The 57,671-nt window shown below is 35.9% G+C and carries 45 protein-coding genes (2 of these 45 cut by a window edge); 26 read left to right on the top strand and 19 right to left on the bottom strand.

Annotated elements, in window-relative coordinates; genetic code table 11:
- Window positions 1–786: the 5' portion of a peptide chain release factor 1 gene (prfA, locus tag ACXX8U_RS03095; protein WP_210788706.1), read on the bottom strand. Its footprint begins 291 nt before the window's first position; only the first 786 of its 1,077 coding nucleotides appear in the window; it begins with the start codon at window positions 784–786; its stop codon lies off the left edge, out of view.
- A 499-nt stretch (window positions 787–1,285) separates the two neighbouring features.
- Between prfA and ACXX8U_RS03090 the strand changes: the two genes are divergently transcribed.
- From ACXX8U_RS03090 to ACXX8U_RS03020, 15 genes are all read left to right on the top strand, one after another.
- Window positions 1,286–1,819: a hypothetical protein gene (locus ACXX8U_RS03090; protein WP_458564564.1), complete on the top strand. Its 534-nt coding sequence runs from the start codon at window positions 1,286–1,288 to the stop codon at window positions 1,817–1,819.
- A gap of 142 nt (window positions 1,820–1,961) precedes the next feature.
- Window positions 1,962–2,171: a hypothetical protein gene (locus ACXX8U_RS03085; protein ID WP_458564563.1), complete on the top strand. Its 210-nt coding sequence runs from the start codon at window positions 1,962–1,964 to the stop codon at window positions 2,169–2,171.
- 220 nt (window positions 2,172–2,391) lie between these two features.
- Window positions 2,392–2,808 (top strand): hypothetical protein, encoded by a 417-nt coding sequence (locus ACXX8U_RS03080; protein WP_458564562.1) that lies wholly within the window; start codon window positions 2,392–2,394, stop codon window positions 2,806–2,808.
- A gap of 66 nt (window positions 2,809–2,874) precedes the next feature.
- Complete coding sequence (locus tag ACXX8U_RS03075; RefSeq protein WP_458564561.1) at window positions 2,875–3,339, top strand: hypothetical protein; 465 nt, start codon at window positions 2,875–2,877, stop codon at window positions 3,337–3,339.
- 571 nt (window positions 3,340–3,910) lie between these two features.
- Window positions 3,911–5,122, top strand: a complete 1,212-nt coding sequence (locus tag ACXX8U_RS03070) for a sensor histidine kinase (RefSeq protein ID WP_458564560.1) — start codon at window positions 3,911–3,913, stop codon at window positions 5,120–5,122.
- Window positions 5,123–5,326: 204 nt separating this feature from the next.
- Window positions 5,327–5,992 (top strand): hypothetical protein, encoded by a 666-nt coding sequence (locus ACXX8U_RS03065; RefSeq protein WP_458564559.1) that lies wholly within the window; start codon window positions 5,327–5,329, stop codon window positions 5,990–5,992.
- Window positions 5,993–6,293: 301 nt separating this feature from the next.
- Entirely contained in the window at window positions 6,294–6,539 is a 246-nt protein-coding gene (locus ACXX8U_RS03060) for a sensor histidine kinase (RefSeq protein ID WP_458564558.1), read from the top strand.
- A 261-nt stretch (window positions 6,540–6,800) separates the two neighbouring features.
- Window positions 6,801–9,107 carry a type IA DNA topoisomerase gene (locus tag ACXX8U_RS03055; protein ID WP_458564557.1) on the top strand — a complete coding sequence of 769 codons (2,307 nt, stop codon included), beginning with the start codon at window positions 6,801–6,803 and terminating at the stop codon, window positions 9,105–9,107.
- Window positions 9,108–9,396: 289 nt separating this feature from the next.
- Window positions 9,397–9,876, top strand: coding sequence for a DUF6265 family protein (locus ACXX8U_RS03050; protein WP_458564556.1), 480 nt, complete (start codon window positions 9,397–9,399; stop codon window positions 9,874–9,876).
- Between the two features lie 449 nt (window positions 9,877–10,325).
- Window positions 10,326–11,816: an ankyrin repeat domain-containing protein gene (locus ACXX8U_RS03045; protein ID WP_458564555.1), complete on the top strand. Its 1,491-nt coding sequence runs from the start codon at window positions 10,326–10,328 to the stop codon at window positions 11,814–11,816.
- Window positions 11,817–11,832: 16 nt separating this feature from the next.
- Window positions 11,833–12,315 carry a DUF2271 domain-containing protein gene (locus ACXX8U_RS03040; RefSeq protein WP_210788713.1) on the top strand — a complete coding sequence of 161 codons (483 nt, stop codon included), beginning with the start codon at window positions 11,833–11,835 and terminating at the stop codon, window positions 12,313–12,315.
- Window positions 12,316–12,551: 236 nt separating this feature from the next.
- Window positions 12,552–14,735: a PepSY domain-containing protein gene (locus tag ACXX8U_RS03035; protein WP_458564554.1), complete on the top strand. Its 2,184-nt coding sequence runs from the start codon at window positions 12,552–12,554 to the stop codon at window positions 14,733–14,735.
- Between the two features lie 242 nt (window positions 14,736–14,977).
- On the top strand, window positions 14,978–16,114 hold the full coding sequence (chrA, locus tag ACXX8U_RS03030) for a chromate efflux transporter (RefSeq protein WP_458564553.1): 1,137 nt from the start codon (window positions 14,978–14,980) through the stop codon (window positions 16,112–16,114).
- Window positions 16,115–16,169: 55 nt separating this feature from the next.
- Window positions 16,170–17,180 (top strand): FAD:protein FMN transferase, encoded by a 1,011-nt coding sequence (locus ACXX8U_RS03025; protein ID WP_458564552.1) that lies wholly within the window; start codon window positions 16,170–16,172, stop codon window positions 17,178–17,180.
- 347 nt (window positions 17,181–17,527) lie between these two features.
- Window positions 17,528–19,738 (top strand): TonB-dependent siderophore receptor, encoded by a 2,211-nt coding sequence (locus tag ACXX8U_RS03020; protein ID WP_458564551.1) that lies wholly within the window; start codon window positions 17,528–17,530, stop codon window positions 19,736–19,738.
- Between the two features lie 67 nt (window positions 19,739–19,805).
- Here ACXX8U_RS03020 and ACXX8U_RS03015 read toward each other — a convergent pair whose 3' ends face one another.
- Together ACXX8U_RS03015 and ACXX8U_RS03010 are read right to left on the bottom strand one after the other, a co-directional pair.
- On the bottom strand, window positions 19,806–20,183 hold the full coding sequence (locus tag ACXX8U_RS03015; protein WP_210788718.1) for a hypothetical protein: 378 nt from the start codon (window positions 20,181–20,183) through the stop codon (window positions 19,806–19,808).
- Window positions 20,184–20,483: 300 nt separating this feature from the next.
- Complete coding sequence (locus tag ACXX8U_RS03010; RefSeq protein ID WP_458564550.1) at window positions 20,484–23,117, bottom strand: valine--tRNA ligase; 2,634 nt, start codon at window positions 23,115–23,117, stop codon at window positions 20,484–20,486.
- A 160-nt stretch (window positions 23,118–23,277) separates the two neighbouring features.
- Here ACXX8U_RS03010 and ACXX8U_RS03005 point away from each other — a divergent pair, with 160 nt between their 5' ends.
- Window positions 23,278–23,664, top strand: a complete 387-nt coding sequence (locus ACXX8U_RS03005; RefSeq protein WP_458564549.1) for a DUF1573 domain-containing protein — start codon at window positions 23,278–23,280, stop codon at window positions 23,662–23,664.
- Window positions 23,665–23,718: 54 nt separating this feature from the next.
- Here the strand turns inward: ACXX8U_RS03005 and ACXX8U_RS03000 are convergent, their stop codons facing one another.
- Complete coding sequence (locus ACXX8U_RS03000) at window positions 23,719–25,002, bottom strand: PDZ domain-containing protein (protein ID WP_458564548.1); 1,284 nt, start codon at window positions 25,000–25,002, stop codon at window positions 23,719–23,721.
- A 172-nt stretch (window positions 25,003–25,174) separates the two neighbouring features.
- Between ACXX8U_RS03000 and ACXX8U_RS02995 the strand changes: the two genes are divergently transcribed.
- The 5 genes from ACXX8U_RS02995 (at window position 25,175) to lgt (ending at window position 30,115) form a co-directional block, all read left to right on the top strand.
- Window positions 25,175–26,380, top strand: coding sequence for a pyridoxal phosphate-dependent aminotransferase (locus ACXX8U_RS02995; protein WP_458564547.1), 1,206 nt, complete (start codon window positions 25,175–25,177; stop codon window positions 26,378–26,380).
- A 192-nt stretch (window positions 26,381–26,572) separates the two neighbouring features.
- Window positions 26,573–27,244, top strand: coding sequence for a GTP cyclohydrolase I FolE (gene folE / locus ACXX8U_RS02990; RefSeq protein WP_166136754.1), 672 nt, complete (start codon window positions 26,573–26,575; stop codon window positions 27,242–27,244).
- Window positions 27,245–27,368: 124 nt separating this feature from the next.
- Window positions 27,369–28,847 (top strand): cysteine--tRNA ligase, encoded by a 1,479-nt coding sequence (gene cysS, locus ACXX8U_RS02985; protein ID WP_458564546.1) that lies wholly within the window; start codon window positions 27,369–27,371, stop codon window positions 28,845–28,847.
- A 50-nt stretch (window positions 28,848–28,897) separates the two neighbouring features.
- Window positions 28,898–29,140, top strand: a complete 243-nt coding sequence (yidD, locus tag ACXX8U_RS02980) for a membrane protein insertion efficiency factor YidD (protein WP_458564545.1) — start codon at window positions 28,898–28,900, stop codon at window positions 29,138–29,140.
- Between the two features lie 51 nt (window positions 29,141–29,191).
- The gene (gene lgt / locus ACXX8U_RS02975; protein ID WP_458564544.1) at window positions 29,192–30,115 is read left to right on the top strand and encodes a prolipoprotein diacylglyceryl transferase; all 924 of its coding nucleotides are present in this window, start codon (window positions 29,192–29,194) and stop codon (window positions 30,113–30,115) included.
- Between the two features lie 58 nt (window positions 30,116–30,173).
- Here lgt and ACXX8U_RS02970 read toward each other — a convergent pair whose 3' ends face one another.
- The 11 genes from ACXX8U_RS02970 to ACXX8U_RS02920 form a co-directional block, all read right to left on the bottom strand.
- On the bottom strand, window positions 30,174–30,611 hold the full coding sequence (locus tag ACXX8U_RS02970; RefSeq protein WP_458564543.1) for an acyloxyacyl hydrolase: 438 nt from the start codon (window positions 30,609–30,611) through the stop codon (window positions 30,174–30,176).
- A 288-nt stretch (window positions 30,612–30,899) separates the two neighbouring features.
- Entirely contained in the window at window positions 30,900–33,872 is a 2,973-nt protein-coding gene (gene secDF / locus ACXX8U_RS02965) for a protein translocase subunit SecDF (RefSeq protein ID WP_458564542.1), read from the bottom strand.
- Between the two features lie 226 nt (window positions 33,873–34,098).
- On the bottom strand, window positions 34,099–35,034 hold the full coding sequence (gene mdh, locus ACXX8U_RS02960) for a malate dehydrogenase (RefSeq protein WP_458564541.1): 936 nt from the start codon (window positions 35,032–35,034) through the stop codon (window positions 34,099–34,101).
- Window positions 35,035–35,100: 66 nt separating this feature from the next.
- Window positions 35,101–37,044 (bottom strand): DNA topoisomerase (ATP-hydrolyzing) subunit B, encoded by a 1,944-nt coding sequence (gyrB, locus tag ACXX8U_RS02955; protein WP_458564540.1) that lies wholly within the window; start codon window positions 37,042–37,044, stop codon window positions 35,101–35,103.
- 301 nt (window positions 37,045–37,345) lie between these two features.
- Window positions 37,346–38,950 carry an asparagine synthase B gene (gene asnB / locus ACXX8U_RS02950; protein WP_458564539.1) on the bottom strand — a complete coding sequence of 535 codons (1,605 nt, stop codon included), beginning with the start codon at window positions 38,948–38,950 and terminating at the stop codon, window positions 37,346–37,348.
- A gap of 183 nt (window positions 38,951–39,133) precedes the next feature.
- Window positions 39,134–40,759: an amidohydrolase gene (locus tag ACXX8U_RS02945; protein WP_458564538.1), complete on the bottom strand. Its 1,626-nt coding sequence runs from the start codon at window positions 40,757–40,759 to the stop codon at window positions 39,134–39,136.
- A 172-nt stretch (window positions 40,760–40,931) separates the two neighbouring features.
- Window positions 40,932–42,608, bottom strand: a complete 1,677-nt coding sequence (gene asnB / locus ACXX8U_RS02940; protein WP_458564537.1) for an asparagine synthase B — start codon at window positions 42,606–42,608, stop codon at window positions 40,932–40,934.
- Window positions 42,609–42,816: 208 nt separating this feature from the next.
- A complete protein-coding gene (locus ACXX8U_RS02935; protein WP_236363842.1) occupies window positions 42,817–43,266 on the bottom strand; it encodes a hypothetical protein in 450 nt (149 codons plus the stop codon).
- Window positions 43,267–43,368: 102 nt separating this feature from the next.
- Window positions 43,369–45,177 carry a TonB-dependent receptor gene (locus ACXX8U_RS02930; RefSeq protein WP_458564536.1) on the bottom strand — a complete coding sequence of 603 codons (1,809 nt, stop codon included), beginning with the start codon at window positions 45,175–45,177 and terminating at the stop codon, window positions 43,369–43,371.
- A gap of 47 nt (window positions 45,178–45,224) precedes the next feature.
- Window positions 45,225–46,088 (bottom strand): PhzF family phenazine biosynthesis protein, encoded by an 864-nt coding sequence (locus ACXX8U_RS02925; RefSeq protein WP_458564535.1) that lies wholly within the window; start codon window positions 46,086–46,088, stop codon window positions 45,225–45,227.
- 65 nt (window positions 46,089–46,153) lie between these two features.
- Window positions 46,154–49,168 (bottom strand): tetratricopeptide repeat protein, encoded by a 3,015-nt coding sequence (locus ACXX8U_RS02920; protein ID WP_458564534.1) that lies wholly within the window; start codon window positions 49,166–49,168, stop codon window positions 46,154–46,156.
- A gap of 246 nt (window positions 49,169–49,414) precedes the next feature.
- Between ACXX8U_RS02920 and ACXX8U_RS02915 the strand changes: the two genes are divergently transcribed.
- Window positions 49,415–50,101, top strand: a complete 687-nt coding sequence (locus tag ACXX8U_RS02915; protein ID WP_458564533.1) for a cell division ATP-binding protein FtsE — start codon at window positions 49,415–49,417, stop codon at window positions 50,099–50,101.
- A complete protein-coding gene (locus tag ACXX8U_RS02910) occupies window positions 50,101–51,003 on the top strand; it encodes a glycosyltransferase family 2 protein (protein ID WP_458564532.1) in 903 nt (300 codons plus the stop codon). The genes ACXX8U_RS02915 and ACXX8U_RS02910 overlap by 1 nt, the downstream gene beginning before the upstream one ends.
- On the opposite strand, the gene ACXX8U_RS02905 is transcribed toward ACXX8U_RS02910, so the two are convergent.
- From ACXX8U_RS02905 to ACXX8U_RS02895, 3 genes are read right to left on the bottom strand one after another with little or no spacing between them, the layout of a single operon-like run.
- The gene (locus ACXX8U_RS02905; protein WP_458564531.1) at window positions 50,996–52,078 is read right to left on the bottom strand and encodes a glycosyltransferase family 4 protein; all 1,083 of its coding nucleotides are present in this window, start codon (window positions 52,076–52,078) and stop codon (window positions 50,996–50,998) included. The genes ACXX8U_RS02910 and ACXX8U_RS02905 overlap by 8 nt on opposite strands.
- Window positions 52,075–52,467 carry a sugar 3,4-ketoisomerase gene (locus tag ACXX8U_RS02900; protein WP_458564530.1) on the bottom strand — a complete coding sequence of 131 codons (393 nt, stop codon included), beginning with the start codon at window positions 52,465–52,467 and terminating at the stop codon, window positions 52,075–52,077. Before ACXX8U_RS02900 ends, ACXX8U_RS02905 begins: the two co-directional genes overlap by 4 nt.
- Window positions 52,458–53,555, bottom strand: coding sequence for a glycosyltransferase (locus tag ACXX8U_RS02895; RefSeq protein ID WP_458564529.1), 1,098 nt, complete (start codon window positions 53,553–53,555; stop codon window positions 52,458–52,460). Before ACXX8U_RS02895 ends, ACXX8U_RS02900 begins: the two co-directional genes overlap by 10 nt.
- A gap of 48 nt (window positions 53,556–53,603) precedes the next feature.
- Here ACXX8U_RS02895 and ACXX8U_RS02890 point away from each other — a divergent pair, with 48 nt between their 5' ends.
- The gene (locus ACXX8U_RS02890) at window positions 53,604–54,521 is read left to right on the top strand and encodes a glycosyltransferase family 2 protein (RefSeq protein ID WP_458564528.1); all 918 of its coding nucleotides are present in this window, start codon (window positions 53,604–53,606) and stop codon (window positions 54,519–54,521) included.
- Window positions 54,522–54,686: 165 nt separating this feature from the next.
- Window positions 54,687–55,247 (top strand): DUF6642 family protein, encoded by a 561-nt coding sequence (locus ACXX8U_RS02885; RefSeq protein WP_458564527.1) that lies wholly within the window; start codon window positions 54,687–54,689, stop codon window positions 55,245–55,247.
- Window positions 55,248–55,286: 39 nt separating this feature from the next.
- On the opposite strand, the gene ACXX8U_RS02880 is transcribed toward ACXX8U_RS02885, so the two are convergent.
- Complete coding sequence (locus ACXX8U_RS02880; RefSeq protein WP_458564526.1) at window positions 55,287–55,961, bottom strand: TonB-dependent receptor plug domain-containing protein; 675 nt, start codon at window positions 55,959–55,961, stop codon at window positions 55,287–55,289.
- A gap of 245 nt (window positions 55,962–56,206) precedes the next feature.
- Here ACXX8U_RS02880 and ACXX8U_RS02875 point away from each other — a divergent pair, with 245 nt between their 5' ends.
- Window positions 56,207–57,671, top strand: the beginning of a protein-coding gene (locus ACXX8U_RS02875) for a RemA C-terminal-like gliding motility protein (RefSeq protein WP_458564525.1). Its footprint extends 3,152 nt past the window's final position; only the first 1,465 of its 4,617 coding nucleotides appear in the window; it begins with the start codon at window positions 56,207–56,209; its stop codon lies beyond the right edge, outside the window.

Raw genomic sequence — 57,671 nt, 5'->3', positions numbered from 1 at the left:
GTGTTGTGATTTTTGATCCTGACACTGAGCCACTAATCCTGTAGGAATGTGCGTTAAACGTACAGCCGATTTAGTCGTGTTTACAGATTGTCCTCCAGGTCCTGACGAACAAAAGAAATCAACACGTACATCGTTCATATCAATATGCACATCAAATTCCTCTGCTTCTGGCAAAACCATAACCGTTGCTGCTGATGTGTGCACACGACCTTGCGTTTCCGTTTGCGGCACACGTTGTACACGGTGTACACCTGCTTCAAACTTCAAAGTACCGTAAACATCTTCACCAGTAACTTCAAAAATCACCTCTTTAAATCCGCCCGAAGTTCCTTCGTTCATATCCACTACTGATGTTCTCCAACCTTGATTTTCACAGTATTTAGTGTACATACGGAACAAATCACCTGCAAAAATGCTGGCTTCGTCACCACCTGTACCGGCACGAATCTCCACCATCACGTTCTTAGCATCTTCCGGATCTTTAGGGATCAACATGAATTTGATCTCTTCTTCAAGTACTGGCAAACGTTCTTTAGCTTCTTCTAGTTGCATTTTGGCCATTTCGGTCATATCAGCATCACTATTATCAGCTATAATTTCGTTGGCTTCGTCAATGTTAGCCATTAACAAAACGTATTCATCGCGTTTTTCGGCCAACGCCTTTAAACTTTTATACTCTTGATTCAATTGCACATAACGCTTTTGATCCGAGATTACATCCGGTTGAATAATCAAATCCGAAATCTCATCAAAACGCTGTTTTACTATTTGCAGTCTATCTAACATTTTCTTAGTCCTTTATTTAGGGTGCAAAATTACGAAAAAAGTATTCAGTTTGCAAGGCTCGTTTTTGGCGTATTCTTAATCTACCTAAATCTTTATCAGCACAAAGCTCCTAGTAATACAAACAACCCTACGATAGCAATTTTCAACAGTAAAACAGTGCACATTTAAAGTTTTTTTTTAGGAGCTATTCCTGCTGTCCGCTGTATTCCCGATAAATAAAAACTACGGCAAAAAGCCTTGTTTTTATAATCGGGAGATGCCGCTTCCATCAGGGCTAGGGCTGTTGTGTTAAAAAAGGACGTTTACGGTTTTTCAAAAAAATCATAAGAAAAGAGAAACCTACTACAAAAGTACGTTTTTATCAGCTTTTTCGGAAATAAATTATATATTTGAATTAACTAGGAAATCGAAACTAACTAACTTTTATCAAACCGAATATAGGGAGATTGGATAAATGAAGTAGGATATAAACAAGTTGGACAACATTTTAAAGAAAACTATGCAATTAACAGAAATTATTTTAGAAGTTTTAATTTTACTTTGTGGTCTATATTTAGCTTTATTCAAAAGCTATTTTACAGAAAAAGGAAAGAACCTAGCTACCCTTGAAGACATTGAAGATATTACCAAAAAAGTAGAAGAAGTAAAATCTGAAATTCAAAAACAACAATTAGTTGAAAAGCAAAAAAGAGATTTAAAATATAATGCTTTATTAAATTCTTTAACTTTAATTGACGCACATTATTCTCAATTATTAGCTCCAGGTCCAGGTCAGAAAATAAAAAAACAACATGCAACCACAGAAGAAGCCAGAAGATGTCATAATGACTTAATACTTACTTCGGAAAATATTGAATTAATTGAAATGTTTTGTTTAATAATGTTTGGCAATAATAATATTGTTAATATCCCCCCTACAACACTTCTAAATAAATTCAGAAATATGATAAGAAAAGAGCTGGGCTTTGGGGATGAAATACCACTTAATGAAGAAATTGCTTGGTTTGGTTACTTTAGTGGCGAAGAAGAATAAACATCGCTTAACCGCCGTTCGATAACTTTATAAAAAGAAAAAAAAATGACCTAATTTATCTTATTTATAATGATAATAATGACAATTACTTATTTCATTGAAAAAAACAAGTCCGAAAAGACTGTAACAATGACAAGTGCAATTGTCCAACCAAAAAAAATTAATTGAAAAGCCAATTGAAATCCATTTAAAAGAGGAAAAAGTACTTTACAAAAGTAAAGAAACAAGAGCTTTTAATATGAAAGGAATGTTTTATCAAAACTTAAACCCCAAAATTCATAATGGTGGATTTATAGGTTATGTAAAAACTGGCAATACTTCGCAAGAATATGTGTGCCGTAGAAATTTATAACCAGGCAGGCGAAGTCTTTGAATTCCAAACTCGCGCACGAGCGTCTCACTCGTGATGCTGGTTGTGGATTGATTTAATTTTGGTTTGTGGTAGTGTTTAAAATTAGAGTAAGTTAAAATATAGATTATGTTCACGAGCGAGACGCTCGCGCGAGCTAAGTGATATTTTATCCAAACAAAACTAAAAATAAAACGAACAAAGAAAACAGAAAACAAAAACAATGAGAAAATTACTTTTGAGCATTTCATATCTATTAATCTTTTCAAATTGTTCTAATTCAAATGATTTAGAAACAAAAACATATAAAGGATTATGGAAAATAAACAGCATTACACCAGAAATTCCATCAGATCCAAATCAGCCTGATTGTAGAATGATGAATGATCAAATATTTTTTAATGATTTAAATAATATGATATGGAGTTATCCTAAACCAGATCAAAATGGAAGCTACAAACAACCTTGTCAATCAGGATTTTTACAAGAAATATATGATTTTAAAGACGTGAACGGGTCGTTAAAAATATATGAAAGAAATACAGCAATAGAAAAAAATTGGAAAATTGAATTGAATAATGGTTTCCTTAAAATTACAAGAGGTGATGTAGTAACTGAATACAAAAGATCAAACTCTTAAAAAAACATCCTTAGCTCGCGCGTGCTAAGGTGATAACGTTAGCGGTAATTTTGAATCCATAAAATCATGAAAAAATTCATATTATATACATTATTGACATTTAGCACTAGTTTTTACTCACAAGACTTCGACAGGGGATTTTTGGAGGAGAATAACAGAATAAAACTATTGGAAGAGTTATCTCAACTTTCAGGAATCAAAATTGACAAAATGAATGTTGTAGTCGTTAATTTTTATACCATGCCAAAAACAGAACCAAATGGTTCGTGCATTGACTATTACACTAATAATTACGGATATTTAAAATTCATAAAAAAGAACAAGAATATTGTTCAGTTTTTTATAACAGAACGATCATATGTTTACAGTAGAAAAAATGTATTAGAAGATAAAAATGACGAAATAAAAAAAATGTTATTCGAAAAAGCAAAGTCATGCGGTAACTACATTGTTATCAAACCAACTGGAGAATTCACTAGAAAATTTGGCGAATATAGACAAGACGAAATTCCGAAGTTAATTAAACAATAATAATAAAACTGCCGGTAACAGCCATTTCCCCCGCTAGGCGAAGTCTCCTGACTTCGCCTTTTTATTTACTGATTTGTTAGGAGGAAAAGTGTCCTCAACAACACAAAAGCAGCTTGTTATTGAGCTGCTTTTGTGCTTTATCAAAACCGCCACTCGCCTTCTGAAATAGCGCAACGCCTGTTTAGCCCCGATAGCAGTGAAAATCCTTTGCTGCCGGGGTTTGGCAGTAAAGATTGTAACGGATGGCGGGAATGGGAGTGTAATGAAAACCGAACTTCTGCTACCTAAAAAATAAAGCAAAAAATTGAGGACCGCTTAAAAATGCCCTGTTAGGTGAAGTTCTCCGCCTTCGAATTCATTTGTCCTATTTTAGTTAAATCGTTTATCAATCTGATATTAAAACCAACAAATACCTTGGCAAAACTTCAGATAAAGTTGATGCTTGGTATTTAATTCACCCGACTATAATTGATTAACAGACTAAAGTTCTACTTTATAAAATACCGATAGTAGTTTAGCATCATTAGTTAGTCTATCTTTGCCTTTCAATTTTATAAAAGCAAATAAGATAATGGTGCAAAAAGAGGATATGAAAGCAAATGAAGAGCAAGCACTATTAAAAGAAACGAACAATAATTTAGCGCAACAAATTATGGAAACAGAACAGCAAAAGCGCGAATTACAAACACTCAATGACTTACTAAAAAAGCAAAGCGCCGAGAATGCCGAATTAGCTCATCAACTCCAAATTGCCAACCAAGAGCTTATTATTCAAAATATTGAAAAAGAAAAAAGAGCGCAGGAATTACTCCTAGCCAATAAAGAATTAGCTTTTCAAAATCAAGAAAAAGAAAAAAGAGCGCAAGAATTACTCATAGCCAATAAAGAACTGGCGTATCAAAATCAAGAAAAACAAAACAGAGCAAACGAATTGGCGCTTGCAAATATCGAACTCCAATATCAAAACGAGGAAAAGCAAAAACGAGCTGAAGAGCTTGCTATTGCTAATACCGAATTGGAGTTTCAAAATCAAGAAAAGGAAAAAAGAGCCAATGAACTCCTGCTGGCTAACAAAGAAATTGAATCCTTTACCTACATATCCAGCCACGATTTACAGGAACCACTGCGCAAAATTCAATCCTTCTCAGGGCGTATTTTTGTTGAAGAATACGATAATCTATCTGCAATGGGGAAATATTATGTGGAGCGAACCAAGCTTTCGGCTCTACACATGCAGACTTTAATTAATGACCTACTTGCCTATTCTAGAACAAGCACCACACAGCGCAAGTTTGTGTCTTGCAACCTCAAGGAAATTGTAGACGAAGCAATGGCCATGCTCAAGGAGGATTTAGCTGAAAAGAAAGCAGTAATTGAAATTGCTAACGCAGAGAACATTACTATCATACCGTTTCAATTCCGTCAACTAATACAGAACATCATCAGTAATTCGTTAAAATTTTGTCCTTCATCAAGAACACCAATTGTAAAAATCGATAGTAAACTAATCACTTTCGATGCAACTCAGCCTGATAAAATGATGCTGAATACCAATTACCATATGATAACCATCACTGATAACGGAATTGGTTTTGAAAAACAATATAAGGACAAAATTTTTGAAATTTTTCAACGCCTTCATGATCGCAAAGAATACGAAGGAACAGGTATTGGCTTAACCATTGCCCGCAAAATCGTTGAAAATCATGGCGGAAAAATCACTGCCGAATCTGACATAAATGAAGGATCTACTTTTCACATTTACTTACCGGAATTGCAGTAGAACATCAAATCATGTTCAGTGCTAGGGCGGGAAATGGTAACTAAATTTTAGGTCTCAAGCTGATTAAAATAACTAAATTTCTATAAGTATTTTCGGAAATAAATATTATATTTGAAAAAGAGTATATTTCATTATATCTACTTGTTGATTCGATATTCTGATTTATTTAAAACTATAAGTTTTTATCGAAATGCAAATTAATATATGAAAAATTTATCTTTTTTGTTTTGTCTTTTAGCATTACAAACCTTGTATTCACAACAAATTTACACATTTGATTATGAAATTACGTACCAATACAATTACGCAACTAAAAACTATAATGATATCAGAAGCTACTTAATCAACTCCAGGGACAATAGCTATTTTGCCGTAAAAATTCCAATTCGCAAAAACAAATACAAACTTATACTACAAGATTACAATGGTCTTAGAGCAGAACAAGTTTTCAAATTAGAAGAATTTGAAAAACCGAGTTTACTAATATCTCTTTTTAATGCTGCTTCTTTTACTAACAAACACAAAAACATAATTAATGACTATGATTTCAAAAATCATGATGACACCATAATTGATGGAAATCGCTTAAAAAATATCCGCTTATCTGCTACAAATAAAAAACTGAAGGAAAATAAAAATATAGGTCAAAAAATATATTTAGTTGATCCTAAATTCAATTTTTTGCCTCTCTTGGATTTGTCAACTGAATATGAAATTTGGAAAGCTCGTACAAATTTTCCTAACGGATTGCTAATGCGATCTTATTTTTTAGGTTCGGATAATAAGGTTATCAATTCATTTATTTTTAAAGAGATAATCCAGCGTAATTTTACTGTTAATTATTATAATTACATACCTAAGAAAAATTGACACATTAATATCCAATCCTAAAAAGAAATTGAAAAATTAAAAAATGGACATTTTTATAGAACTCTACATAAGAAAAATGTGAACCTGCTAACCTAATGCCTGTGGCACACCTTAGATTGAGTGCTTAACTTAAATCAAGTAAGATGCCAATCATTTGAAAGGTTTCTTGTTTGTGCAAAAACATAATAAATTAAGATTTTTTCCGTTAATTGTTTTAACCCGATTTTGTCCCTCATCAAGAACCTGAAAATTAAAATCCGATTGTAAACTAGTCACTTTCGATGCTTCTCAACCTGATTAAATGGTTCTAAACACCAATTACCATCACATTACAATCACCGATAATGGAATTGGTTTTGAAAAACAATACAAGGACAAAATTTTTGAAATTTTTCAACGCCTTCATGATCGCAAAGAATACGAAGGAACCGTTATTGGCTTAACCATTGCCCGCAAAATCATTGAAAATCATGGCGGAAAAATCACTGCCGAATCTGACATAAATGAAGGATCTACTTTTCACATTTACTTACCTGAATTGCAATAGCATCCTCTCAAAAAGATACGTCTGGAATAGCCCTGATGGAAGCGGCATCCTTTTTAGAAATTTAGGCTGGAAGCTTTTCAAAGGATTCCTGCATAAATTTCTAAAAAAATACAGCGGACAGCAGGACTACACGGTCATGAAAAAACGAACTCTTTTACTCCTAAATCTTTTTCTAAAAATTGTCGTTCGTAATTACTGTTGATTTAATTGCAAGACCTATTTGTAAATTCCTAGATTTGCGCCATCAAAAAAAAGTATAAAATGAAGGTTTGCATTGCCGAAAAACCAAGTGTCGCCCGTGAAATTGCAGCTGTTTTGGGTGCCAATACCAAGCACGATGGCTATTTTGAAGGCAATGGCTATGCGGTTACCTACACCTTTGGGCATTTGTGTACCCTGAAAGAACCGAACGATTACAAACCGCACTGGAAAAGCTGGGATTTGAATAATTTGCCCATGTTACCAGAGAAATTTGAGACGAAAATAGTGGCGAATTCGGGGATTCAAAAACAATTTAAAATCATTAAGAATTTGTTTGACCAAGCAGAATTGGTTATCAATTGTGGCGATGCTGGGCAAGAGGGAGAATTGATTCAACGTTGGGTAATGACCGAGGCCAATTACAAAGGCAAAGTGCAACGCCTATGGATTTCATCCTTAACGACCGAAGCCATAAAAGAGGGTTTCCAGAATCTAAAACCAGCTTCCAACTACGATAATTTATACTACGCCGGATTTTCAAGAGCCATTGGCGATTGGCTTTTGGGTATGAACGCTACACGCTTGTACACTGTAAAACACGGCGGATACAAACAAGTCCTTTCAATTGGTCGAGTACAAACTCCAACCTTAGCAATGGTAGTGGACCGTTTTAAGGAAATCGAAAATTTTAAACCACAACCTTATTGGGAATTGCAAACCTTGTACAGAGATACACTGTTTAGCTACGAAGAAGGTCGCTTTTTAAATAAAGAAGATGGAGAACTGTTAGCCAATAAAGTCAAAGAAAGCGAATTCGAAATTGTCTCAATCGACAAAAAAAACGGAAATGAATACGCTCCAAAACTGTTTGACTTAACGGGTTTGCAGGTTTATTGCAATACAAAATTTGGTTTTTCGGCAGACGAGACATTAAAAATTGTTCAAACATTGTACGAACAAAAAGTGGTCACCTACCCTAGAGTTGATACCACTTTTTTGCCGAGCGATATTTACCCTAAAGTACAAGGGATATTGCAAAAATTAACCAATTATGCGGCGTTGACGCAACCGCTTTTGGAGAAAAAAATAAAAAAATCGCCTAAGGTTTTCAACGATAAAAAAGTAACCGATCACCATGCAATAATTCCAACTGGAGTACAAAACAATTTGCAATACAATCAACAACAGGTTTATGACATTATCACCAAACGTTTTATTGCTGTATTTTATGATGATTGTTTGGTCGCCAATACCACTGTTGTAGGCAAAGCTGCCAAAGTGTTGTTTAAAGCTACTGGTAAAGAAATTTTGAAAAAAGGTTTTCGTGTAGTTTTCGAAGCTTCGACTGCGCTCAGCTCAAATGCCAAGGAAAAAGAAGCTGATATTTTACCCAGTTTTATTGTTGGCGAAAAAGGACCACACCAACCCTCCTTTTTAGAAAAAGAAACCAAAGCACCCAACCAATTTACCGAAGCTACTTTGTTACGCGCCATGGAAACGGCAGGTAAACAAGTTGACGATGAAGACTTGCGCGAATTGATGAAAGAAAATGGAATTGGTAGACCGTCAACACGAGCGAATATTATTGAAACACTTTTTAGGAGACAATACATCGTTCGAAATAAAAAACAAGTTTTACCCACTACGACCGGAATTCAATTAATTGATACGATTCAAAACGAGTTGGTGAAATCAGCAGAGTTAACCGGAACTTGGGAAAAACAACTGAAAGATATTGAAAAAGGAACTTTTACAGCTGGCTCGTTCATCAAAAACATGAAACTGATGGTGGCCACTTTGGTTGATGAAGTGCGCAGCGAAAGCAGGCGCGCCAACATTTCGCACGTTGCAGCTAGCCCAAAAGTAGTTGCAAAAACAGAAAAAAAGAAAGCCGCAGGAATTTTAGCCGAAACCTGTCCGAAATGTAAAACAGGAACCTTACTGAAAGGAAAAGCTGCTTACGGTTGTACCAATTATAAAACGGGTTGCAATTTCAAATTGCCATTTGTTTTCAGTGATAAAAAAATATCCGAAAATCAATTTATAAGATTACTTCAAAAAGGATCAACGGTGAACTTGAAGGATTTTAAAACCGAAACTGGAACAGTTGAAGGACTGCTGCGTTTTGACGAAAATTTCCAACTTATTCTAGAACCCAAAAAAACAGTAGCGAAAGCCGTTCCTGACAAATTAGCATGTCCGAAATGCAAAAAAGGAACCGTATTAAAAGGAAAAACAGCTTACGGTTGCAGCCATTACAAATCCGGATGTACCTTTAAAGTAACTTTTGAACAGGTTCGAGCGCAATTGCAGGAGCAAAAACCAACAAAAGAATTGGTGTATGCTATTTTGAAATCGAGTGTTTAAAAGCATAAATTTATTTCAAACCACATAAGGAATATGAGTTAATTGAAGTTGGTTTAAGAGAAAAAAGACTTGAGTGAGAAATTTTTGATAGATGCATTCGTAGTTCAATTAAGGTTCAGTTTTTGAAGTTTAATTAAATTTCAATCTCAAAATATCCCAGCTGCTTTGGTCAAATTCCAATCAATGTAAAACTTGATTATTTTTCAAGAATTCAAACTTTAAAAAAACCAAACCAATACCTTTTTTTTATACTTTAGCTTGTTAAAAATAACCTTCTAATTTTAAGCTTATGTTTCAGAAAACAACCTCGTTACTACTTCTGCTTGCTTTGGTTGCTTGTAAAAATCAAGAAACAACCGAGAAAGAAAAAATAAAAGCGGCCACTTGGCTTTTAGGAAATTGGGAAAGCAAATCAGCTGAAGGAAGTTTAAAAGAAAATTGGAAGCAAGAAAACGATAGTACCTTTTCGGCTACCTCTTATTTTATCAATACCAAAGATACCGTTCATTTCGAGACTATTCGTTTGCAACAAGTAGGAGAACAACTGACCTACACTGCAACTATCAAAGGACAACACAATGACAAGCCGGTAGCTTTTACTTTGTTTTCTCAAACCGATAAGCAAGTCGTTTTTGAAAACCAAAAAAACGATTATCCACAAAAAATCACCTACACCAAAGTAACTGCTGATAGTATTGTAGCTCAAATTTCGGGGGAACTGCAAGGAAAACCAAGCTCAGAACAATTTGGATTAAAAAAAATCAAGTAAACTTGTAAAAAAGTTACATAAATGAAACTCGCTCTATTTAGCGGGTTTTTTTATGTCAAAAATCAAACAAATTGGCATCCTTTCATTTTCAAAACCGTCTACCCTACTGAAACTTTCTAAGCAACTTTCTAAGCAACTTTCTAAGCATTCTTCTAATTAACATTAAAAGGGTAATAATCATTTTCTCCAAAAAAGAAAATAGAAGATCTATATGATTACCACAATGCCATTAAACCATTTTCATTATTGAACATCAAATTAGCAAAAATATAACCCTGATTTACGGAACTCTTAAATCTAAAAATAAATTAAAAGCGTTAAAAAAATGTGATAATTGCCCAAATATGTGCTAGAGATATTATTTTAATTTTTACATTTGCATTATTTTTATTTAATCTAAATAATTAAAAATATAACAGATTTATCCTATACAACACAGACCACTAATTATGAAAAAAAATCTCATACTAGCACTGACCCTTTGCGCCACCGCATGGATGACCGCACAACAAAAAAACAGTCTTTTGGAGCAAGCTTTCTGGAAAACCGCTCCAGATGTAGCCACTGTACAAGCTGAAATTGCAAAAGGAAATAATCCAGCAGCATCTACTTCAAACGCATTTGATGCAACCGTAATGGCCATCAACAATGATGCGCCATTAGCTACTATTCAATTCTTGATAGACCAACCCGGAAATGAAGTGACTAAAATTACGCATGACAGCCGTATTTACCTGCATTGGGCCGCCAACAAAGGAAATGTACCATTAGTTGAATACCTCATCAAAAAAGGATCAGACATCAATCTCGAAGACAGCAAAAGCGAAACACCTTTAACATTCGCAGCCATCGGTGGACAAAGTAATCCAGCACTTTATGAAGCTTTTTTTAAAGCCGGTGCCGACCCAAAGAAAAAATACAAAGACGGAGTGACACTGTTACTCATGTCGATTGCTACTGATAAAAACTTAAGTCTTGCCACTTATTTAACCTCAAAAGGATTGTCGTTAAAAGACACTGATACCGCAGGAAACACCGCATTTGACTATGCTGCCAAATCAGGCAATACTGCTCTTTTACAATCTCTTATAGACAAAGGCGTAAAATACAGCGACAATGCTTTATTGTTTGCCGCACAAGGTACACGTCGCGAAACTACTTCGCTAGAGACTTTTAAATACTTAGTCGAAACTCTAAAAATAAAAGCCACAGCTACAAATAAATCAGGCGAAAATGTGTTGCATTATTTGGCCAATAAACCCAATCAAACTGCTATCATTAACTACTTTCTTTCGCAAGGAGTCGATGCCAATGCAGCAACTATTGAAGGCACCACACCGTTAATGATTGCCGCAACTGCTCGTGATAACTCCGCTTTAGACTTATTTTTAGGAGTGACCAAAAATAGCAATGCTAAAAACAACAAAGGCGAGTCGGCGCTGACCATGGCAGTAAAATCGGGAACTCCCGAGGCAATTACCGCACTTTTAAACAAAGGTGCTGACGTTAATTTACTTGATAAGGACAGTAATAATTTGGGATTCTATCTCGTACAATCCTACCGACCTGCCCCTCGAGGCGCCACTACTGCTGATCCTTTTGAAGTGAAAATTAAACTTTTACAAGACAAAGGTTTAAATTTAGCTACTCCCCAAAAAGATGGCAACACTTTATTGCATTTTGCCGTAATCAAAAATGACCTTTCTTTGTTGCAAAAATTAGCAGCTTTAAACATCGATCCTAATGCCAAAAACAAAGACGGCTTAACTGCATTACACAAAGCAGCTCTTATTGCCAAAGACGATACGATCTTAAAATACCTTATTTCTATCGGTGCCAAAAAAGACATTTTAACTGACTTTGACGAAAGTCCGTATGCACTAGCACAAGAAAACGAGTCGTTAATTCAAAACAAAATTTCTTTAGACTTTTTAAAATAAAAAATAGCATCAACACATGAAATCAATCTTAAAAATCAGCCTTTCCATTGCCTTTTTATTCCTAGTATCTGCCTCGGCTACAGCCCAAACAAGCAAATACAAATGCATGTTGCAAATGTCTAACTACATGGGCGAGGGAGCATATATTGTAGTTTCTTTGGTCAATGCCAAAGGCGAATACGTAAAAACTTTATACGTAATGGGAGACGATAAAAAATGGTACAAAACCATCAAAGAATGGCATAAATTTTATTCAAAAAAACCGGAGAACATCAGTGCTAAAACGGGCGCATCGGTAACGGGAGGCGATCGTAGCATTACCACCATCGAAATCGAAGATGCTAAAATCAACAAAGGCTTTAAACTGCGTTTTGAAACATCGGTAGAAGATCAAAAATACCACACTGCCGATCTTGAAATTCCTTTAACAACCGAGGGAATTGCCGCAAAAACCGAAGGTAAAAACTACATTCGCTACGTGCGTTTGAACAAAATTTAAAAAACAAAACAACGTTTTTTTTGGGGCGTGACCCTCTCTTAAAAAAGTCGGGTCGGGTCTTCCGTTCCCGCTTTTTTTATAAAGGCAAAAAAAGCCTTTATAAAAAAGAGCTCCACTGCAACCCCTCACGCAAAACCACCTGAAGCACACATCTGCCTTGGTCAAGCAGTAACTTTTTAATATCCCGCTCCTTTTCTCAAACCGAATTTTGGAGTCCTGAAAAATACCTTTTCAACATGACACTTTCTTTTTGGCGTTACGCACACTTAACTTTAGCCATTTTTTCTGCTGCATTCTTAGTATTAGCATCGGTTACGGGAGTAATCCTTGCCGTTGATGCCATTCAAGAAAAAACTCCGCCATACAAAGTCGCCAATTTTGATACCATCAGGCTTGACCAGACCTTGCCTGTTTTACGAAAAACCTATCCTGAAATTACTGAACTCACCGTAAATCACAATCAATTTGTAAGCCTACAAGGTATCGATCAAAAAGGCAATGATGTAAATGCGTATGTTGATGCAAAAACAGCCAAAATTTTAGGAACACCAGAGCAAAAAAGTGAATTCTTACAATGGACAACCGCCTTGCATCGCTCGCTTTTTCTAAAAGAAACGGGACGATTTATTGTAGGTTTTGTTTCGTTTTTATTGCTTTTGATTGCTATTTCAGGTTTTGCCTTATTACTCAACCGCCAAAAAGGAATCAAAGCGTTGTACTCCAAAATCATAAAGGAGAATTTTGCGCAATATTATCATGTGTATTTAGGTCGCTTGTCATTGCTTCCCATAATTTTATTATCCGTTTCGGGCACATATTTGACTTTAGAAAAATTTAATTTTTTCCTAGAAAAAAAGGCTAGTGAACCAATCAATCAAACCGTTTCTGCTGCAAGAGCGAATACCAATTTCTTTTCGACAACTCTTTTAAGCGAGGTCAAAAAAATTGAGTTCCCATTCTCTGACGATGCTGAAGATTTTTACATGATCACGCTACACGATCGCGAAATTGAAGTGAACCAAAAAACGGGTGCCATCATGACCGAAACTCTTTTTCCGTTGCAAACCATTGCAACCGAATGGAATTTAGATTTACATACGGGCCGCACGAGTATTTTATGGGCAATAGTTTTGGCTCTAGCAAGCATCAATATTTTATTTTTCATTTACTCTGGTTTTGCCATGACGCTCAAACGTAGAGCGAGCCGAATCAAAAACACGTTCAAAGCTGCCGAAAGTGAATTTATTTTACTAGTAGGATCAGAAAACGGAAGTACGCTTGCATTTGCAAATGCTATTCAGAAACAATTAATAGCGCAAGGCAAAAAAGTATTTTTGGGCGAACTGAATTCGTACACAAACTACCCAAAAGCGAAACAACTGATTGTTTTTACTTCAACCCATGGTTTAGGCGATGCACCTGCGAATGCCAGTAACTTTTTAACTCGTTTACAAAAAACAACCCAACAGCAACCCATTCAGTTTTCGGTAGTAGGATTTGGATCGCTAGCGTATCCTGATTTTTGCGCCTTTGCCAATGATGTTGATCAAGCTTTGGCTCAGCAAAAATGGGCGAATCGTGTATTGGAAATGCAAACTGTAAACGACAAATCGGCTACCGAATTTGTTGCATGGATTAACTCATGGAACGCCCAAACTGGCGTAAACCTCGCTACTACTCCATCGCTTTACAATGAAGTACCAAAAGGCCTTGAAAAAATAAAGGTACTCGACAAAACGTTAATTTCAGATACCGAACATACTTTTCTGTTGACATTACAAACCGGTACTTTTTCTAAATACACCTCAGGCGATTTACTCGCTGTGTACCCGGCAAATGATAATCAAGAGCGTCTCTACTCTATCGGAAAAGTGAACGGGAAAATGCAATTGGTTGTCAAACTACATCCCTCAGGTTTGGGGTCGAACTACTTATATGATTTAGAGAAAGGAAGTGTTTTTAAAGGGAGGATCATTACTAACAAATCGTTTCACTTACCCGCAAAAGCAACTCAAGTCGCCATGATTTCTAATGGAACGGGTATTGCTCCATTTCTGGGTATGATTTCACAAAATCAAAACAAAACTGCAACACACTTGTATTGTGGTTTTCGTCAGCAAACCGCAACGGTGATGGGTTACCAACAATTTGCCAACGACATGCTAGCTAAACAACAATTGAACAGTTTTCATTTGGCACTATCTCGTGAAGACAAGCAAGAATATGTGATGGATTTGATTCAGCGCGACGCCTTGTTTTTTGGAAAACTATTGCAAGATGGCGGTACTGTTTTGATTTGTGGGTCGCTCGCGATGCAAAAAGACGTTGAAAAAGTACTTGATACGATTTGTTTACAGCAATCAAACAAGAATATTGCTTTTTATAAAGAAAACGGACAAATACTCACTGATTGTTATTAAAAGGCTGAACTGCGTTTTTAAAACTCATATCGTTGGTGGCACTTTATCCGCGTGAGTGATGGCAGTGGAGCTCTTTTTTAGCCTGCCCTTTTTTCGGGCAGGCTAAAAAAAGCGGGAGCGTACAGCACGACCCGAAGTTTTTACGGAGGGGCACGCCCAAATAATTCTATACTCGAAAAATTCCTTTTTTGAAAACGGACTGCAAATAGTACCTTTACCTTTTACAATTGAAACTGAACCGCATGACTGAAAAAAGTAGTGTTCCCTTAAAAGAAATTGCAGGCCTTTTTTTGAAATTGGGCACTATTGGTTTTGGCGGTCCCGCAGCACATATTGCGATGATGCAGGACGAGGTGGTTGCAAAACGAAAATGGTTCAGCGAGCAACATTTTTTAGACTTGATAGGCGCTACCAACTTGATTCCCGGTCCAAATAGCACCGAAATAGCCATACACATTGGGTATGAAAAAGGCGGCTGGAAAGGATTATTGGTCGCCGGACTTTGCTTTATTTCGCCAGCCGTTTTGATTACTGCTTTTTTGGCTTGGAGTTACAAAGAATACGGACAAACTCCGGCTGTACAACCTTTTTTGTACGGAATTAAACCCGCGATTATTGCCATAATTATTGCAGCGGTTTTTCCGTTGGCCAAAAAATCATTGAAAACGGTGACCTTAGCCCTCATTGGCTTGCTGGTTTTAGTAGGTTCCTTGTTGCATTATTATGAAATTTACTTGTTATTTGGTGCAGGTTTTGTGGGTCTTTTTTTGAAGTATTGGAACTCGAATGGAGCCTTTAAAAGTAATTGTATGCTACCTTTAGTTGCGTTACCCACAAGCACGGGAACACTTTTGGCTAGCAGTAATGCAAAGTTGTTTTGGATTTTTTTAAAAATTGGCGCTATACTGTACGGTAGCGGCTATGTTTTATTTGCTTTTTTGGATACGGAGTTAGTTGCTACGGGACTTTTAACACGCCAACAATTAATTGATGCTATTGCTATTGGGCAATTTACGCCCGGACCCGTTTTCTCATCGGTAACGTTTATTGGCTATCAAATAAACGATTGGTCTGGCGCACTTGTTGCTACTGTCGGTATTTTTTTGCCTTCGTTTGTATTTGTTGCATTGCTCAATCCGTTGGTCAACAAAATGCGAAACTCAATACTTTTTGGTGCTTTTCTGGATGCTGTAAATGTAGCTTCGGTTGCTATTATTGTGTCGGTTTGCTTTTCAATGGGAACAGAAAGCATCCTAGATTGGAAAACACTTTTGATTGCAGTGTTGAGTATACTCATTCTGTTTATTTACAAAAAACTAAACAGTGCCTTAGTTGTTGTTGGAAGTTCACTTTTGGGATATTTACTTAGCTTAGTCTAGTCAGAAAATTTTGAACAGCATGTCTCGCTTAATAGTTCTGGGATATAGATAAATTATGAAAACAAAATCGATTACTACTTTTTTCCTTTTGATAGCGCTTGTTGTGCATTGTACTGCTGGCGCTCAAGTGTTGCGTAAACGAACCACTTTATTGATGGGCGGCCGTTTTGACATTACAATTGTAGCGCAAGATTCGCTTACCGCAGAAAAAAATATTGATGTTGTTATTGGAGAAATTAGCCGAATTGAAAATTTGATTTCAGACTGGAAGTCAGACTCCCAAATATCAGAGGTGAATCGTAATGCCGGTGTTCAACCTGTGAAAGTAGATCGGGAAGTTTTTGAATTAACGCAGCGCGCGATACGGTTTTCTGAAGTTACAAACGGCGGTTTTGATATCAGCTTTGCCGCAATGGACAGAATTTGGAAATTTGATGGTTCGATGACTGAAATGCCTACTGCAGAAGCTATCAAAAAATCAGTTGAAAAAGTAGGCTACAAAAACATTGTTTTGGATAGCGCGAATGCAACCATTTTTTTGAAACTGAAAGGTATGAAAATTGGTTTTGGCGCTCTCGGCGAAGGCTACGCAACGGATAGATGTCGCCAAATGATGCGCGATAAAGGCATTGAAGCCGGAATCATAAACGGCTCTGGTGACATGAGTACTTGGGGCAAACAACCCAATGGCAAAGCTTGGAATATAGGCATTACGAATCCTTTTCGTCCTGAAAAATTATTGGCTGTAGTGCCTTTAACACAAGAAGCTGTAACCACATCGGGCAGTTATGAAAAATTTGTAGTTTTGAATGGCAAACGTTATTCGCACATTATCAATCCCGCAACAGGCTACCCCGCAACAGGCTTATGCAGCGTTACTGTTTTTGGTCCTGATGCCGAAACGGCGAATGGTTTGAGCACCTCGCTGATGGTTTTAGGCCCGGAAACAGGACTGCAATTACTGCATCATTTCCCAGATTACAGCTGTATCATGATTACCGATACTGGTAAAATCATTCGATCAAAAAACTTCCGAATCAAAAAATTCAAAAATAAAGTTAAGTAAACACCTCTTCTCAGTTAATGGCACATGATTTCTTATAAATGCCTTCGCCTACTTATATAGCACTTCCTTATTAGCCACTAATTGTAGCGACTTAAAATAACAATGACCTTCTGTTACGAGTTAATTTCATTTTATTCGTCAATCCTTCTTTTTTTAACACTATTTTACTTAAATTAAAATTTCGTGATGATCATGTTAATAAATAAGAATGATTATAAATAACATCAAAACAAGAGCTTAGCTTTTCTTTGAAATTATTATTCATATTTAATCTAAATAAGTTTTGTTAATCCAAAAGAGGACTCTATCTTTGCGCTGTTATTTTTAATTATTCTAAATAAACAGTTATGAAATACCTATTATTTGCAGCCTCAACATTACTTTTTAGTACAAACATTTTCGCTCAAGAGCGCATCAGTGCTGCAAACAGCGACCATCAAGACACTTCTTTTGCACAAGCATTACAAGACACCATAAAAAATAAAAAAGGTGAAATATTAAAAGAAGTAATCGTCACTAACAACAGAGAGAAGAAACCAGTATCGGTGTTGCGTTCGGGTTTAAAACCGATGGACACCCCACAAAGTATTCAAGTTGTTGGGTCTGAAATCATCACACAACAACAAGCTATTCGGTTAAGTGAGGTTATTAAAAACGTCAATGGCGTTTATGTTGGTTCAGCAAGAGGCGGCGCTCAGGAATCATTTTTTTCGAGAGGATATGACATGTCTGCCAACAATATGTTTAAAAATGGGTTTCGTTTTAATAGCGGATCTATCCCTGAAGTTTCGTCTTTGGAAAAAGTTGAAGTCTTAAAAGGAAGTGCCGCTTTACTTTACGGAAATGTGGCGCCTGGGGGAATTTTAAACATGGTTACCAAAACTCCATCTTTCACAAAAGGAGGTGAAATTTCAATGCAAATGGGTAGTTATTCTTTTTATAAACCATCCATTGATGTTTATGGGCCATTAAATGACATTATTGCTTACCGCTTTACTGGTTCTTATGAAAACTCTGAAAGTTTTAGAGATAATGTAACCAAAGAGCGCTACTACATTAATCCTTCTTTTTTGTTTCAAGTAAATGATAAAACAGAGATTGTTCTACAGGGAGATTATTTAAAAGACTATTGGACACCCGATTTTGGAACGGGAATAATCGGAAAAAAAATTTTAGACCTTCCTAGAAACCTATATTTAGGCGCAATTTGGTCTAATGGTGAAACTAATCAAGCTACTGTTTCAGGTTTGGTTACACATAATTTTAATAAAGACTGGAAATTAAATTTTAATACTTCTTTTCAAAATTTTGAAAGAACTTCTAAAGGTACCGAACGAGTGCAACCAGCTGCAAATGGCGATTGGAAACGACCTTTGGGTCAGAACAAAAACTTAGAACAAATAATAGGCGAACAACTGAGTGTGCAGGGAAATTTTAAAACAGGTCAAATTAAACATCAATTGTTTACAGGTGTAGATATGGAAAATTCCTTTTCGCAAGCATATACCTTTACGTTTACACCTTCAACCTACGGTAGTGGAAACCTATTTGATTTTGAAAATTTTGATCAAGGCGGAGCAATCCCAAATGGCACAAATACCCGAATTGTAAAAACAAATACGAACCGTTTTGGTATCTATGCACAAGATTTAATTTCACTTACTGAAAAATTTAAAGTTCTGGCAGGAATTCGTTGGTCTTGGCAAGAAGCACAGGTAGAAACTACAGATTTGACTAAAAAAACAATCATTAAAGATAAAAAGCGAAAAGACCTTGCCTTCACTCCAAAACTTGGGTTAGTTTATCAACCTACAAAGGATATGTCTGTATTTGCCAGTTACTCCAACTCTTTTACACCAAATACAGGAACAACAGTGGACTTGAAAGCAATAGAACCTTCCATAATTGATCAATATGAATTTGGCGTGAAAAAAGATTTTTGGAAAGGAGTATTGAGTACAAATGTTACCTTGTACCAAATTACAAATAGTAATTTAGCACAAACAGCTGAATTTAAAGCTGATGGATCCCCTAATACAGATAGCTCAATAAAAGTATTAAGTGGAGAAACAAACAGCAAAGGTGTAGAACTAGATATTATTGCAAAACCAATTGTGGGACTAAACATTATTGCCGGATATAGTTACAATGATATGCGTTTTACAAAAACTTCTGGTTTAAAAGGGAGTTTTATTGAAGGGGATCGATTGGCTAGAACTCCAGCAAATACGGCCAATTTAAGCTTTTTCTATACTTTACAATCTGGAACACTTAAAGGAGTTTCGCTGGGAGCTTTAGGAAATTATATCGGAAAAAGAGTTGGTGGATGGAACAATCAAGTGGATCCTGCGTTGCCTAATGGTATATTTGACAGAGAAATTCCTTTAGAGGGCTATACTACAATTGACCTATCAGTTGGTTATGAATGGAAAAAAATTGCTATCCTTTGCAAATTATCTAACATCACGAATGAATTGAATTATACCGTACACGAAAATTACAGTGTAAACCCGATTGCTCCGAGACAAATCATGACAAGTTTGCGATATAAGTTTTAGTCCTATTTCAAAAAAAACAAGCCCCAAAATACATTTATTTTGGGGCTTGTTTTTTTATAATAATAAATTAATGCATTTCAATTCCGTTAACTTCCAATAGATCGTTCAACAAAACATTAACATGAGGTTCGTATTTTTCTACCCCACTTTGGTACCACTCTGCAATTAAACCCAATTGATGAGCTGTATAGCCTTCGTCATCGATTGGTAACCCGAGCAAACCTGCTATTAAAAAATCTTCAAGTATTTTATCAGTAACTATTCTTTCAGGAATACCTTTGCTAATACAACCATTTAGACGTTCGTACTCCATGCGCCCTGCGATAAATCCAGCAATAACTGCCTCATTTTTCATGGCATCATTAAACTCTAAATAAGGATCCAAACCAATTGCAAGTCCTCTGTAATAATTTTGCCTGTATACATCATTTATTATCCTTTTCATAGAAATATCATTTGTGGTATTTGAAATTCTATACAAACCTACTTATATTGCATCTCCAAAAAAACTATAATCGTTGAACGGGCTATTTAATCTGTTAATTACAAGGCGCTTGCCGTTAATCGGTACTTTTAAAATGTTAAAACATATTTGGCACAGCAACTGTTCTAAGCTTTCCTTTGCTAATGTGGCATACCAAAATAGATTTATTTTCTTTATACTGATAATCAAACTACTTTTAAAAAAAATCCCACTTTAGAAAAGATTCTAAAATGGGATTGCAATAATTTATTTTACTATTATTTATTGTAAACCAGCTAAGCTATTTTTCAGCGTGTCGATTTTTGCTAATGCATCAGCTTCTTTTTGTTTTTCGTTAGCCAAAACTTTTTCTGGTGCACCAGAAACAAATTTCTCATTTGCTAATTTACTTTGAACCGACTTTAAAAAACCTTCCGTATAACTCAATTCGGAAGTAAGTTTTGTAATCTCAGCAGCAACATCAATATTACCAGTGATTGGGATAAAATATTCATTTGATTTAACTCTAAAAGAAAGTGCTCCATCTACTTTATCAGAAACATATTCTAAGTTGCTAATGTTCCCTAATTTAGACACAACAGCATCAAAATAAGCTGACGACTTATCATTGTTCACAATCTTTAATTCGATGGTATCTTTGAACGGTATATTTTTGTCTTTACGAATTGTTCTAATTCCAGAAATCACTTCTATTGTTGCATCAAAATCAGCAATCAAACTCGCATTAAACGGTTTCATTTCTGGCCAAGTAGCAACAATTAAAGCTTCATCGGTTGTACGTTCTGCAATAAACTGCCAAATTTCCTCAGTTAAAAATGGCATAAACGGATGCAATAATTTCAAATTGTTCTCAAGCATTTCTATTGCTTTCGCAAAAGTTACACTGTCAATTGGTTGTTGGTAACCCGGTTTGATCATTTCAAGGAACCAAGAACAGAAATCATCCCAAACTAGTTTATAAATAGCCATTAAGGCATCAGAAATTCTATATTTTTCGAAGTTATCTTCAATCTCTGCTAATGTTTGTTGCAATTTAGCTTCGTACCATTCGATTGCTACTTTAGAAGATTCAGGTTGTGGAATAGCCTCTGAAACTTCCCAGCCTTTGATCAACTTAAAAGCATTCCAAATTTTATTGGTAAACGCCTTGCCTTGGTTACACAACTCCTCATCAAACATAATATCGTTTCCAGCAGAAGCACTCAAAAGCAAGCCAACGCGAACTCCATCTGCCCCGAATTTATCAATTAAATCTAACGGATCTGGTGAATTCCCTAACGATTTAGACATTTTGCGACGTTGCTTATCACGCACCAATCCCGTTAAATACACATTTGTAAATGGCTTTTTATCAGTATATTCATAGCCTGCAATAATCATTCGAGCCACCCAGAAAAACAAAATATCTGGACCTGTTACCAAATCATTTGTTGGATAGTAATATTTAAAATCAGCACTTTCAGGATCCATAATTCCTCCAAAAACTGACATTGGCCACAGCCATGAAGAGAACCAAGTGTCTAATGCATCCACATCCTGTTTTAAATCTGAAGTTGAAAGTTGTGAGTTGTTGGTTCTTTTTTTAGCTAAAACTAAAGCTTCATCAATAGATTCAGCAACTACAAAATCTTCTTTTCCATCACCATAAAAATAGGCCGGAATTTGTTGTCCCCACCATAACTGACGGGAGATGTTCCAATCTCTTATATTGTTTAACCAATGTGCGTAGGTATTATTGAAACGAGCTGGGTGCAATTTAATATCACCATCTTCAAGAACAGATTTGATAGCCGGTTTTACCAACTCCTCCATTTTAAGAAACCATTGGTCTGATAAACGAGGTTCAATAACTGCTTTGGTTCTTTCAGATGTTCCTACTTTATTTAAGTGCGACTCTGTTTTTAACAAAGCACCCATTTTTTCTAACTCGATTGCAATTTCGGCGCGAACCACAAAACGATCTTTCCCTTGGTAATGCAATCCGAAAGAATTAAGAGAGGCATCTTCATTAAGAATATCGATAATTTCTAAATTGTGTTTTTCACCCAAAGTTTTATCGTTCATATCGTGAGCAGGCGTTACTTTTAAGCAACCTGTTCCAAACTCCATGTCTACGTACTCATCTTCAATGATTGGAATTACTCGACCACAAATTGGCACAATAGCTTTTTTGCCCCGTAAATGGGCAAAACGTTCATCATTAGGATTAATACAAATTGCAGTATCTCCAAAAATTGTTTCAGGTCGTGTGGTAGCAATCGTTAAAAAGTCTTCGGTGCCTTCGATTTTGTATTTTAGAAAGAACAGTTTTCCCTGTTGTTCTTCGTAAATTACTTCTTCGTCAGAAAGTGTAGTTTTGGCCTCTGGATCCCAATTCACCATTCTATACCCTCTGTAAATCATCCCTTTATTGTACAAATCAACAAATGAACGTATTACAGATGCCGACATATCTGGATCCATCGTAAACTTTGTACGTTCCCAATCGCAAGAAGCACCTAGTTTTTTGAGTTGCTCTAGAATTACGCCACCGTATTTATCTGTCCATTCCCACGCGTGCGCCAAGAACTCTTCACGAGTTAAATCGTTTTTATTAATTCCTTCGGCTTTTAGCTTAGCAACAACTTTTGCTTCGGTAGCAATTGAGGCGTGATCCGTACCCGGAACCCAACATGCATTAAATCCTTTTAATCGAGCACGTCGAATTAAAACATCTTGAATGGTATTGTTTAACATGTGTCCCATGTGCAAAACTCCAGTCACATTAGGCGGTGGAATTACAATTGTATATGGTGTTCTGTGATCTGGCTCCGAATGAAAATAATTATTTTTCATCCAGTAGTCATACCACTTATTCTCAATAGTTTTCGCGTCAAATTGGGCAGGAATTGTCATAAAAAGCAACTGTTAAAACCAAAAATAAGATTTGGTCTGATATTTGTAAATCTAATATTAAACAAAAGTAAATAATAAAGTACACTATAAAAAGCGAAATAAAAATTTGTACGTTATTTAAAAGAAAGTAACTTTACTAACCGAATTTAATCCTTTGATAATGAAAAAAAGTATCGCCTTATTAGCATTTGCCTTAATCAGCACAATTGGTTTTGCGCAAAATGGTCCAAAGATCGAATTTTCGGCAAAGAATAACACCATTGATTACGGGCGCGTGAAAAGTACCGACAACAGTAGCAGAGATTTTATTTTTACCAATACAGGAAACGCTCCTTTATTGATTACCAACGTACTTTCTACCTGCGGCTGTACGATTCCGACAAAACCTGATGCGCCAATAATGCCTGGAAAAACAGGAAAAATAACCGTAAAATACAATATGGCAATAGGACCAATTAGAAAAACGTTAACTGTAGAATCGAATGCGATTAATTATGAAAGTGGTCGTGTAGCTCTTAAGATTCGAGGTGAAGTCGTAGAAAATTAAATTTTAAAACTATGTCAACTAACATTTTTTGATTTAAAGAAATGTTAGTTTTTTTTATAACTTATTCTCCAACTGAAAGGAGAATGTTAATAATTGACTTTTCCTTTCTATTTCTAAAGTAATCCATTTATCCTCCTCTGATTTGAAAAGTTGGTTTATCTGCTCCAATGAATATTGATAGGGCATTCTATTGTTAATTCGAACTAAGATATCACCTTTTTGCAACCCAGCTAATGCTGCGGGAGAACCTTGTCGAATATGCGCAATATCGTACACTGGTTTTAACTTGAACTTGTATTTAAAATCATTTCTATAAACCGATTGACCGCCCGATGCATTGAAACCTGATTGCGGGACAGTTTCCATTTGTACTGTTTCTTGTACCCATTGTAAACCGTGATGCTGGATTTCAATTCCGCTTTTATTGTAGGAGAACGGCTCGTAATAGGCTTTGCTTTTGCGCAAAAACATTTGCTGCGAAGAGTAATCGAATAAAACCTTGAAGCGTTTCATAATCTCACCTCCTACTGACCCCATTCGATCAGGAACCATTGTCACATTTTTGATCGAAATTGAATCGGGAAAAGCACTAATAACTTCATCAAAGGTAAAGTCGGCCAATTTAAACTTTTTTACCTTTGCTCTTTGACCTTCAATATCTCCACTAAATCCGCGACCCAAAAAATCATTAAAGTTTTTTTTAGGAACATTTACCAAAGGATCACGATTATGAAAAAGCCAAACTGCATCACTATTACCAATATCAACCAATAACTTTACTGGAATATCTTGCTTTTCAAGATCTACTTTAGCAATTACATAAGGCTTGTTACCTTCTATCTGTAATGGTACTACTGAAGATTTATGAGTGTATTTTTTTCTGTTTTGAGGTGTGTCTTTCAAGACAACAATCTTTTTTCGTCGGTAATCCAAGTGAATCAAATTATTTTTAAAAAAATGATATCCAATGATTCCATTAACAGGAATCCCAATATGTGAGGACAAATTAAAATCAGGATCTAGTACGATATAAAGAAAATGTCCGCGGTATTGCAAATTGCCAAATTCTAAGAGATTATTAGTCGATTTGAGTCCTTCTACAGTATCTTGACTTCCTAAACCTTTAAGCATTACTTTTTGTGCATTAAAAAAACGCACTTCTTTTTTTTCCTCAAGGCTAAACAAAATAGTCTCAGAAACCCCAGTATCAAGTAAAAAATTCAATTCGACACCATTAACTTTGATTGGTACAAAGACTAAATTATTAATCAACTGAAAAGGAACAGTTACTTTTGTTTCACCCTTTTTAAATTCAAATCCGGGTTGCGCAACCAACATTTGGTTACAGAACGTAAATAAAAGGACCAGAAAACATTTTTTCATAAATTAACTTTCCCTTAAAATTACAAAATAAAAGGATGAGAAATACAGATTTAACAATTGATAGAGCATTTAATTGGATTTAATTCGGAAAAAAAATCGCAAATTTGCAATTCAACAAAAAAAGACTATGCCAACAATATCAAAAAAAGGCACGCAAATGCCTGAATCTCCTATTCGAAAATTAGTTCCTTTTGCTGAAATTGCGAAGAAAAAAGGAAACAAAGTATTTCATTTAAACATTGGTCAACCGGACATAAAAACTCCTGAAGTTGCCATGGAAGCGGTAAAAAATATCGACTTGACTATTTTAGAATACAGTCATTCTGCTGGTAACGAAAGTTACAGAACTAAATTGAGCGCCTCTTATATCAAACAAGGTGTTTCAGTAAATAAAGAAGACATCATCATTACAACTGGTGGATCAGAAGCTTTGTTATTTGCTATTGGTAGCACGATGGATCAAGGTGATGAAATTATCATTCCAGAGCCATTTTACGCGAATTATAACGGATTTTCAACGGCATCAGGAGTTAAAGTTGTACCCGTAATTTCAACGATAGATACCGGATTTTCTTTGCCAGCTGTAGCTGATTTTGAAAAATTGATCACTCCTAAAACCAAAGCAATTTTGATTTGTAATCCAGGAAATCCAACGGGTTATTTGTATTCAAAGGAAGAAATTATGCAATTGGCGGAGTTGGTTCAAAAACACGATTTGTTTTTGATTTCTGACGAAGTTTACCGTGAATTTACCTATGATGGTGATGTGCATTACTCAGTAATGAATATCCCTGGATTAGAGCAACACGCTATTATGATTGATTCTGTGTCAAAAAGATACAGCATGTGTGGCGCACGAATTGGTGCCATGGTTTCAAAAAACAAAGAAGTAATGAACGCGGCCATGAAATTTGCACAGGCAAGATTGAGTCCGCCAACAATTGAACAAATTGCAGCCGAAGCCGCTTTAGATACACCACAAAGCTATTTTGACGAGGTTATTGCCGAGTACAGAGAGCGTCGTGATACATTAATTGAAGAATTAAGCCAAATTGAAGGGGTAATTATCAGCAAACCAAAAGGCGCATTTTACTGTATTGCACAATTGCCAATTGACAATGCAGATGCTTTTGCACAATGGCTACTTGAAAGTTACGACCTAAACGGAGAAACTGTTATGGTTGCTCCTGCCGCTGGATTTTATTCAACTCCAGGCGTAGGTTTGAATCAAGTTCGAATTGCCTATGTTTTGAAAAAGGACGATTTAATAAGTGCGGTTCGTATTTTAAAAGCAGCAATTCCTGCCTACCAAGCTCTGGCACAAAAAGGATAAATAGTTAAAAACTAATGATATCAAAAAGGCAATAGCAACACGCTATTGCCTTTTTTTGTTTTACACCCAAAAAATACTACAGTTACAAAGCGATAAAGAAGTCTTAAATAGTGTACGCTATAGAAATTCTTAAATTTTTATTATTTATCTTTACCGCTCAAATAAATACACCCACTATAATAGTTGCATTTAATGATAAAAAACGAAGAATTTCAAGACGAAATAGGCGATAATCACGTAAGCTTATCAGCTAAAAACCCAATAAGAGAAGATGCTTTTGCACTTTCTGACGATGATAAAATTGAAAAGATTAAAAAAGATGTCGAAAACATTCTGCAAACTTTAGGAATGGATTTGACAGATGATAGTTTAAAAGGTACGCCTAATCGCGTAGCAAAGATGTTTGTAAAGGAAATTTTTGGAGGTTTAAATCCAAATAAAAAACCAAAAGCATCTACTTTTGACAACAACTACAAATACGGTGAAATGCTGGTAGAAAAAAACATTATTGTTTACTCTACTTGTGAGCATCATTTACTTCCAATTATCGGTAGAGCTCACGTAGCATACATATCTAATGGTACTGTAATTGGATTATCTAAAATGAATCGTATTGTTGAATATTACGCAAAAAGACCACAAGTTCAAGAGCGTTTAACTATGCAAATTGTACAAGAGTTGCAACAAGCTTTAGGTACAGAAGATGTTGCTTGTGTGATTGATGCTAAACACTTATGTGTAAACTCAAGAGGAATTAGTGATATCGAAAGTAGCACAGTAACCTCTGAATTTGGTGGGAAATTTAAAGATACGGTAACGCGTAGAGAATTTTTAGATTACATCAAATTAGAAACAAAATTCTAAATTAGTAAGGTCGTAATTAGACTACTAAACCATAGCCCTGATTGCAGTGGAAATCCTTTATATTTTTTCTTAAAAATATAAAGATTGGAACGAAAAGCAGGAAACAGCTCCTAAAAAAAACAAAATGCCTTTATACGAAACGCAAGCTATTAAAATATACAATTCTCTTTCAGGAGAAAAAGAAACATTTACACCTATCACCGAAGGAAATGTAGGAATGTATGTGTGCGGTCCTACGGTGTACAGCAATGTGCATTTAGGAAACGTGCGTACCTTTATGTCGTTTGATATCATTTTTAGGTATTTTCAGCATTTAGAGTACAAAGTGCGCTATGTTCGAAATATTACAGATGTTGGTCATATTGTTGATGATGTGGATGAAGGCGAAGATAAAATTGCCAAAAAAGCTCGTCTGGAACAATTGGAACCGATGGAAGTAGTGCAACGCTATACCGTGGACTTTCATGATATTTTAAGCGCTTTTAACTTTTTGCCCCCGAGTATTGAGCCAACAGCGACTGGACATATTATTGAGCAAATTGAAATTATCAAAACTATTATTGCTAATGGCATTGGATATGTAGCTAACGGATCGGTTTACTTTGATGTTGTAAAATTCAATGAAACCAATCATTACGGAAAGTTAAGCGGTCGAAATATTGAAGACATGCTAGCCAATACGCGCGATCTTGACGGACAAAGCGACAAACGCAACCCGCAAGATTTTGCACTTTGGAAAAAAGCAGAGCCACAACACATCATGAGGTGGCCTTCGCCATGGAGTGATGGTTTTCCGGGTTGGCACCTTGAATGTACTGCTATGAGTACTAAATATTTGGGAAATCATTTTGACATACACGGTGGTGGAATGGATTTAAAATTCCCTCATCATGAATGCGAAATTGCTCAAAACGAAGCTTGTACTGGACAAACGCCCGTGAATTATTGGATGCATGCCAACATGCTTACGTTGAATGGTAAAAAAATGGCCAAATCAACTGGAAATAATATTTTGCCAAGAGAAATTTTGACTGGCGAAAATACAATTTTAAGTAAAGCATTCTCAGCAGCGGTAGCACGCTTTTTTATGTTACAAGCGCATTACCGTAGTATTTTAGATTTCTCAGATGATGCCATTGTTGCGGCTGAAAAAGGATACAAAAGATTAATGGAAGCCATGAGTGCATTAGCGACACTTTCTGCAGGCAATACAAGTTCATTAGCTATTGCTGAATGGAAACAATCGTGCTACGATGCAATGAATGACGACTTTAATACGCCTATTTTAATCGCACATTTGTTTGAAGGGGTTCGCTTTATCAATTTATTGAAAGATGGTAAAGAAACTTTAAACACGGCTGATTTAGAAACTTTGAAGCAAACTATGAATGCCTTCGTATACGATGTGCTTGGTTTAGAGGATGAAAAAGTTTCGGATAGCAATAATGATAAGTTAGAAGGTACTATTGCACTACTAATTGAAATGCGCAAGCAAGCCAGAGAAAATAAAAACTTTGCGCTGTCAGATCAAATTAGAGATCAATTATTGGCTTTAGGAATTCAGTTGAAAGACGGGAAAGAGGGAACAACGTTTAGCATTTAAAGGAATTGCTTTTATTTGCTAAAGCGCTACAATCAAAAGAAAGGATCACTATGGTATCTAAAATATTGATTTTACCATTTGTATTATTGGTGCGATTTTATCAAACCGCGATATCTCCTTTTACACCTGCTGCTTGTCGTTTTGAACCTACATGCAGTTCGTATATGATTCAATCTTTGCAAAAACACGGTTTGTTTTTTGGTGGTTTTTTAGGATTAAAACGAATTTTACGCTGCAATCCTTGGGGACCAACAGGCTATGATCCTGTTCCTGAAAGCCAACCAAAAAAATAAAAAGAATAATAGCTAACAAATAAACTCTATTTAACAGAATACAAAAACACTATGACACACGCTTTAACCATTGTTTGGAATCCTTCAGAGGGAATCGATTTAGGATTTTTCACCATACGCTTTTACAGCTTAATGTTTGTAATTGCATTTGGTTTAGGTTGGTACATCATGAAACATATCTTTGTTCGTGAAGGAGAATCAATTGAAAAACTAGATTCACTTTTCATCTGGACAGTACTTGCTACTTTGGTTGGAGCACGTTTGGGTCATGTGTTTTTTTATGATTGGGAATACTACCGCAACCATTTACCTGAAATTATATTACCGTTCCGCTTAAGTCCAAGTTTTGAGTTTACGGGCTACCAAGGATTAGCGAGTCACGGCGCGGCGATTTCCATCATAATAGCCATGTATTTTTATAGCAAAAATATTTTGAAGCGACCACAACTTTGGATTTTGGATCGCGTTGTTATTCCAGTGGCTAGTGGTGCTATCTTTGTACGTTTGGGTAACTTTTTTAACTCTGAAATTATTGGTAATGCTACTGATTCTGCATTCGGAATAAAATTCATAAAAGACCATTTTAGTCCACAAGACGCGGTTACTAACACACAAATAGCCAATCCTAAAGAGGCGTACACCGCTATTGCTACCGACCCAAAGTTTGCAAATTTATTAGAGCAAGTACCAAGTAGTCACCCTACACAACTTTATGAAGCATTTAGCTACATATTTGTATTTGCCATTTTATTTTTCTTGTATTGGAAAACAGACAAACGCAAATACACTGGATATTTATTCGGAATGTTTTTGGTATTATTGTTCTCGGTACGTTTCGTGGTGGAGTCGGTAAAAGAAAGTCAAGGTGGATTTGAAAGTGCTCTAGGCTTATTTTCAACAGGACAGTGGTTAAGTATTCCTTTTGTACTGATCGGTTTGTATTTTATAATCACCGCTCAAAGAGAATTAAAATAAATTACGAAAAAAAAATAAAGCGCTAATCCCTCACAAAAGGATTAGCGCTTTTTTTTGATTACAATTGAAAAGCACAACTCACCTCTATATTTTTGATGTTATAGCCCGCATTTGAAGCACCAAGACCAGCATTTGACTGATGTTGTACACTTGGTCGGAGATCAACAGTAACGGACTTTATTTTATACGAAAACCCTATTGCCAAAACATCAGAGAAAGCGAAACCTTTGGAGAGGCGTTCCGTTTGAGTGTCCGTATACATCGGGCCCACGCTCAACAAGATATAACAACTTGCCACAGTTGAAAATTGTTTCCTGAGCAATCCGCCTACATTTAAAATATAACTTTTTACTGTCCTATTTTGACTGTAAAGCGCACGTAAATCTTCATAATTGGCTGTGTCAGGCTTGACAAAAAAGCTATTCAACATTTGATGTTTAGCGTTATTAAATTCGGGTTGAATTAATAACTCCAGTCCGATAGATTTTTTCCTCATAAGCGGATACAGTGACTCCACCTTTAAAAACTCAGCGCTATGGCTGTAATTCCGATTTTTAAACTCAGAACCTGTACCAACAGCAAACCCAATTGAAGTGGGACGAAAAGCTGATTGACTTCGACCAACCGAACTAAAGAGAAAGCAAATGCAAGTCGCAAGCGCAATTCTGTATAATCTATAAACTTTCATGGTATATACTAAAATTTAAATGTAGTAAAATTAAAACCAAAGCATAAAAAAAGGTTCAACTTTCGTTGAACCTTTTTATTATAAACTAGTTGCAGATTATGCCGCAGCGTGTTCTTTTTCAATAGCATCTTTGTCTTCTTTTGTGAAAGTATCAACAACCACAGGAGTTGCGATAAACAAAGAAGAATAAGTACCTACGATAATACCCACTAACATTGCAAAGATAAATCCTCTGATTGACTCACCTCCAAAAAGGAACATTGTCAACAATACCAAGATCATCGTTAATGAAGTATTTAAAGTTCTTGACAGCGTAGTGTTAATCGAAGCGTTTACAATACTATCAAAAGTACCTTTACGTTTTCCTAAGATAAACTCACGAATTCTATCAAATACAATTACAGTATCATTCATCGAGTATCCAATTACAGTTAAGATCGCTGCAATGAAATGCTGATCCATTTCCATGTGGAAAGGCATGAATTTGTAACATAAAGAGTAAATTCCTAATACAAAGATAACGTCATGCGCAACTGCTGCAATCGCACCTAATGAATATTGCCATTTACGGAAAGAGATCATTAAGTATAAAAAGATTACTGCTAATGCACCAAGTACAGCCCAATACGAATTGGTTTTGATATCCTCAGAGATAGAAGCACCTACTTTTGAAGCTTGTAACACCCCTACTTTTTTACCATCAAATGTATTTGTAAATTTATCGTAAGATGTGTTTGGATAATACTTAGCTAAAGCTTTGTATAATTTCTCATTCACTTCTTTATCAACAGCGATACCATCCTCTTGGATTTTATATTTAGTTGTAATTTTCAATTGATCATCATCACCTAAAACTTTAGCTTCTACCGGAGTTCCAAAAGCAGCTGATAACTCTTCAGAAACAACAGATGCGTCAACTGGTTTTTCGAATTTCACTTGGAAAGTTCTACCTCCAACAAAATCCACACCTTGATCTAATCCGTTAACGAAGAAGATAGAGATCAAACTCACCACTACAACTAATGAAGAGAAAATATAAGTAAACTTTTTAATTTTGATGAAATCATAATTAAAATTAGTAAACCAGTCTTTAGTCATATTTGTACAGAAAGTTAAATCAGCTTTTCCTGCAATGTTTTTATCAATAAAGATTCTTGCAATGAAAATAGAAGTAAACAATGAAGTTGCAATACCAATAAGTAATGTTAAAGCAAATCCTTTGATTGGTCCTGTTCCAAATATAAACAAAATAGCACCAGTTAATACGTGTGTAACGTTTGCATCAATGATTGAGCGCATTGCACCATGCCATCCGTAAGCCGAAACTACTGCTTCTGATAAAGTTTTACCATCACGCAATTCTTCCTTGGCTCTTTCGTAAATAATGATATTTGCATCAACTGCTGTACCTAATGTTAAAACGATACCTGCAATACCTGGCAATGTCAATACAAAACCAAAACTTGCCATAATTCCAAATAAGAACAATAAGTTCAATAACAAAGCTAAATTAGCGTACCAACCTGCTTTTCCGTAATAGAAAACCATCCAGAAACAAACTAATAAAAATCCGATGATAGAAGAAATTAATCCTGCATCAATAGACGCTTGTCCTAATGAAGGTCCAACCACAGTAGATTGTACGATATCAGCAGAAGCTGGTAATTTACCTGCATTTAAAACGTTAGCTAAATCTTTAGTTTCCGTAATATCAAAAGCACCTGAAATTTCAGATCTTCCTCCAGCGATTGGTCCACTAGAAACACCCGGAGCAGAATACACTACATTATCTAAAACAATAGCAATGTTGCTTTTTTGAGTAAAAGCTCTTCCTGTTAATTCTTCCCAACCTTTAGCTCCTTGCGCGTTCATTTGCATAGAAACAGCTGGTTTACCCATTTGATCAAAAGTATCTTTTGCGTCAGTAACTACAGCACCTAACATCGCTGGAGCATTGTCTCTGTTCCCTTTAAGAGCATATAATTCAACTACTTCAACTTGTTTTTGTTTGTCATCAGTAATTTTAATTGGTTTTCCCCAAACAAACTTAGCGTAAGTTAAAGCTGCTGGTAATAAAATTTTAATATCTTGTCTTTTGAAATACGCATTGATTGTAGCCGTATCTTTTGGGGCAAATAAACCTAAAACTGGTCCGCCACCTTGTCCAACAATTTTGTCAAATAATGGATTGTTTCCTTTTTTAGTTGCAGCTGAATCTTTTGTATCAGTCAACAAAGCACTTAATGAATCTTTAACAACTGGTTTTGCTTCTGTTTTAGCAACCTCAGTTTTCTTCAATGCTTCGTTAGCAGCCATTAAAAAGCTTCCAACTTCTTGAACATTGTAAGTTTCCCAAAATTCAAGTTGTGCTTTACCACCTAATAATTTTTTAATTCTATCAACATCCTTAGCACCAGGAAGTTCAACAAGAATTCTTCCTGTTTCTCCTAATTTTTGGATGTTTGGTTGTGTTACACCAAATTTGTCAATACGCTCTCTCAATACTTTAAAAGCACTTTCGATAGACTCATCAACTTTTCTTTTGATCACTTTTTGAACATCAGAATCTGACATTTGAAAACTAACACCACCTTCACCTTGCAATGATCTGTTTGCAAAGATATCAGGAGAAGCTAATTTTACCGTTCCATTAGAGTTGGCTTCGAAAGCTTCAAAAAACTTATTCAAATAAGTTTTGTTTCCCTCTTTATTTGCAGTAGCATCAGCCAAAGACTTATTAAAAACTGGGTTTTTTGAGTTATTAGATAAACCTTTCAAAACGTCTTTAATAGAAATTTGAAGAATTACGTTAATTCCTCCTTCTAAGTCTAGACCTTTGTTGATTTGCTTGTTTTTAATTTCATCATAAGTGAAATCAGTAAAACCAAGATCCAATATTTTCTCTTTACCAATAGAATCTAAATATTTCAACTCTTTATCAGGATTGTCTCCTGCAAAAACTTTAGCATCACCTTTGATGTTATTGGCCACAAAAGTGAAAGAAAGTTGGTAAATACTTACCAGTGCAAATAGAATTGCAAAAAATTTAATCAGTCCTTTATTCTGCATTATTACTAAAAATTAATTATTTTAAATTTGTTTATTGATGATCTGCTTCGACTCCTGCTGCACTTTTTCTATTTTACGAACAATAAAAAAGAAACAATTGCGTTGGGCTATTTTTTTTAAACCGAGCAAATATATAATTAAGGTTAAGATTAACCAATTTATTTATTAATTAATCTCAAGAAAAAGACTGCCCTTAAGCAGTCTTCCTTAATTATTTGTGATTTTCTTAGGCTAAAATCGATTTTAAGGCGTCGTTCATCTGTCTGACAGCAGCTGCGCTCTTTTCAAACAAGCCTTTTTCAGTTTCGTTTAATTGAATATCTACAATTTCCTCGACACCGTTTTTACCTATTATACAAGGCACACCTATGCAAATATCATCTTGACCATATTCTCCTTCTACAAATACAGAACAAGCAATCATTTTCTTTTGATCGTTTAAAATACTATCTACTAAAAACGCCACTGAAGCACCCGGCGCATACCAAGCTGATGTACCCAAAAGCCCTGTAAGTGTAGCACCACCTACCATTGTATCAGCAGCTACTTTTTGCAATTGCTCTTCAGATAAAAATTGAGAAACTGGAATACCATTATAAGACGCTAAACGAGTAAGCGGAATCATAGTTGTATCACCATGCCCACCAATTACCATTGCCGAAATATCATTAGCAGGTTTGTTTAAAGCTAAAGATAAATACGTTCTAAAGCGAGAACTATCCAAAGCACCACCCATCCCAATGATTCTGTTTTTTGGTAAACCAGTAGATTTCAATGCCAAATAAGTCATTGTATCCATTGGGTTCGAAACTACTACTATGATAGTTTCAGGCGAATACTGTAACACATTTTCAGTAACTGTCTTCACAATTCCTGCGTTGATGCCAATAAGTTCTTCGCGAGTCATTCCTGGTTTTCTTGGAATTCCTGATGTAATAACTACCACATCACTTCCTGCTGTTTTAGAATAATCATTAGTTACTCCTGTCACTTTGGTATTAAAACCAGTGTTGGTAGCGCATTGCATGATGTCAAGCGCTTTCCCTTCAGCAAAACCCTCTTTTATATCTAGCAAAACCACTTCGCTTGCAATTCCTCTATATGAAATCACATCTGCACAAGTCGCGCCCACATTTCCTGCTCCTACGATGGTCACTTTCATCTTTTATAGTTTATTCGGTTAATTGTTTATTTGGTTTATTTTTATTGAGCTTTTCAAAAAATTTGATTAAGCATCGATGTTTGCGTAAACTGCATTTTTCTCGATAAATTCTCTACGTGGTGGTACTTCGTCACCCATTAACATAGAGAACACTCTATCAGCTTCTGCTAAACTATCAATAGTTACTTGACGTAAGGTTCTAAAGTTCGGATCCATTGTAGTTTCCCACAATTGCTCCGCATTCATCTCTCCAAGACCTTTGTAACGTTGAATTGCTGCACTTCCACCCATGCGCTCATTGGCTTGATCGCGTTGCACATCATTCCATGCATACTCTTTTTTGTTTCCTTTTTTCACAAGGTACAATGGTGGAGCTGCAATATACACGTGTCCTTCTTCGATTAGTTCTTTCATGAAACGGAAAAAGAACGTCAAAATTAAAGTAGAGATGTGGCTACCATCGACATCGGCATCACACATAATAATTACCTTGTGGTAACGTAATTTTTCAATATTTAAAGCTTTACTATCTTCGGCAGTACCAATAGTTACACCCAATGCAGTAAAAATATTTCGAATCTCTTCGTTTTCAAAAACCTTGTGATGCATGGCTTTTTCTACGTTTAAGATTTTACCACGCAATGGCAAAATTGCTTGAAACGCACGATCACGACCTTGTTTTGCTGTACCACCCGCCGAGTCACCCTCGACAAGATATACTTCACATTTTGCTGGATCTTGTTCAGAACAATCAGACAGTTTTCCCGGTAATCCACCGCCACCCATAACGGTTTTGCGTTGTACCATTTCACGTGCTTTTTTTGCAGCGTGACGTGCTTGTGCAGCCAAAATTACTTTTTGAACAATGATTCGAGCATCATTTGGATTTTCCTCCAAATAATTTTCTACCATCTCACTCACTGCTTGACTAACAGGAGAAACTACTTCTCTGTTACCCAACTTAGTTTTCGTTTGACCTTCAAATTGAGGCTCAGCAACTTTTACCGAAATAATAGCCGTTAAACCTTCACGGAAATCATCTCCAGAAATATCAAATTTTAATTTATCTAACATTCCAGAAGCATCTGCATACTTTTTCAAGGAACGAGTTAAACCCGTTCTAAATCCTTGCAAATGTGTTCCTCCTTCATGCGTGTTGATGTTGTTTACATAAGAGAAAATGTTCTCTGAATAACTAGTGTTGTAAATCAAAGCGACCTCAACTGGAATATCACCTTTTTCGTGATCCATAGAAATTACGTGTCCAATAATTGGCTCACGGTTCCCATCCAAATAACGAATATATTCTTTCAATCCTTCAGTAGAATGAAATACTTCTGACAAGAAATTACCATCTTTATCAACTTCTCTTTTGTCAGTAAACGTAATTGTGATTCCTTTGTTTAAGAACGAAAGTTCACGCATACGTGCTGAAAGTGTGTCGTATGAATACTCTGTTGTTTGTGTAAAAATGGTTGGATCTGGGTAAAAAGTTACGATGGTACCTCTTTTGGTAGTATCTCCAATTTGTTTTACTGGATACAAAGCTTTTCCTTTCTCGTATTCTTGTTGGTATACTTTACCATCACTACTATGAACTGTAGCAATCAAATGGTTTGACAATGCATTCACACACGAAACACCTACACCGTGTAAACCTCCAGAAACTTTATACGAATCTTTATCAAATTTTCCTCCGGCACCAATTTTGGTCATTACAACCTCCAGTGCAGAAACACCTTCTTTTTTATGAATTCCAACTGGAATACCACGACCGTTATCCTCAACTGTAATCGAACCATCTTCATTAATTGCAACCGAAATCGTATCACAGTGTCCTCCCATTGCTTCATCAATAGAGTTGTCGACAACTTCATAAACCAAATGGTGCAGTCCTCGAACTCCAACATCGCCTATATACATCGAAGGACGCATTCTTACGTGCTCCATTCCCTCTAATGCCTGAATACTATCGGCTGAATAATTCCCTTTATTGATTTCTTCGCTCATATTGTTTTAATCTAAAAAATGTAATTTTTTGTATAACACGCAAATATATAAAAACGCAAATTATATAACCGTTAAAATCACTTTTAAAGGCCTTAAGTTATTAACATTTGTTTAAAAATTAAGCTATTTGAATTGCTAAAACCAATAAAAAGCAAGCTTGTATCGAAATACAAAAATCATCCAAAATAAAAAACAGATTTTTAGTAGCAAACTCATCCGTTTTACCCTAAAAATCTGTTTTTCAATTCAAAATTTATATCTGATTTCAGTGGCGTAGCAAGCCACTAAAATAATTCTTTTATCATTTTGTCTTTCCCGACATTGCTGATTTGACATGGGCCGCGTTGGCCCTTCCGCTCGGATCTTGGTTTTCTTGCCACTTTGGAATCCATTTGCGAACCGTTTGCGCTGCACTCAACTGCGGATAATGTTTATGAAAAATTTGACGATACAAATACGCTTCTTTTGTTGTAGGCGAATTGTATGGGTATTCTTGAGCCGCTCCAGACAATTGCTCATCCGAAATTTGCTTGGCGCAAAAATCAATCAGTTGGTCCACCCACGAATAACCAACACCATCCGAAAATTGTTCTTTTTGTCTCCATAAAACTTCTTCTGGCAAATACGGATTTTCAGGCGTATCAAATGCTTTACGCAAAATGAATTTCTCTTTCCCATCGTGATTTCGAGGCATTTTTTCATCCGGTTGAATACCGAAAGCCACGTTTAAAAATTCCGAATCTAAAAAGGGAACTCTTGCCTCTACGCCGTGCGCCATTGTGGCTTTGTCCGTACGCAATAAATCAGCTGTAAATAATTTTTGTACTCTTTCGATTGTTTCTTTTTGAAAATCTTCGGCAGATGGCGCATTCGCAAAATACAAATAGCCACCAAAAATTTCATCGGCACCTTCGCCAGAAAGAATTACTTTGATTCCCGCTTGCTGAATTGCCTTTGCTACAAAATACATCGGAACACTGGCTCGCACGGTGATCACATCATAAGTTTCTATTTGTTTGATTAGTGTATCTAAAATTTCAAGTCCTTGCTCAACAGTAAAAAATACCTCTGTATGCGCTGTATCTAAAAATTGAGCAACTTTTCGAGCAGCTACAACATCTGGCGCTTCACTATCTAAACCAATAGCAAATGACTTTAGTTTTTGCCCTTTTTCTTTGAAAAATCTGCTGGCGATAGCCGTAATAAGTGACGAATCCAACCCACCAGACAACAAGACACCAACAGGAACATCAGCTATCATTCTTTTTTGAGTCGCTTTTGTCAAGGTTTCTCGTATTAGAACCAAATCAGACTCCTGAGTAGCCGTTTGATAATCCTCAAATTCTGGTCTAAAGTATTTCACAAAACCTGTTTTTGGAGTATAGTAATGCCCTGGCGGAAAAGTAGAACATGTTTTGCATTGGTCAATTATCGCTTTCATTTCGGAGGCAAAAAACATTCTACCGCGCTCATCCAAACCATAATACAATGGCTTTACTCCCAACGGATCGCGGGCTGCCATATAATCATCGCCATCAATAATGACAAAAGCAAAATCACCGTCTAATTGTGTACAAAAATCGTAACCCAAAAGTTCATACAAGTGCACAATTACCTCTGAATCACTCTTGGTTCGAAAAGTTCGCCCAGCAAGAATCCCGTTGCGCAATTCTTCATGGTTATAGATTTCGCCGTTATGAACCATATACACTGACTCAGAACCTTGAATAGGTTGCTTACCCGAATGCAAATCGATGACAGCGAGACGTTCGTGAGCTAAGAAATGTCCTTTCTCGGTTTGAAATAAATCATTTTCGTCAGGACCACGATGCGCCATACGCGCCGAAAGGTCTCGTACTAACTGTTCGTCTTTTCCTTTTCCAATAATGGCTAATAATCCGCACATAGCATATAATTTAACTGTTGAGCAAGTTGGCAAATATGAGCTACTCGCTTATAAGTGCACACACAACTTTGCTTTCTACTTTCGTTTTTGAAGTGAAAAATGAGATTTGAATTCAAAATGTAATCAGAATATACCGAAACATTTCAAATTAAAATGACATTAATCTGAGAGTATCAAATGAAATTACTTCACCTTTTGCCCTTTCAGGTAAGTTCCTGCAGGTTTAATTTTTACAATTTGATTTTCTGGCACTTTCATCAAATCTTGATCATAAAGCACAAAATCAGCCCATTTACCAACTTCTAAACTACCTTTTTCTTTTTCTTCAAAATTAGAAAATGCCGCCCACAAAGTCATACCTCGCAAAGTCTCAGCACGCGACAATGCATTTTCAATCTGAAATCCGCCTTTAGGATATTCTTTGCTGTCTTTTCGCGCAACGGCAGCGTGAAACGTCAACATCGGATTTACTTCTTCAACTGGAAAATCAGTTCCTAAAGCAATAGTTCCCGCTTTTTGCAATAATTTTTTGTACGCATAAGCATTTTTTAAACGTTCCTTACCAATGCGTTCACCTGCCCAATACATGTCAGAAGTAGCATGCGTTGGTTGAACCGATGGAATGATTCCGAATCTAAAATAATCAAAATCAGCTTCGCGAAGCACTTGAGCGTGTTCAATTTTCCAACGACGATCTTTGGTACCTGCTAAAACTTCTTTATAAATTTTTAAAATCACCGTGTTTGCACTATCACCAATGGCATGTGTATTAAGTTGAAAATCTGAAGGCGCTAGTTGTTTTGCAACATCTTTTAACCCCACTATTGGTGCTAGCAAAGCCCCAAATTGTCCTGGCTTATCCGAATAGGCTTTGTGCATGCAAGCACCGCGAGAACCTAGAGCTCCATCGCCATACATTTTAAAAGAACGCACATTGATTTGATCCGTTTTATACACTCCTTTTTTTAGGTATAAATCAATATTTTTTTGATTGGCAGTTATCATAGCGTATACGTTCAATTTTAATAATTTGGCTTTTTGCAAACTATCAATTAAATGAATCACATCGGGATCTAAACCTGCATCATTAACTGTTGTTAAACCGTGTTCGAACATTACTTTTTCGGCGTCTAACAAAGCTGCTATTTGAATTTTACGCGTTGGTTTTGGAATAATTTTAAAAACCAATTCCATCGGATTATCAACTAAAACACCTGTTGGTTCGCCATTTGCAAGTTCAATTTGACCGCCATCTGCGTTGGTATCTTTTGTAATTCCTGCTAATTGCAGGGCTTTACTATTTACAATTATAGCATGCCCATCAACGCGATTTAACACTACCGGAATATCTGGAAATGCTTTATCTAAATCGGCTTTTGTTGGATATTTTTTCACAGCCCAATCATTTTGATCCCAGCCGTTACCCACAATAAAAGCAGGATTTTTTTTCTTTTGAAAAGCTTGCAAACGACTCACTATTTCATCCATACTTTTGGTTCCTCGTAAATCAACTTCTTGCAAAGTCAACCCAAAATTATAAAAATGGCAATGTGCATCATACAAGCCCGGATAAATGAATTTCCCGTCAGCTTCAACAGTGTTTTTAGATTCGTATTTGCCTGTAATTTCACTATCTGAGCCAATGGCAACAATTTTTCCATTGTCAATGGCCATGGCTGTGGCGGTAGCAAAAGCTTCGTTTACGGTATAAATAGTAGCATCGGTTACAATGGTATCTACCTCAATTTTGCTTTTATTGGAGCAGGACATTAATAATAACGATGCGAAAAAGAAAGTATAAAATTTCATAGTTGTTTTTTTAGGAATGCTAATATAAAAAACTCTCCCTAAATAACTGACCGCTTGAACGATTATATTTTTTGTCTAACTAAACTTGAAAATATTTCACAAAAAAAGCGTCCCCAAAGGAAACGCTTTTAAAGAAATCCAAAATGGCAAAAATGGATTTGATATCAAAATATTATACTTTTTCATAAGCATCATCATGCACACTCGCCACCGCTCTACCGGATGGATCGTTCATGTTTTTAAAGGCCTCATCCCACTCCAATGCAATTTTGGTACTACAAGCCACGCTAGCTTCTTGTGGTACACAAAGCGCCGCCGCATCACTCGGAAAATGCTCGTGAAAAATAGAACGATAGTAATATTCTTCTTTAGAAGTTGGAGTTTGTAATGGAAATTTATATTTGGCATTAACCAATTGTTCATCGGTGATTTCAACTGCAACAGTAGCTTTCAGCGTATCAATCCAGCCATATCCTACGCCATCACTGAATTGCTCTTTTTGTCTCCACGCTACACTCTGTGGCAGCATATCTTCAAAAGCCTTACGAACGACCCATTTCTCCATAGGATGCTCTTTGTTGATCATTTTATCTTGTGGATTGATGCGCATGGCCACATCCATAAATTCTTTATCTAAAAACGGAACACGACCCTCAATACCCCAAGCCGCTAAACTTTTGTTTGCACGTAAACAATCGTACATATGTAATTTACCTAATTTACGAACGTTCTCTTCGTGAAATTCTCTTGCATTTGGCGCTTTGTGAAAGTACAGATAGCCACCAAAAAGTTCATCGGCACCTTCGCCAGACAATACCATTTTAATGCCCATTGACTTAATCACACGTGCCATAAGCCACATTGGCGTTGATGCTCTAATGGTAGTAACATCATAAGTTTCTAAATTATAAATTACATCACGTACTGCGTCAAGACCTTCTTGAATCGTAAATTTAATTTCGTGATGAATGGTACCAATATGATCGGCTACAATTTGAGCTGCTGCTAAATCTGGTGAACCTTCCAATCCTACTGAAAAAGAGTGCAATTGTGGGTACCAAGCATCGGCAACATCGCCTGATTCGATACGTTTTTGAGCATATTTTTTGGCTATAGCCGAAGTGATAGAAGAATCTAAACCTCCTGAAAGTAGCACTCCGTAAGGTACGTCACTCATTAATTGCCTGTGTACGGCGGCTTCTAAAGCAGTTTTTATAGCACTGATGTCTGTTTCATTGTCTTTTACAGCATCAAATTCTGTCCAATCTCTTTTGTACCATTGAACAAATTCACCATCTGTACTTGTCATATAATGCCCCGGAGGAAACAACTGAATTTTGGTGCAAAATCCTTCCAACGCTTTTAATTCTGAAGCTACGTAAAAAGTACCGTGCTGGTCCCAACCGATGTACAAAGGAATAATTCCCATGTGATCGCGTGCCACAAAATATTCATCTTTTTCGACATCATAAATAGCAAATCCGAAAATACCATTCATTTCATCAATAAAGCGTGGCCCTTTTTCTTGGTACAAAGCCAAAATAACTTCGCAATCACTTTCTGTTTGAAATTGGTATTTCCCTTCGAATTGTTTGCGTAAAACTCTGTGATTGTAAATTTCACCATTGGCTGCCAAAACCAATTGTTTATCGCCACTCAACAAAGGTTGTTTTCCTGATGCAGGATCAACAATTGCCAAACGTTCGTGTGATAAAATGGCTTTATCATTGCTAAAAATTCCGCTCCAGTCTGGACCACGGTGACGAATTATTTTAGACATTTCTAGAACTTGTGGTCTTAAAACCTCAGCTTTTTGTTTCAAATCGAAGGCACATACAATTCCGCACATATTGCTATATTTTTGATATTATTATTTATTTTGATAAGGCAAAGATGTGATTATGCTTCTAATTTAAAAACACAAAAGCCTTTTTTAGTTTAAATAATAAATCAAAAAACAATAATAACATTAAATATGTAATTATAGACTAAAAAAATTAGTACTTCTAATTACAAACTGTAAAATTGTTGTTGCAATGTTATTCAGATGGAAAGAATTAATTGATTTCTTCGATCAAATATTTGGTGGTATTTATCTCAAACGAAAAGCCTACTTGCTGGCCCATCAGTTTTGAGCCAAGGGGCGATTGAGGCGAAAGCGCAATTACATTAACCTCATCGACTGCAATTTTTGGAAGTGCAGCACACATGTACAAAAGAATACCATTGGCTTTGACCAAACTACCCAAAATAATTGTAGACGCCACAGTTGAAGGATCAATTTTATCAAGAATGGCCTTTTGAGCAAGAACTTCCTTGAGTTTATGATTGAGTTTTTCTTGCTCCAAATGCATCATCGAAAGTGCTGTTTCATGCTTGTCTCCAGCAGAGCCTTTGGCATCGTTCTTTGAATCTTCTGTCAAAGCTACAATCATGTCTTTGAATACATCAATTCGGTCTTGCACCAATTGTGCGTAGTGCCTGTGTATTTTTTGTTTGAAAGTCATATTTGTGAAATAATGCTAAAATCAATAAAGCAGCTCAGAATTGCATGTAGCGAATTCAATAAGCTGCCTCTTGTTGATTCTTCTGAATTTTATTTTTCTTAATTAAAAATCGAATTTGTAATTGGCTCCTATAACAAGCTGCAAACCTTGCACTGGTAAATTCAACCACTTTTGATAAGAATTGTTAGCCAAGTTATTTCCGTTTAAAAATGCAGTCAAACGGTCACTGTATTTGTATCCAATTTTTGCATTTACATCAAAATAGCCATCCAAAGTTATTGGAGAACTATTGGTAACAATTGAGGTATTTTCTTGAAAGTCTTTTCGTTCTCCAACATAATAAACGTGTGCAGCAGCAAACCATTTTGGAGAAAAAGTAACATCTAAATTGGCATTTACTTGCAGCGTTGGAAGGTTCCAAGCTTCTTGTTGGAAAGCCGTTTTGTAAGTACTAACCGTTCCATTTACACCAAAACTAAATGCTTTTGAAAAATCAGCTTTTAATTCTCCATATAAACTAGCAGTCTTCACATCATCGTAAACCACCTGAAAAGAATTACCAAAACCATAATCTGGATTCGTACTGTTTTCGCTGTAATAGTTCGCACGAAACAAAAATTTATTGCGCTCGTTTAAGTACGATCCACGTACATTATAGCTAACTGAATTCGACAATTTCCCTTTTAAACCTGCATAAATATCATATTGTTGGTCTGTAGGACGCATCAAATTAGTTGGCGACAAAAACGGATTTTGTCCTACCAAGCTTTCGTAACTGTTTTGTTTTAAATCGCCTTGAGCACCAGCATAAAACAGCATTAAATCGCCTACAACTTTGTATGATGCGGTTACTTTCGGATAGATAAAAAACGAGTTTTTACTATTTTGATTATCCATACTATAAAAGAATGCCGCTCCAAGATTCAATGTCCAATCATCTCTTTGCATCTCAAAACTTGGTGCCAAACCTAAATTTGTAAAACCATATTTTAAAGCTTCGACATTTGTATTGCTAAAATTATTTTTCAAACTTCCAGACAGATAATCCACCGTCAATTCGGTTTTAATGGCTGTATCATTTGCGTTAAACACAAAGATTGGTTTTACTGAAAAGTGATTTTCTGCAGAATCATACTTATCGAAAAAGTGAGTGAATTTAACCGTTGCGTCTTGTAAAAAACTTTCAGAAACTACAATATTTCCACCTAAAGAAAGCGTAGTGTAAGCTTGCAGTGGGTCAATTCCACTAATTAGCTGTGCATTAGCTTGCGGTGTGTTTCCAGCTCCAAAACTAGCTGGTAAACCGTACCAATTATACACTTGATTTTGATATCCTGCATTTAGATTATACGACAATCCTTTTTGATTAGAACCGTACATTACATCAAGAGCAGTATCGTAAAAATTATCATCTAAAACTACCTCATTTATTCCTCCTTGCGAAGAATGATGACGAAACATTCCTCCTACATAATCCGTGTTATTTAGTTCATGGTTTACAAATAATTCCCCGATCAACGTACCATAATTTCCCACACCCAAAGTGGCATAATTCTGAAAAACGTGTGCTTGTTTTTCTTTAGTCACACCTTCTGCTTTTCCTTTTGATGGTGTAAAAGTTGAAGCTACCGGGAAAGAGAAAATAGCATACTTGATACGTTCCTTTTTCTCGTTGCCTTCATCATCTAAATCTGGATTTTCTTTAGGTTTGGATGCATCCGAAATTTTGGGAGTATAGGCCTTTACGACATTAACTGTTTCATTGCCTATTTGCTCTTTCTTTTGTGCTAACGAAATATGAGAAACCAACAAAACCAGCAAACTAACCGCAGTGGTTTTTGTGTTCAAAAAAGCATATTGCTTCGTCTGAGAGGCTTTTATTGTATGTATGATCGATTTTATAACTACCATTTTGTATTGTTTTATACGTGTATTTGTTTTTGAATAAAAAGAGAATTTTACACTTCCCATTCGCCTTTTGCTACATATTGTGTTTTGCCTCCAATTTTTATTTCAAAATGTTCAGCCTCTTTTTTTCCGTCAAAATAAATGCGCGAAGGACGGTTCATATAATCGCCTTGGTGATTGGTTATTTGAATTTCTTGCTGGTAATACTTTAGCAAAAAAGCTTGCAAACAAGTACTTGCACTTCCAGTGGCGGCATCTTCTTTCAATTGATTGTCTTCTATACAAAGCATGCGCGATTCCAATTTATTCCCTTCTAAAGTAAAAAAGTAAAAAGCACGATGTGCCGTACCACAATTTGCTACTAACCAATCATGCGCCCTTTGCTTATCGAGTTGCAAACGTTGCAATGCTTCTGCTGATTTTAAAGGAATTATTACAAAAGCGCTGCCTGTTGTAACCTCTTGAATGGCAAAATTTGCATCAAAATCAGCTGCATTTAAGTTACTGAAATTCTCAAAATCAGCTGCCAAATAAGTACTTAAAAAAGAAGGCTGCGCAGCTTGAAGCCAAACTAAATCGCCTTTTTGTTGCACAGGAATTGCTCCAACAGGAACCTCAAGCGTAATAGCATCGAAGTTTTTCTGAAAAATTTTATGCATCAAAATCCACGATGTTCCAATAATAGGATGACCTGCAAATTTCATTTCCTGATCAGGTGTAAAAATACGTACCGAAGCAGTGCCTGTATCCTGATTTAAGGCAGTGATAAAAGTGCTTTCGGCAAAATTAGTTTCTCTTGCTATTTGCTGCATTTGCTCAGTAGAGAGTGATTGCGCATCAGTAAAAACAGCCAACTGATTGCCGGCATATTTTTGTTCTGCAAAAACATCTACAATATAAAAAGGTAAAGTCATATTTTTAAATATCTAAAAGAGTGCTACAAAAAGTCGCAACGCCTTTACTGATTTATTAATTCAATTTATTTTGTTATCGAAGAATTGGTTTTTGCCTCTTCAGTTTTTATTCGATCCAATTCTTTCTTAGCATCTTCAACAATATCTTTATAATCTGTAAAATTCTGAATTACATTTTCAAGAATATAAGTCGCCTGAAAACTATCTTTCAAATTGTAAAAATTAGTCGCCATAAGCACCAAACCTTTGGCTCCGTAATATTTGTAGCCCGCATAATTTTTGGCTAGTTTTTGCACAGCCACATTCGAAGCTTCAAACTTTCCTTCTTTTGTTTTAAAATAAGCGTCATAGTATAAAGCCTCGGCTGCAAGTTCCCCTTTGGCAATCAGCTGCACATTTGCGTACGCCGTTTTGGCTTTAGCCTCGTCACCTAGTGCTATTGCCGCGCGAGCAATGGTAATTTGTGCATCACTTTTTAAAGCATCATCGGCTTTTGGGTTTTGCAATACCTTCTCAGCAAAACGAACAGCGTTATCATTGTCTTTTATAAGCTGGTATAGTCGCATTAAATTTGCTTGTGCAAAAATTTTGTTTTGTGCCACTTCGGCTTCGTTTTCTAATCGAAGTAATACCAAAATAGCTTGCTCATTATTATCCTTTTTGATGAAAATTTGAGCCAAGCGAGACAAAGATTGCTCTGTATATTCGTTATTAGCTTGTGCAATTACATATTTATACGAAGGCACAGCTTGGTCGAAAGACTCTTGTGCAAAATATAATTGTGCTAAAAAGTAATTGGCTTTTAGTGCGTGAATCCCTTTTGGAAATTGACTCACGTAACTGCTAAATCCGGCAATGGCTTGTTTGGTATTGTTTTGCTGGTACTGACGCTCTGCTGCTTCGTATGAATCGTTATCAAGTTCGGCATCAGTAACCGCTACAAAATCTAAAGTACGCACCCAAGTTGCATACTCATCTACCCTACCATTATCAACATAAATCAAACGAGCTGTTGCCACGGCCTCAAGTGCCTCGGGGCTTCTTGGGAATTCAGCAGCAACTTTTTTGAATTTCTGCAAAGCCAAGTCGTCTTTATCAGTATTGTAGTACACCAAGCCTTGACGTAAAATAGCTTTTGCCCCAAAAGAACCTTTTTTAAATTCGCTTATCAATCGGTCGTATGTTTTAACAGCCAAATCGTTTTTATTGTCAGCTGCATAGGTATTTGCCAATTCAAAAAGTGCATCATCTCGCCAGTCCGACTTTAAATACAGTTGCAAAAAGGAGTTCAGTTCTGCAATTTTTTTGTCATTTTTATTTAAAAAACCTTGTGAAATGGCACGTTGGAAATAAGCATAATCCGCATCAGCACTTTTAGCATCGATGGCTTTGGTGTAGCCTTCAATGGCTTGACTGTATTTTGACGTCACAAAACGACAATCGGCCATGCGCAAATACGAATCGTACAAACGAAGCTTATCTGATGGCGCTTGTTCTATTTGATTCTGAAAAAAAGTAGCTGCCTGATCGTACTCTTTTAGTTTAAAATAAGTGTAGGCAATATTGTAATTGTGATTTTTATATTCAGGTGTTGTACTCGCTTTTGCCACAGCACTAAACTGTTTAAAACTCAAAACAGCTTCTTTGTAATCCTCTAAAACATATTCCGTTTCAGCTTTCCAAAAAGTAGCACGTGCGGTAATGTAAGGATCTTTAGCTTCACTCAAAGATTTAGTCAGCATTGATAACGCCTCGGTGTATTTTGTATCGGTGTACAATTCCAATCCTCTGTAAAATAAAACTTTTTGATAAGCCAATTTATTTTCAGGCGATTTGTTGCGCTCTAACAAGACCAAAGCCTCTTTATAGTTTTTAGATGAAATATAGGAGTCGATTAATAATTTTTCAACCTCAACTTTATTGGCATTTTTTGGATACTTTTTCAAAAAAGCTTGCAATACGGCGGGAACACTCTCGTAAGAATTTCCTAATTCATAACTTAGTTTGGCATAATTCAAAGCAGCATCTTCTTGAATGGCAAGATCAAAATCCATTTCAGAAGCATTTTTAAAAGCATTGAGCGCTTGTTGCTTTTTGTCGGTATTCAAATAGCTTTCGCCTAAATGATAATAAGCATTTTGAGCTACAAAATCTTTTCCACCAATAATTTTGTTGAATTGTGAGATCGCGTTTTCAAAATCTTTTTGTTTGTAATATGCGTAACCCAATTGGTAAAAATCAGTATTATTCCATTTACCCTTTGTGCCTTTGTATGCCACCAAGTATGGAATAGCCTGATCGTATTGCTTTAAATTAAAATAACTTTCGCCAATAATTTTATTGAGCTCTGATTTTTCTGATGCCGAAGAATTAGGCATGGCTTTTTTACCCAAATCAATTGCTTTTTGAAAATTACCTAGCTTAAAATTCATGTCTGCTTGGTAGTATGACAGTTTTTCTTTGTATTTCTCTTCGCCTGAAACCGCATCAAAATATTTGGTAGCTTCTTTATAATCATTCCCTTCATAAGCCATAAAACCAAGATAATATTTGGCTTGAGAACCGTACTCTGCTGAGTTAACTACTTTATTCAAATAAGCAGTAGCTTGCTTTTTATTTTTTGCAGCAAAATAACTGTACCCTTTTTGAAAGTTATATTTTTCTTGATCTGCTCGGGTGCCTGCGTTTTCTTCTACTTTTTCAAACCACTGCAAAGCTTGCGGATAATTCCCTTGTGCAAAATGAAACTGAGCTACTTCGGCGTAAGCCTGATTTTGTTTTACACTTGTAGGATAGGTATCGACAAACTGTTCCATCAACTCATCAGCATTCGACTGATTGGTTTTAATTGCACAAAAAGCTGCGAAATACGCGCAATCCGATTGTAATTCTTCTGTTGATGCAGTGGCTTTTACTCGGTTGAACAAATGTTGTGCAGAGGTATATTGCCCGTCCTTGAACATGGCTACAGCAGTATTAAAATCCTTTGAATCATGGGTATAAATAGTAGATTTTTGTGCCCAAATACTGGTTGACATTCCAAAAAGGATGCAGAGCGTACTCCAAGAAAGTTTATGCATTGTGATTTTATTTTTATAATTCAAATGTATTGTATTCTGCAATGGATAACGAATCCGTTACCGTTTTTATTATGCTTTTTTATGAAAGCTACTGCTCCGGCAACAACTTTCGTACCATAAAGCCTAACCCTTTTCGATTTGCATCTTTAAACGTGACCAAATTACAAAATTTGAGTTCCAAGCCAATAATTTATTTGTAATACCAGCGTTATCTTACTACTTTTACCGCACAAACAAATACAAATTATGTCACAAACCGTACTGTCTTTAAAAAACGTATCCATATATCAAGAAGGAAAATCTATTTTAAGTGAAGTAAATTTAGAAGTTAACCACGGAGAATTTCTATACATAATAGGTAAAACTGGTTCTGGAAAAAGTAGTTTAATGAAAACCTTATACGCTGATTTACCTTTGACAGAAGGAGAAGGTCACGTGGTAGAATTTAACTTGGCTACATTAAAAGAGGATAATATTCCGTTTTTGAGACGTAAAATTGGTATTGTTTTTCAAGACTTCAAATTGCTTCCGGACCGTTCTATTAATGACAATATGTTGTTTGTTTTGAAAGCTACGGGCTGGACAAATCCTAGCGAAATGGATGCGAAAATTGACGAAGTATTGCACAAAGTAGGCATGAGAGATTTTGGTAAAAAAATGCCACATCAGCTTTCTGGTGGTGAGCAACAACGTGTAGCGATTGCTCGTGCTTTATTGAACGACCCTGAATTAATTTTGGCCGATGAACCTACTGGAAATTTAGATCCGCAAACTAGTGCTGAAGTTTTAGAGTTATTAAAAAAAATCAACGCTAACGGAAAAACGATAATTATGGCTACGCACGATTATGCTTTGCTAATGAAATTCCCATCAAAAACTTTAAAGTGCGAAGATTCTAAAATATTTGAAGTTATTCAACAACGTACGGCATAATGCTCTCGATCCTTGTTCCTGTATACAACTACAACGTACTTCCGTTGGTGGAGGCCTTACACGAACAATGCATAACTTGCGGTATTGATTTTGAAATTTTGTGTCAAGATGATGCATCAGGATCTGTTTTCAATACCGAAAACGAAAAAATTAACACATTTTCCCATTGCCGATTTACGGCCTTGACGGAAAATTTAGGCCATCGAGAAAACCGGAATTCACTTGCTGCGCAAGCCCAACATCAGTATTTGTTATTTATTGATGGTGATTCGGAGTGTGTAAGCAATAATTTTATAGCAACCTACTTAAGCTATCTTGAAAAATACGATGTGGTTTATGGTGGGCGTAAGCACCCAGAATTTTGTCCATCAGACAATCAAAATCTAAGGTGGAAATACGGCAAATTTACAGAAGACCAAACGGCAACGCAACGACAAGAAAGAAAATACCAAGCCTTATTGTTTAATAATACGGTGATTAAAAAATCCTGTTTTGATCAAATAAAATTTGAACCTTACAAAAAACAATACGGCCACGAAGATACGCAACTTGCTTATCAATTAAGTCTAATAAAAACTAGCATTCAGCATATTGACAACCCCATTGCACATGCTGATATTGACTCGAATTCAGCCTACCTTTTAAAAACCAAAGAGGCTTTAGACAGCGCTTTAAGTTTATACACGGATCAAAAAATAGCCGCTTCTTTTATTAAAATTATTCAAGTTTTACTGTTGTTGCAAAAGTTCAAACTAGTTCGTTTTACATCATTTTTTTACCTTCGAAATGAAAAATGGGTTGAAAAGAATTTAACCGGGGGAAATCCCCGATTGTGGATTTTCAAATGTTTTAAACTTGGTTATTTGTGTACTTTGGCACAAAAAAGCAAAGCTTTTAGATAGCACTCAAAAAAGCGTGCCACTGCTTCATAATTAGTTCAATACTTTGGTCAGCCACTTTCTCTTTACCCTTTTTTCCCATTTTGAGACGTAAATCTTCATCAGCTAGCAATTGTTTTAAATGAGAAACAAACAATTCTTGGTTGCCATTTGGAATCAAAAATCCAGTCTCTTCAGATTCAATTATAGCTGCAGGACCGCAGGGACAATCATAAGCAATACATGGCAATCCACTTGCCATAGCTTCTAACAAAACCATTGGGTAACAATCAAAACGGGAACTTAAAGCGAAGACTGATGCATTAGCATATACAACATCAATTGCGGTGACTGATTGCTTCAAACTTACACGATGAGAGATGTCCAAAAGATCAACTTGCGATTGCAATTGAGCTACTTGATCTCCGATTATATGGAGTTTCCAATCCGGATGTTCATTTGTGACCGCTGACCAAATAGGCAAAAGTCGATCAAGGCCTTTTTCGTAACAGTTGCGTGCTATTGCCAAAACTATTTTTTGTCTCTCCTTATCAACTTGAAAATTTTCGATCCAAACCGGGTTGGGTAAAATGACGCCATTTATATTGTTCCACTCCTGCATACTATTTTCAGACAAATACACTATTTGCGAAAAGCGCTTGGCGCAAAAGTTTTTGTATATGTATTTCATCCATCGAAATCCTTGATCTAAAAAATGTCGAGCAGGGCGCTCTTCAATAAATTTAGAACTATGAATTTCTAAAATTAATGGCATTTTTACACCAAGAAAAAAAGGCAATAAAAAAGCTTTCAAACCATTATCACAAACCAAAACCACATCGGGCTGAACGGTAATGATGATTTTTTTTAGTTTAGTAATATAATCGAAAACAAAGCCTACTGAGTTTTTTTTCAGAGCAATATCATGCATCGCAATAGCAGCATCAAACTCATAAAAAAGCGACGTGTGACCTTGGTTCTGCGTCACAATATGCACGTCATATTGCCAATTTCGAATCAGATAATTGGCTTTTAGTGCCAAAACACGCGCTACGCCTCCGTCATTATTAATGCTGGGAACTACATACAAGATTTTCATTGTACCGATTGTAAAAAGACATCAAAATCTCGAATGTAATCGGCTTCATCAAAAACTTCAGAAGCCAAGACGATACAAACGGCACCTGATGAAAAATTTTCTAATTCACGCCAAGTATTATTTCGCAACAGCAAACCTTTATCAGGCTTGTTTAATGTTATTGTTTTTTGGCTTTTCCCATCATTAAGAACCACATCAAAACTTCCTGAAATAGCAATTAAAACCTGCTGTAATTTTTTATGTGAATGACCGCCACGCTTGGATGAACTTGGAATATCATATAGGTAATACACACGCTTGATTTCAAAAGGAATGACCTCATTTTCGATAACAGCAATATTACCCAGAACATTTTCAATCTTAGGGATCTCTATAATTTCTATTTGCATGAATGGGAATTTAAATTTAAAAAATGGAGCCATTGCTGACCAATGTGTTCCAACTCAAAATGAGTTATGCTGCCTGCTGCGTTACGTCTGCATTTTTGATACAAATCAGTATCCTCGATCATTCTATTTATGGCTTTTGTCAGCGCTTTTTGATTTTGATTGGGCACTAGTAAACCATTTTTTTCATGGTCGATAATTTCGTTCGGACCAGCAAAACAATCGAAAGAAACTACGGGAGTACCAACTGCAAGACTTTCAATCAATACATTTGAAAGCCCTTCATACTGACTACTAATTACTGTAAAAAGTGCCTTTTTAAGGTATTTAAAAGGATTTTGCTGCTGTCCTGCAAAAACGACCGAGTCTTGTACACCGCTATTTAGTGCGACTTTTTTCCACTCCTCTTCTAAAGCTCCAGATCCGATTAACATTAATTGTACGCCTTGCTGTGGCAATATCGATTCAGCGAAAGCCTGAATTAAAACATCAAATTGTTTCACTCGTTCGTTCATTCGGCCCACTGCTATGATGTATGGATTTTCGAATTCAACTTCGACTTTTGCCAATTCCTGAATGTTCTGAATAGGAATTGGATTGTAAATAGAAGTTACCTCTTTCTTGTAACGCTTTGCCACTGCCGCTGCAACCGCTTTACTAACTGTAACCCATTGGTGCCTTCCATAGATAAGTCGCGCTAAAAAACGACTTTTAGGAATATAATTCGTGTACAAACTACTGTGAATGGTATAAACAGCAGGTTTTTTATATACCCAATGAGCCATCAACCATTCGTTATAAATATTTACTCGATACCTAAAATCGATTATGAAATCAAAATTATTCTCGGCTAAATAGATTTTTAACTTTTTTAAACGCTTAAGTTTATCAAAGGTTGATTCGACTTTTTGCTTGCCAAGATTGTACAACTCTCCGGCATATTCATAAGTGGTGTCATCAACAAAAATAATGTGGTGTACATTTATGCCTTTACTTTCAAAAAAAATAGACAAAAGTGCCTGCACTTTTTCAGCACCGCCTCCGCCAAGGGAATCGCCCACCAATGCTATTTTAGTTTTGTCAGTAGTCATGCAATAAATTACTATTTTAGCACCAAATATAAACACTTTGCTGTACAAATGAATGACAAACCGCTAGTTTCCATAATATGTCTTTGCTACAATCACGGCCAATACGTGCAAGAAGCATTGCAGTCGGTAAAAAATCAAGGCTACAGCAACATTGAACTTATTGTGGTAGATGATTGTAGTACCGATGACTCTGTGGAAGCGATTACCAGTTGGTTAAAAAATAATCCCGAAATTGTTTTTATAAAAAATGAACACAATTTCGGAAACACCAAATCATTCAACAAAGCATTTGCACAAAGCAACGGAAGTTATATCATTGACTTGGCCGCTGACGATGTTTTGGCCCACAACTGTGTAGAACTTCAATTAGAAGCTTTTGCAAAAAGTCAGTTTTCAAATGTTGGAATTGTTTATGGCAATGCAGAATTAGTTTTTGAAGATGACACTCATTTTTGTTACTTTTTTGAAGTCGATGAAAACAAAAAAAGAATAAAACCGCAAGCTGTGGGCGACATCTATTTGAGTCTGTTGCGACTTGAAAATAATGTATGTTCGGTTTCGGCCATGGCACGGAGAGAAGTTTACGATCGCTTTCAAGGATTTAATGAAAATTTACAATTTGAAGATTATGATTTTTGGATTAAAACAGCGCGTTTCTATCAATTTGATTTTATTGACAGTATTTTGGTCAAAAAGAGAGAACTCCGTAATTCCCTTAGCTCGCGCCGCTTTAAACGTTTGAACAAAAAAACAAGATTGTACAACCGCAGCACATACCAAATTGTGCGTAATGCATTGCAGATCAACACCACAAAGGAAGAAAACCGAGCAGTATTACAAATGATACATTTTGAAATGCAAATAGCGCTGCGAACTATTGATCCTTTACTGTTGCTCAAATACTTGAAACTACATTTAAAAATTAACGTTTCATTACTCTTTAATAAGGATTTTGTCCGTTTGTAAGTAGCAAAATTAGGATACGAGTAGTATAAATTAAGGATTCCTTCACAGTTGTTTTTTTCGGGTTTTGAAAGGCTTTAGTATCTTTGTTAAAGAAAAAATTTTCAATTAGAAATTCATATCCCTTGAAAAATAAAGGAGAGTTTCTGCCACAGAACCTTACAATTTATGGAGAACGACACCTTTATTTTTTGCCTTGAAGCAGTTGCTGACATTGAAGAAGTTACCAAAACCGAAGTAGTACAACACCTCGAAAAACTTGCTTTTGATAAAGGTATCAGCAGTATTCACACCACTTGCGACTCGATAGAAGGGTTAGAAGAGCGTTTACATAGTTTACTGTATGACGATCATAACTTCACCAATTATGAAATCATTTACTTGGTCATGCAAGGCGAAGCCAACACCATTTGTTTGAACAATTATTTTTATACCCTAGAAGAAATTGCAGAATTATTCGAAGGGAAAATGAGGGGTAAAATCATTCATTTTGCTAGCACCAAAGCATTAGATTTAACTCCTGATGAATCGCAATACTTTTTAGACATTACGTGTGCCAAAGCCATTTCCGGTTATGGATCACCACAGGCAGCAGTAAGCAGCACTGGATTGGATCAACTGTTTTTTAGTTTGTTTGAGGCCGATGACTCTATTTTTAATGTCGTTGAAGAATTGCATCAAAAGCAGTACGAAATGTGTAAATTTCTTGATTTTAGGATGTACTACTAAAACTAGACACGCCTTTTTACCAAATCTAAAATGAAAATTTTATTTGGTTTTAATTACAATAACTCCATTTGACCCTTGCGCTCCGTAAGCAGCCGCAGCAGCATCTTTAAGGACAGTTATTTCTTTTACATTATTTGGAGATAAATAATCTAAACTTGTAATAATCATTCCATCTACCACAAATAGGGGCTCTGCCGTATTACGAATGGAGCTAACGCCGCGAATAGAAATTTTATTATTCCTAGACACTACAACTGACGAAACACGACCTCGTAACAAGTCATAAATATTAGTAAATACACCTTGGTATTTTTGATTTTGCTCATTCACGTTTTTAGTAGCGTTTATTTTGTATTCATTATCAACAGCAGAATAAGTCAAAGGCAACTGCTCCCCTTTTTGTAACCGAATTTTATTATTTTTTTGCGACTCTAAATATTTAAAACTCATGCGATCCTCGTTGTTGTATTTTGATGACAACAAACCGTATGTTCGACTGTAAACATTGATAAAACCAACTTTTTGCGGCAGCAGCAATTCAAACTCGCCTTCGCTGTTTGTCGCGCAATTCACATCAAGCGAATCAACATAAATTCGAGCCTCAACAATGGGTCTATTTTTAAAATCCGTAACCTTACCCGTTAACTTTTTTTGGGCCTGTCCAAAAAAGCAAGCAAGTAAAAAAACAACAACATAGCAAATTTTCGTTTTCATAAGAATAATTTATTAGCTAAAGATACTTAAAAAGTAACTATAAATAAAATGATTCGCAACTTAATGCAAACCAATGCATCAAAAAATACGTAGGTAAATTAACTCTTATTTTCGTTTCACTAAAAGCTGTTGATAACTATTATTAACAAAAAAGATTAATTTTTAAATAAAAATTAACAATTCAACGAAAACCATTGTAATTACTGATATTTTAACATATTTTTGAAGTTCCAAATCCAATTTTTATGAAGAAAAATTACTTCCTACTAATATTATTAGTATCGCTATTGCATCAAATGTCATTTGCTCAAGGCACTCCCGTTGCAAAAAGAATAACAATTCTCAAACCATCAAACCAACAATTACTTAAAATCAAAGAGCTTGGAATTGACTTGAGTTGTGGTGCTGTTTATATTGACAACAATTTAACTCTTGAACTAGATGCACAAGAATTAACTGCTCTAGATGCAAATAGCATAAAGTATAAGGTCATTATCAATGATTTAAAGGCACATTACGAAAAATTAACACAAACAGAACTTCCAAAAGCAAAAATGGAACTTGAGAATCTCAAAACCATTGCGAGAAACTCACAAAAGTCATTGAGTACAAAGACTACCATTGTGAATAACATTATCCAATATGAAGAAAAAACAGAAGTCAATTGGGCAACACCACAAAATTTCCAATTAGGAAGTATGGGAGGCTGCCTAACCTATGCGCAAGTATTAGAGCAATTGGATCTTATGCGTACCAAATACCCTAATTTAATTTCTGCAAAAGCAAATGCATCACCTACCAATCAAGTGACTCATGGTAATGAATTTGACAACGGGGGAGTTTACCAAAAATGGCCTGGACAGACCATCTATTTTGTAAGGATTTCAGATAACCCAGATGTGGTAGAAGCCAATGAACCAGAATCAATGTATTCTGGAATGACCCACTCTCGTGAAGTGAGTAGTTTAATGAATTTAATGTATTACATGTGGTACGTTTTAGAGAATTACAGTACTGACCCTGGTATAAAAAACCTTGTGGACAACCATCAAATGTATTTTATACCTGTTGTAAATCCTGACGGGTTGAAATGGAATGAACAAATTGCACCAAGTGGAGGGGGACTACAAAGAAAAAATCTTAATCCTACTGCAAATACAGGAAATAATAACGCTCGTGGAGTAGATATCAATAGAAACTTTAACTATTTTTGGGGAGACAATTTTAGGTATGCTGGCGGGTCATCAGGTGATGCAACTACTCAGGTATTTCGAGGTACAGCTGCAACATCGGAACCTGAAACACAAATTATTACTGCTTTTGCTTTGAGTAGAAACTTTAAGACAGCTCTAAATCATCATGCTTTTCAAAATTTATTACCTCATGCTTACAACGGCTATCCGGCAGCACCACCATCAGGTAGAGAGAACGAGTTTGCTAAATTTTGCCAAGATTTAACACGTTTCAATAGATACATCTATGGCGAAGCGCCAGATGTTTTGACTATTGCAAACGGCGATCTAAGTGACTGGCTGCTTGGCGGTGCCGCAGACGTAAACGGTTCTACAGGTTCAGGCAAACAAGTATTAGCACTAGCACCTGAAAATGGAGCCGCAACAGGCGAAGGTGATTTTTGGCCATCCTCATCCTTGATTACAACTATTGCCAAGAGAGCTATGCGTATGAATTTTGTAAATGCATACTATAGCG

It is taken from the genome of Flavobacterium sp. GNP001 (assembly GCF_054343775.1).
This window is presented reverse-complemented; position numbering and strand designations above follow the sequence as displayed.

Excerpts from the sequence above, each read along its gene's own strand:
- ACXX8U_RS03090 (WP_458564564.1), top strand. The coding sequence starts at position 1,286 with ATGCAATTAACAGAAATTATTTTAGAAGTTTTAATTTTACTTTGTGGT.
- ACXX8U_RS03080 (WP_458564562.1), top strand. The coding sequence starts at position 2,392 with ATGAGAAAATTACTTTTGAGCATTTCATATCTATTAATCTTTTCAAAT.
- ACXX8U_RS03075 (WP_458564561.1), top strand. The coding sequence starts at position 2,875 with ATGAAAAAATTCATATTATATACATTATTGACATTTAGCACTAGTTTT.
- ACXX8U_RS03070 (WP_458564560.1), top strand. The coding sequence starts at position 3,911 with ATGGTGCAAAAAGAGGATATGAAAGCAAATGAAGAGCAAGCACTATTA.
- ACXX8U_RS03065 (WP_458564559.1), top strand. The coding sequence starts at position 5,327 with ATGAAAAATTTATCTTTTTTGTTTTGTCTTTTAGCATTACAAACCTTG.
- ACXX8U_RS03060 (WP_458564558.1), top strand. The coding sequence starts at position 6,294 with ATGGTTCTAAACACCAATTACCATCACATTACAATCACCGATAATGGA.
- ACXX8U_RS03055 (WP_458564557.1), top strand. The coding sequence starts at position 6,801 with ATGAAGGTTTGCATTGCCGAAAAACCAAGTGTCGCCCGTGAAATTGCA.
- ACXX8U_RS03050 (WP_458564556.1), top strand. The coding sequence starts at position 9,397 with ATGTTTCAGAAAACAACCTCGTTACTACTTCTGCTTGCTTTGGTTGCT.
- ACXX8U_RS03045 (WP_458564555.1), top strand. The coding sequence starts at position 10,326 with ATGAAAAAAAATCTCATACTAGCACTGACCCTTTGCGCCACCGCATGG.
- ACXX8U_RS03040 (WP_210788713.1), top strand. The coding sequence starts at position 11,833 with ATGAAATCAATCTTAAAAATCAGCCTTTCCATTGCCTTTTTATTCCTA.
- ACXX8U_RS03035 (WP_458564554.1), top strand. The coding sequence starts at position 12,552 with ATGACACTTTCTTTTTGGCGTTACGCACACTTAACTTTAGCCATTTTT.
- chrA (WP_458564553.1), top strand. The coding sequence starts at position 14,978 with ATGACTGAAAAAAGTAGTGTTCCCTTAAAAGAAATTGCAGGCCTTTTT.
- ACXX8U_RS03025 (WP_458564552.1), top strand. The coding sequence starts at position 16,170 with ATGAAAACAAAATCGATTACTACTTTTTTCCTTTTGATAGCGCTTGTT.
- ACXX8U_RS03020 (WP_458564551.1), top strand. The coding sequence starts at position 17,528 with ATGAAATACCTATTATTTGCAGCCTCAACATTACTTTTTAGTACAAAC.
- ACXX8U_RS03015 (WP_210788718.1), bottom strand. The coding sequence starts at position 20,183 with ATGAAAAGGATAATAAATGATGTATACAGGCAAAATTATTACAGAGGA.
- ACXX8U_RS03010 (WP_458564550.1), bottom strand. The coding sequence starts at position 23,117 with ATGACAATTCCTGCCCAATTTGACGCGAAAACTATTGAGAATAAGTGG.
- ACXX8U_RS03005 (WP_458564549.1), top strand. The coding sequence starts at position 23,278 with ATGAAAAAAAGTATCGCCTTATTAGCATTTGCCTTAATCAGCACAATT.
- ACXX8U_RS03000 (WP_458564548.1), bottom strand. The coding sequence starts at position 25,002 with ATGTTGGTTGCGCAACCCGGATTTGAATTTAAAAAGGGTGAAACAAAA.
- ACXX8U_RS02995 (WP_458564547.1), top strand. The coding sequence starts at position 25,175 with ATGCCAACAATATCAAAAAAAGGCACGCAAATGCCTGAATCTCCTATT.
- folE (WP_166136754.1), top strand. The coding sequence starts at position 26,573 with ATGATAAAAAACGAAGAATTTCAAGACGAAATAGGCGATAATCACGTA.
- cysS (WP_458564546.1), top strand. The coding sequence starts at position 27,369 with ATGCCTTTATACGAAACGCAAGCTATTAAAATATACAATTCTCTTTCA.
- yidD (WP_458564545.1), top strand. The coding sequence starts at position 28,898 with ATGGTATCTAAAATATTGATTTTACCATTTGTATTATTGGTGCGATTT.
- lgt (WP_458564544.1), top strand. The coding sequence starts at position 29,192 with ATGACACACGCTTTAACCATTGTTTGGAATCCTTCAGAGGGAATCGAT.
- ACXX8U_RS02970 (WP_458564543.1), bottom strand. The coding sequence starts at position 30,611 with ATGAGGAAAAAATCTATCGGACTGGAGTTATTAATTCAACCCGAATTT.
- secDF (WP_458564542.1), bottom strand. The coding sequence starts at position 33,872 with ATGCAGAATAAAGGACTGATTAAATTTTTTGCAATTCTATTTGCACTG.
- mdh (WP_458564541.1), bottom strand. The coding sequence starts at position 35,034 with ATGAAAGTGACCATCGTAGGAGCAGGAAATGTGGGCGCGACTTGTGCA.
- gyrB (WP_458564540.1), bottom strand. The coding sequence starts at position 37,044 with ATGAGCGAAGAAATCAATAAAGGGAATTATTCAGCCGATAGTATTCAG.
- asnB (WP_458564539.1), bottom strand. The coding sequence starts at position 38,950 with ATGTGCGGATTATTAGCCATTATTGGAAAAGGAAAAGACGAACAGTTA.
- ACXX8U_RS02945 (WP_458564538.1), bottom strand. The coding sequence starts at position 40,759 with ATGAAATTTTATACTTTCTTTTTCGCATCGTTATTATTAATGTCCTGC.
- asnB (WP_458564537.1), bottom strand. The coding sequence starts at position 42,608 with ATGTGCGGAATTGTATGTGCCTTCGATTTGAAACAAAAAGCTGAGGTT.
- ACXX8U_RS02935 (WP_236363842.1), bottom strand. The coding sequence starts at position 43,266 with ATGACTTTCAAACAAAAAATACACAGGCACTACGCACAATTGGTGCAA.
- ACXX8U_RS02930 (WP_458564536.1), bottom strand. The coding sequence starts at position 45,177 with ATGGTAGTTATAAAATCGATCATACATACAATAAAAGCCTCTCAGACG.
- ACXX8U_RS02925 (WP_458564535.1), bottom strand. The coding sequence starts at position 46,088 with ATGACTTTACCTTTTTATATTGTAGATGTTTTTGCAGAACAAAAATAT.
- ACXX8U_RS02920 (WP_458564534.1), bottom strand. The coding sequence starts at position 49,168 with ATGCATAAACTTTCTTGGAGTACGCTCTGCATCCTTTTTGGAATGTCA.
- ACXX8U_RS02915 (WP_458564533.1), top strand. The coding sequence starts at position 49,415 with ATGTCACAAACCGTACTGTCTTTAAAAAACGTATCCATATATCAAGAA.
- ACXX8U_RS02910 (WP_458564532.1), top strand. The coding sequence starts at position 50,101 with ATGCTCTCGATCCTTGTTCCTGTATACAACTACAACGTACTTCCGTTG.
- ACXX8U_RS02905 (WP_458564531.1), bottom strand. The coding sequence starts at position 52,078 with ATGAAAATCTTGTATGTAGTTCCCAGCATTAATAATGACGGAGGCGTA.
- ACXX8U_RS02900 (WP_458564530.1), bottom strand. The coding sequence starts at position 52,467 with ATGCAAATAGAAATTATAGAGATCCCTAAGATTGAAAATGTTCTGGGT.
- ACXX8U_RS02895 (WP_458564529.1), bottom strand. The coding sequence starts at position 53,555 with ATGACTACTGACAAAACTAAAATAGCATTGGTGGGCGATTCCCTTGGC.
- ACXX8U_RS02890 (WP_458564528.1), top strand. The coding sequence starts at position 53,604 with ATGAATGACAAACCGCTAGTTTCCATAATATGTCTTTGCTACAATCAC.
- ACXX8U_RS02885 (WP_458564527.1), top strand. The coding sequence starts at position 54,687 with ATGGAGAACGACACCTTTATTTTTTGCCTTGAAGCAGTTGCTGACATT.
- ACXX8U_RS02880 (WP_458564526.1), bottom strand. The coding sequence starts at position 55,961 with ATGAAAACGAAAATTTGCTATGTTGTTGTTTTTTTACTTGCTTGCTTT.